General features: G+C 69.9%; 58 protein-coding genes (1 of these 58 cut by a window edge). 38 read left to right on the plus strand and 20 right to left on the minus strand.

Annotation, left to right across the window (positions count from 1 at the left end; all coding sequences use genetic code 11):
* Nucleotides 1-82: 82 nt before the first annotated feature.
* The 10 genes from ACWDUM_RS14905 (at nt 83) to ACWDUM_RS14950 (ending at nt 14199) form a co-directional block, all read left to right on the plus strand.
* Nucleotides 83-1057 (plus strand): bifunctional riboflavin kinase/FAD synthetase, encoded by a 975-nt coding sequence (locus ACWDUM_RS14905; protein ID WP_450134556.1) that lies wholly within the window; start codon nt 83-85, stop codon nt 1055-1057.
* A gap of 143 nt (nt 1058-1200) precedes the next feature.
* Nucleotides 1201-1470 carry a 30S ribosomal protein S15 gene (rpsO, locus tag ACWDUM_RS14910; protein ID WP_450117182.1) on the plus strand — a complete coding sequence of 90 codons (270 nt, stop codon included), beginning with the start codon at nt 1201-1203 and terminating at the stop codon, nt 1468-1470.
* Between the two features lie 421 nt (nt 1471-1891).
* Nucleotides 1892-4141 (plus strand): polyribonucleotide nucleotidyltransferase, encoded by a 2250-nt coding sequence (locus ACWDUM_RS14915; RefSeq protein ID WP_450134557.1) that lies wholly within the window; start codon nt 1892-1894, stop codon nt 4139-4141.
* Between the two features lie 143 nt (nt 4142-4284).
* A complete protein-coding gene (locus tag ACWDUM_RS14920) occupies nt 4285-5508 on the plus strand; it encodes a nitrate/nitrite transporter (protein WP_450134558.1) in 1224 nt (407 codons plus the stop codon).
* Nucleotides 5509-5574: 66 nt separating this feature from the next.
* Complete coding sequence (locus ACWDUM_RS14925) at nt 5575-9264, plus strand: nitrate reductase subunit alpha (RefSeq protein WP_450134559.1); 3690 nt, start codon at nt 5575-5577, stop codon at nt 9262-9264.
* 1 nt (nt 9265) lies between these two features.
* Nucleotides 9266-10930, plus strand: a complete 1665-nt coding sequence (gene narH / locus ACWDUM_RS14930; protein ID WP_450134560.1) for a nitrate reductase subunit beta — start codon at nt 9266-9268, stop codon at nt 10928-10930.
* 13 nt (nt 10931-10943) lie between these two features.
* The gene (narJ, locus tag ACWDUM_RS14935) at nt 10944-11636 is read left to right on the plus strand and encodes a nitrate reductase molybdenum cofactor assembly chaperone (RefSeq protein WP_450134561.1); all 693 of its coding nucleotides are present in this window, start codon (nt 10944-10946) and stop codon (nt 11634-11636) included.
* Between the two features lies 1 nt (nt 11637).
* Complete coding sequence (gene narI / locus ACWDUM_RS14940) at nt 11638-12369, plus strand: respiratory nitrate reductase subunit gamma (RefSeq protein ID WP_450134562.1); 732 nt, start codon at nt 11638-11640, stop codon at nt 12367-12369.
* An 88-nt stretch (nt 12370-12457) separates the two neighbouring features.
* A complete protein-coding gene (locus tag ACWDUM_RS14945) occupies nt 12458-13798 on the plus strand; it encodes a M16 family metallopeptidase (RefSeq protein WP_450114279.1) in 1341 nt (446 codons plus the stop codon).
* On the plus strand, nt 13798-14199 hold the full coding sequence (locus ACWDUM_RS14950) for a VanZ family protein (RefSeq protein ID WP_450134563.1): 402 nt from the start codon (nt 13798-13800) through the stop codon (nt 14197-14199). Before ACWDUM_RS14945 ends, ACWDUM_RS14950 begins: the two co-directional genes overlap by 1 nt.
* Here ACWDUM_RS14950 and ACWDUM_RS14955 read toward each other — a convergent pair.
* Both ACWDUM_RS14955 and ACWDUM_RS14960 read right to left on the minus strand, forming a co-directional pair.
* Complete coding sequence (locus tag ACWDUM_RS14955; protein WP_450134564.1) at nt 14158-14808, minus strand: hypothetical protein; 651 nt, start codon at nt 14806-14808, stop codon at nt 14158-14160. The genes ACWDUM_RS14950 and ACWDUM_RS14955 overlap by 42 nt on opposite strands.
* Before the next feature lie 123 nt (nt 14809-14931).
* Entirely contained in the window at nt 14932-15534 is a 603-nt protein-coding gene (locus tag ACWDUM_RS14960; RefSeq protein WP_450134565.1) for a flavin reductase family protein, read from the minus strand.
* Nucleotides 15535-15836: 302 nt separating this feature from the next.
* On the opposite strand from ACWDUM_RS14960, the gene dapB reads away from it, so the two are divergent.
* From dapB to ACWDUM_RS14985, 5 genes are all read left to right on the plus strand, one after another.
* A complete protein-coding gene (gene dapB, locus ACWDUM_RS14965) occupies nt 15837-16580 on the plus strand; it encodes a 4-hydroxy-tetrahydrodipicolinate reductase (protein WP_450134745.1) in 744 nt (247 codons plus the stop codon).
* A complete protein-coding gene (locus ACWDUM_RS14970; RefSeq protein ID WP_450134566.1) occupies nt 16577-17047 on the plus strand; it encodes a hypothetical protein in 471 nt (156 codons plus the stop codon). The genes dapB and ACWDUM_RS14970 overlap by 4 nt, the downstream gene beginning before the upstream one ends.
* A 75-nt stretch (nt 17048-17122) precedes the next feature.
* Nucleotides 17123-17578 (plus strand): flavodoxin family protein, encoded by a 456-nt coding sequence (locus ACWDUM_RS14975; RefSeq protein WP_450134567.1) that lies wholly within the window; start codon nt 17123-17125, stop codon nt 17576-17578.
* Nucleotides 17579-17809: 231 nt separating this feature from the next.
* Entirely contained in the window at nt 17810-18901 is a 1092-nt protein-coding gene (locus tag ACWDUM_RS14980; protein WP_450134568.1) for a phosphotransferase family protein, read from the plus strand.
* Nucleotides 18898-19932 (plus strand): TIGR03857 family LLM class F420-dependent oxidoreductase, encoded by a 1035-nt coding sequence (locus ACWDUM_RS14985; protein WP_450134569.1) that lies wholly within the window; start codon nt 18898-18900, stop codon nt 19930-19932. The genes ACWDUM_RS14980 and ACWDUM_RS14985 overlap by 4 nt, the downstream gene beginning before the upstream one ends.
* Before the next feature lie 37 nt (nt 19933-19969).
* Here ACWDUM_RS14985 and ACWDUM_RS14990 read toward each other — a convergent pair whose 3' ends face one another.
* Nucleotides 19970-20623, minus strand: coding sequence for a DUF3105 domain-containing protein (locus tag ACWDUM_RS14990; protein ID WP_450134570.1), 654 nt, complete (start codon nt 20621-20623; stop codon nt 19970-19972).
* 54 nt (nt 20624-20677) lie between these two features.
* Here ACWDUM_RS14990 and ACWDUM_RS14995 point away from each other — a divergent pair, with 54 nt between their 5' ends.
* Nucleotides 20678-21892, plus strand: a complete 1215-nt coding sequence (locus tag ACWDUM_RS14995; protein ID WP_450134571.1) for a winged helix-turn-helix domain-containing protein — start codon at nt 20678-20680, stop codon at nt 21890-21892.
* Between the two features lie 30 nt (nt 21893-21922).
* On the opposite strand, the gene ACWDUM_RS15000 is transcribed toward ACWDUM_RS14995, so the two are convergent.
* The 5 genes from ACWDUM_RS15000 to ACWDUM_RS15020 form a co-directional block, all read right to left on the minus strand.
* Nucleotides 21923-22327 (minus strand): carboxymuconolactone decarboxylase family protein, encoded by a 405-nt coding sequence (locus tag ACWDUM_RS15000; protein ID WP_450114289.1) that lies wholly within the window; start codon nt 22325-22327, stop codon nt 21923-21925.
* 67 nt (nt 22328-22394) lie between these two features.
* Nucleotides 22395-23657, minus strand: coding sequence for a hypothetical protein (locus tag ACWDUM_RS15005; RefSeq protein WP_450134572.1), 1263 nt, complete (start codon nt 23655-23657; stop codon nt 22395-22397).
* A 27-nt stretch (nt 23658-23684) separates the two neighbouring features.
* Entirely contained in the window at nt 23685-24119 is a 435-nt protein-coding gene (locus tag ACWDUM_RS15010) for an SRPBCC family protein (RefSeq protein ID WP_450114291.1), read from the minus strand.
* A 98-nt stretch (nt 24120-24217) separates the two neighbouring features.
* Nucleotides 24218-24745, minus strand: a complete 528-nt coding sequence (locus ACWDUM_RS15015) for a toxin-antitoxin system HicB family antitoxin (protein ID WP_450134573.1) — start codon at nt 24743-24745, stop codon at nt 24218-24220.
* A gap of 70 nt (nt 24746-24815) precedes the next feature.
* Nucleotides 24816-25610, minus strand: coding sequence for a tyrosine-protein phosphatase (locus ACWDUM_RS15020; protein WP_450134574.1), 795 nt, complete (start codon nt 25608-25610; stop codon nt 24816-24818).
* Between the two features lie 487 nt (nt 25611-26097).
* On the opposite strand from ACWDUM_RS15020, the gene thyX reads away from it, so the two are divergent.
* The 3 genes from thyX to ACWDUM_RS15035 all read left to right on the plus strand — a co-directional run bounded on the left by thyX (nt 26098) and on the right by ACWDUM_RS15035 (nt 29821).
* A complete protein-coding gene (thyX, locus tag ACWDUM_RS15025) occupies nt 26098-26850 on the plus strand; it encodes an FAD-dependent thymidylate synthase (RefSeq protein ID WP_450134575.1) in 753 nt (250 codons plus the stop codon).
* A 68-nt stretch (nt 26851-26918) separates the two neighbouring features.
* Nucleotides 26919-27824, plus strand: coding sequence for a 4-hydroxy-tetrahydrodipicolinate synthase (gene dapA / locus ACWDUM_RS15030; protein ID WP_450114295.1), 906 nt, complete (start codon nt 26919-26921; stop codon nt 27822-27824).
* A gap of 302 nt (nt 27825-28126) precedes the next feature.
* Nucleotides 28127-29821, plus strand: coding sequence for a ribonuclease J (locus ACWDUM_RS15035; RefSeq protein ID WP_450134746.1), 1695 nt, complete (start codon nt 28127-28129; stop codon nt 29819-29821).
* A 66-nt stretch (nt 29822-29887) separates the two neighbouring features.
* Here the strand turns inward: ACWDUM_RS15035 and ACWDUM_RS15040 are convergent, their stop codons facing one another.
* Nucleotides 29888-30667 carry a sulfite exporter TauE/SafE family protein gene (locus tag ACWDUM_RS15040; RefSeq protein WP_450114297.1) on the minus strand — a complete coding sequence of 260 codons (780 nt, stop codon included), beginning with the start codon at nt 30665-30667 and terminating at the stop codon, nt 29888-29890.
* A 62-nt stretch (nt 30668-30729) separates the two neighbouring features.
* On the opposite strand from ACWDUM_RS15040, the gene ACWDUM_RS15045 reads away from it, so the two are divergent.
* The 3 genes from ACWDUM_RS15045 (at nt 30730) to ACWDUM_RS15055 (ending at nt 35420) form a co-directional block, all read left to right on the plus strand.
* Complete coding sequence (locus ACWDUM_RS15045) at nt 30730-31356, plus strand: TIGR03085 family metal-binding protein (RefSeq protein WP_450134576.1); 627 nt, start codon at nt 30730-30732, stop codon at nt 31354-31356.
* A 61-nt stretch (nt 31357-31417) separates the two neighbouring features.
* The gene (locus ACWDUM_RS15050; protein WP_450134577.1) at nt 31418-34210 is read left to right on the plus strand and encodes a DNA translocase FtsK; all 2793 of its coding nucleotides are present in this window, start codon (nt 31418-31420) and stop codon (nt 34208-34210) included.
* A 217-nt stretch (nt 34211-34427) separates the two neighbouring features.
* A complete protein-coding gene (locus tag ACWDUM_RS15055; protein WP_450134578.1) occupies nt 34428-35420 on the plus strand; it encodes a TerC family protein in 993 nt (330 codons plus the stop codon).
* Between the two features lie 25 nt (nt 35421-35445).
* Here the strand turns inward: ACWDUM_RS15055 and ACWDUM_RS15060 are convergent, their stop codons facing one another.
* From ACWDUM_RS15060 to ACWDUM_RS15070, 3 genes are all read right to left on the minus strand, one after another.
* Nucleotides 35446-35736, minus strand: a complete 291-nt coding sequence (locus ACWDUM_RS15060; protein ID WP_450134579.1) for a YciI family protein — start codon at nt 35734-35736, stop codon at nt 35446-35448.
* A 200-nt stretch (nt 35737-35936) separates the two neighbouring features.
* Nucleotides 35937-36224: a YciI family protein gene (locus ACWDUM_RS15065; RefSeq protein WP_450134580.1), complete on the minus strand. Its 288-nt coding sequence runs from the start codon at nt 36222-36224 to the stop codon at nt 35937-35939.
* A 49-nt stretch (nt 36225-36273) separates the two neighbouring features.
* Nucleotides 36274-36798, minus strand: coding sequence for an amino-acid N-acetyltransferase (locus tag ACWDUM_RS15070; protein ID WP_450134581.1), 525 nt, complete (start codon nt 36796-36798; stop codon nt 36274-36276).
* 159 nt (nt 36799-36957) lie between these two features.
* On the opposite strand from ACWDUM_RS15070, the gene pgsA reads away from it, so the two are divergent.
* The 4 genes from pgsA to ACWDUM_RS15090 all read left to right on the plus strand — a co-directional run bounded on the left by pgsA (nt 36958) and on the right by ACWDUM_RS15090 (nt 39631).
* Nucleotides 36958-37566 (plus strand): CDP-diacylglycerol--glycerol-3-phosphate 3-phosphatidyltransferase, encoded by a 609-nt coding sequence (gene pgsA / locus ACWDUM_RS15075; protein WP_450114379.1) that lies wholly within the window; start codon nt 36958-36960, stop codon nt 37564-37566.
* Nucleotides 37563-38063, plus strand: a complete 501-nt coding sequence (locus ACWDUM_RS15080) for a CinA family protein (protein WP_450134582.1) — start codon at nt 37563-37565, stop codon at nt 38061-38063. The genes pgsA and ACWDUM_RS15080 overlap by 4 nt, the downstream gene beginning before the upstream one ends.
* Before the next feature lie 86 nt (nt 38064-38149).
* Nucleotides 38150-38530, plus strand: a complete 381-nt coding sequence (locus ACWDUM_RS15085) for a helix-turn-helix domain-containing protein (protein WP_450134583.1) — start codon at nt 38150-38152, stop codon at nt 38528-38530.
* Between the two features lie 264 nt (nt 38531-38794).
* Nucleotides 38795-39631, plus strand: coding sequence for a PspA/IM30 family protein (locus ACWDUM_RS15090; RefSeq protein ID WP_450114306.1), 837 nt, complete (start codon nt 38795-38797; stop codon nt 39629-39631).
* Between the two features lie 145 nt (nt 39632-39776).
* Here the strand turns inward: ACWDUM_RS15090 and ACWDUM_RS15095 are convergent, their stop codons facing one another.
* The 3 genes from ACWDUM_RS15095 to ACWDUM_RS15105 are packed head-to-tail and all read right to left on the minus strand — an operon-like array spanning nt 39777 to nt 41675.
* Nucleotides 39777-40382 carry an energy-coupling factor transporter transmembrane component T family protein gene (locus ACWDUM_RS15095; RefSeq protein WP_450134584.1) on the minus strand — a complete coding sequence of 202 codons (606 nt, stop codon included), beginning with the start codon at nt 40380-40382 and terminating at the stop codon, nt 39777-39779.
* Nucleotides 40379-41059, minus strand: a complete 681-nt coding sequence (locus ACWDUM_RS15100) for an energy-coupling factor ABC transporter ATP-binding protein (RefSeq protein WP_450134585.1) — start codon at nt 41057-41059, stop codon at nt 40379-40381. The genes ACWDUM_RS15095 and ACWDUM_RS15100 overlap by 4 nt, the downstream gene beginning before the upstream one ends.
* Before the next feature lie 19 nt (nt 41060-41078).
* Nucleotides 41079-41675 carry a biotin transporter BioY gene (locus tag ACWDUM_RS15105; RefSeq protein ID WP_450134747.1) on the minus strand — a complete coding sequence of 199 codons (597 nt, stop codon included), beginning with the start codon at nt 41673-41675 and terminating at the stop codon, nt 41079-41081.
* Nucleotides 41676-41914: 239 nt separating this feature from the next.
* Here ACWDUM_RS15105 and ACWDUM_RS15110 point away from each other — a divergent pair, with 239 nt between their 5' ends.
* Nucleotides 41915-42088 (plus strand): hypothetical protein, encoded by a 174-nt coding sequence (locus tag ACWDUM_RS15110; RefSeq protein ID WP_450114309.1) that lies wholly within the window; start codon nt 41915-41917, stop codon nt 42086-42088.
* Between the two features lie 19 nt (nt 42089-42107).
* On the opposite strand, the gene ACWDUM_RS15115 is transcribed toward ACWDUM_RS15110, so the two are convergent.
* Entirely contained in the window at nt 42108-42995 is an 888-nt protein-coding gene (locus ACWDUM_RS15115) for a LysR family transcriptional regulator (RefSeq protein ID WP_450134586.1), read from the minus strand.
* Nucleotides 42996-43139: 144 nt separating this feature from the next.
* Between ACWDUM_RS15115 and ACWDUM_RS15120 the strand changes: the two genes are divergently transcribed.
* Together ACWDUM_RS15120 and ACWDUM_RS15125 are read left to right on the plus strand one after the other, a co-directional pair.
* Nucleotides 43140-44297 (plus strand): MFS transporter, encoded by a 1158-nt coding sequence (locus ACWDUM_RS15120; protein WP_450134748.1) that lies wholly within the window; start codon nt 43140-43142, stop codon nt 44295-44297.
* A gap of 5 nt (nt 44298-44302) precedes the next feature.
* On the plus strand, nt 44303-45025 hold the full coding sequence (locus ACWDUM_RS15125) for a PIG-L deacetylase family protein (protein WP_450134587.1): 723 nt from the start codon (nt 44303-44305) through the stop codon (nt 45023-45025).
* Nucleotides 45026-45044: 19 nt separating this feature from the next.
* On the opposite strand, the gene ACWDUM_RS15130 is transcribed toward ACWDUM_RS15125, so the two are convergent.
* Together ACWDUM_RS15130 and ACWDUM_RS15135 are read right to left on the minus strand one after the other, a co-directional pair.
* Nucleotides 45045-45977, minus strand: a complete 933-nt coding sequence (locus ACWDUM_RS15130; RefSeq protein WP_450134588.1) for a diacylglycerol kinase — start codon at nt 45975-45977, stop codon at nt 45045-45047.
* On the minus strand, nt 45974-47554 hold the full coding sequence (locus tag ACWDUM_RS15135; protein WP_450134749.1) for an FAD-binding oxidoreductase: 1581 nt from the start codon (nt 47552-47554) through the stop codon (nt 45974-45976). The genes ACWDUM_RS15130 and ACWDUM_RS15135 overlap by 4 nt, the downstream gene beginning before the upstream one ends.
* Nucleotides 47555-47631: 77 nt before the next feature.
* On the opposite strand from ACWDUM_RS15135, the gene ACWDUM_RS15140 reads away from it, so the two are divergent.
* The 3 genes from ACWDUM_RS15140 (at nt 47632) to ACWDUM_RS15150 (ending at nt 50464) form a co-directional block, all read left to right on the plus strand.
* Nucleotides 47632-48261: a TetR/AcrR family transcriptional regulator gene (locus ACWDUM_RS15140; RefSeq protein ID WP_450134589.1), complete on the plus strand. Its 630-nt coding sequence runs from the start codon at nt 47632-47634 to the stop codon at nt 48259-48261.
* A 37-nt stretch (nt 48262-48298) separates the two neighbouring features.
* Nucleotides 48299-49801, plus strand: a complete 1503-nt coding sequence (locus tag ACWDUM_RS15145; protein ID WP_450134590.1) for a glycerol-3-phosphate dehydrogenase/oxidase — start codon at nt 48299-48301, stop codon at nt 49799-49801.
* 132 nt (nt 49802-49933) lie between these two features.
* Nucleotides 49934-50464 (plus strand): DinB family protein, encoded by a 531-nt coding sequence (locus ACWDUM_RS15150; protein WP_450134591.1) that lies wholly within the window; start codon nt 49934-49936, stop codon nt 50462-50464.
* A 4-nt stretch (nt 50465-50468) separates the two neighbouring features.
* Here ACWDUM_RS15150 and ACWDUM_RS15155 read toward each other — a convergent pair whose 3' ends face one another.
* Nucleotides 50469-51116: a pyridoxamine 5'-phosphate oxidase family protein gene (locus tag ACWDUM_RS15155; protein WP_450134592.1), complete on the minus strand. Its 648-nt coding sequence runs from the start codon at nt 51114-51116 to the stop codon at nt 50469-50471.
* Between the two features lie 197 nt (nt 51117-51313).
* On the opposite strand from ACWDUM_RS15155, the gene ACWDUM_RS15160 reads away from it, so the two are divergent.
* The 6 genes from ACWDUM_RS15160 to recX all read left to right on the plus strand — a co-directional run bounded on the left by ACWDUM_RS15160 (nt 51314) and on the right by recX (nt 55934).
* Entirely contained in the window at nt 51314-52297 is a 984-nt protein-coding gene (locus tag ACWDUM_RS15160) for an LLM class F420-dependent oxidoreductase (protein WP_450134593.1), read from the plus strand.
* Nucleotides 52294-52734 (plus strand): low affinity iron permease family protein, encoded by a 441-nt coding sequence (locus ACWDUM_RS15165; protein WP_450134750.1) that lies wholly within the window; start codon nt 52294-52296, stop codon nt 52732-52734. Before ACWDUM_RS15160 ends, ACWDUM_RS15165 begins: the two co-directional genes overlap by 4 nt.
* A complete protein-coding gene (locus ACWDUM_RS15170; protein WP_450134594.1) occupies nt 52668-53834 on the plus strand; it encodes a glycosyltransferase in 1167 nt (388 codons plus the stop codon). Before ACWDUM_RS15165 ends, ACWDUM_RS15170 begins: the two co-directional genes overlap by 67 nt.
* Nucleotides 53835-53879: 45 nt before the next feature.
* Entirely contained in the window at nt 53880-54074 is a 195-nt protein-coding gene (locus ACWDUM_RS15175) for a DUF3046 domain-containing protein (protein WP_450114321.1), read from the plus strand.
* Between the two features lie 188 nt (nt 54075-54262).
* On the plus strand, nt 54263-55306 hold the full coding sequence (gene recA, locus ACWDUM_RS15180) for a recombinase RecA (protein ID WP_450114322.1): 1044 nt from the start codon (nt 54263-54265) through the stop codon (nt 55304-55306).
* Between the two features lie 10 nt (nt 55307-55316).
* A complete protein-coding gene (gene recX / locus ACWDUM_RS15185) occupies nt 55317-55934 on the plus strand; it encodes a recombination regulator RecX (RefSeq protein ID WP_450134595.1) in 618 nt (205 codons plus the stop codon).
* Between the two features lie 31 nt (nt 55935-55965).
* Here recX and ACWDUM_RS15190 read toward each other — a convergent pair whose 3' ends face one another.
* Nucleotides 55966-56351, minus strand: the 3' portion of a protein-coding gene (locus ACWDUM_RS15190) for an amino acid ABC transporter permease (protein ID WP_450134596.1). It continues 508 nt past the right edge of the window; the window shows 386 of its 894 coding nt (coding positions 509-894); the start codon falls outside the window, past its right edge — the gene reads right to left on this strand; the stop codon is at nt 55966-55968.

A 56351-nucleotide genomic window follows, 5' to 3' on the forward strand; every position in this document is an offset into this window, starting at 1 on the left:
TGCGCACCTGGTGCGGCACCTCGACACTCGTGGGGTGGTGCCGAACGTGACGGTGGTCGCGACGGGTCGTAGGCTTCCAGGCGTGCAGAGATGGCGAGGGCTCGACGACGTTCCAGCCGACTGGGGCCGCTGCGTACTCACGATCGGTGTGTTCGACGGTGTGCATCGTGGGCACGCGCAGCTGATCAGTCGGGCGGTCAAAGCGGCCAGCGAACGCGGAATCCCCAGTGTGCTCATGACTTTCGATCCGCATCCGATGGAGGTGGTACGGCCCGGCAGTCACCCGGGACAGCTGACCACCCTGCGACGCCGGGCGGAACTGGCCGAGTCGCTCGGGATCGACGTGTTCTGCGTCATCCCGTTCACCACGGAGTTCATGAAGCTCAGCCCCGAGCAATACGCCCACGAGATTCTCGTCGAGCGGTTGCACGTGGCCGAGGTCGTGGTCGGGGAGAACTTCACCTTCGGTCGCAAGGCGGCAGGAACGGTGCCGATGCTGCGCGACATCGGTACCCGCTTCGGCTTCGCCGTCGACGGGGTGAACCTGCTCGCCGAGCACACCGTCACCTTCTCGTCCACATACATCCGCTCCTGCGTCGACGCGGGCGACGTGGCGGCCGCCGCGGAGGCGCTGGGTCGGCCGCACCGCGTCGAGGGCGTCGTCGTGCACGGCGAGCGCCGCGGCCGTGATCTCGGCTTCCCGACGGCGAACATCGCGCCGCCGGAGCACGCGGCCATCCCCGCCGACGGCGTCTACGCCGCGTGGTTCACGGTGCTCGCCCAGGATCCCGTCGAGGGTTCGCTGCCGCCGGGCGTCGCCTACAAGGCCGCGGTCTCGGTCGGCACCAACCCGACGTTCTCCGGCCGTGCCCGCACGGTCGAGGCGTTCGTGCTGGACGCGGCCCCGGACCTGTACGGACAGCACGTCGCCGTCGACTTCGTCCGGCGCCTGCGCGGCATGGAGAAGTTCGACTCGATCGAGGCGCTGATCGCGCAGATGGGCCGGGACGTGGACGAAACCCGCGACCTGCTCGCTCGCGTCGACGTGCACGGGTGAGGCCGGTCGGGCGCGCCCGAACCGGCTGGTAGGATCTTCTCTCGGTGTGTGCTGCGGTTTGCGGCGGCCACGCCACCCTGGCTCCGGGCAGCTACGCCGTTGCCCGGGTTTTCGTCGCGCAGACATCAGTAACAGGAGTGACAGTGGCGCTGACCACCGAACAGAAGAAGGCCGTCCTCTCCGAGTACGGACTGCACGAGACCGACACCGGTTCGCCGGAGGCGCAGGTTGCGCTGCTGACCAAGCGGATCGTCGATCTCACCGAGCACCTCAAGACGCACAAGCACGATCACCACTCCCGCCGCGGCCTGCTGCTGCTGGTCGGACGCCGTCGTCGTCTGCTCAAGTACGTCCAGAAGGTCGACATCGCGCGTTACCGTTCGCTCATCGAGCGTCTGGGTCTGCGTCGATAAGAGATTTCGACGCATCGCGCGGTCCCGAGACACGACGGACCGCGCGGACGCGAACATCCCGGTAGCCAACGAGGCGAGTGCATAGACTGACCTCGTTGGCTACCGGTGTTTGTCGGGTGGCGAAAGAACAATCGGGCCGCCCGACGGACACGGTTCCATCGACGAACCACCGGATCCACGAGGGATCCCGCCGTACGTACCTGCAGACGTGGCAGTCGGTCTTCGGTAGTGGCCACTCGGACGATCGTCCCAAGGCGGACGATCTGCGATTGGCTTCGATCGACGGCCGCCTCCGCGCGAAGGGTTCGGCTCGCCCCCGAACGGGGGACGCGAACGCACCCGGCAGGTGCGTCGTCGCCGCCAGGAGGGTGGCGACGACCATGCGGACACGGCGAAGACGAGAGGGAAGAGAAGAGAAAAGATGACCACCAACACCGCAGTCGAGGTCGACGAGGGCGTGTTCGAATCCACCGCCGTCATCGACAACGGGAGCTTCGGCACCCGCACCATTCGTTTCGAGACCGGTCGCCTCGCGCAGCAGGCCGCCGGCGCCGTCGTCGCGTACCTGGACGACGAGACCATGCTGCTGTCGGCCACCACGGCCAGCAAGCAGCCCAAGGAGCACTTCGACTTCTTCCCGCTGACGGTGGACGTCGAGGAGCGCATGTACGCCGCGGGCCGCATCCCGGGCTCGTTCTTCCGTCGTGAGGGCCGCCCCTCCACCGACGCGATCCTGACCTGCCGCCTGATCGACCGGCCGCTGCGCCCGTCGTTCGTCGACGGCCTGCGCAACGAGATCCAGGTCGTCGTGACGGTCCTGAGCCTCGACCCGAAGGATCTCTACGACGTCGTGGCGATCAACGCCGCGTCCGCGTCCACGCAGATCGCAGGCCTGCCGTTCTCCGGCCCGGTCGGTGGCGTGCGCGTCGCGCTGATCACCTCGGACGAGAACAAGGCCGGCCAGTGGGTCGCGTTCCCGACCGTCCAGCAGCTCGAGAACGCCGTCTTCGACATGGTTGTCGCGGGCCGCGTCGTCGAGTCCGGTGACGTCGCCATCATGATGGTCGAGGCCGAGGCCACCGACAACGTCATCGCGCTGATCGACGGCGGTGCGCAGGCACCGACCGAGGCGATCGTCGCCCAGGGCCTCGAGGCCGCCAAGCCGTTCATCGCCCGCCTGTGCGAGGCGCAGCAGGCCCTCGCCACCGTGTCCTCGAAGCCGACCGGTGACTACCCGGTGTTCCCGGCCTACCAGGACGACGTCTACGCCGCCGTCGAGGCCGCCGCCACCGAGAAGCTCTCGGCCGCGCTGACCATCGCAGGCAAGCAGGAGCGCGACGACAAGACCGACGAGGTCAAGCTCGAGGTGCTCGAGCAGGTCGCCCCGAAGTTCGAGGGTCGCGAGAAGGAGATCGGCGCGGCGTTCCGCTCGCTGACCAAGAAGCTGGTCCGGCAGCGGATCCTCAAGGACCACTTCCGGATCGACGGCCGCGGCATCACCGACATCCGGTCGCTCTCGGCCGAGGTCGCGGTCATCCCGCGGGCGCACGGCTCCGCACTGTTCGAGCGTGGCGAGACCCAGATCATGGGCGTGACCACCCTCGACATGGTCAAGATGGCGCAGCAGGTCGACTCGCTCGGCCCGGAGACCAGCAAGCGCTACATGCATCACTACAACTTCCCGCCGTACTCGACCGGTGAGACGGGCCGCGTGGGTTCGCCGAAGCGTCGCGAGATCGGCCACGGCGCCCTCGCCGAGCGCGCCCTGGTGCCGGTGCTGCCGAGCCAGGAAGAGTTCCCGTACGCGATCCGTCAGGTCTCGGAGGCGTTGGGCTCCAACGGTTCCACCTCGATGGGTTCGGTGTGCGCCTCGACCCTGTCGCTGCTCAACGCCGGTGTGCCGCTGAAGGCTCCGGTGGCAGGCATCGCGATGGGCCTGGTCTCCGACGAGGTCGACGGCGAGACCCGCTACGTGGCGCTGACCGACATCCTCGGTGCCGAGGATGCCTTCGGCGACATGGACTTCAAGGTCGCGGGCACCAAGGAGTTCGTGACGGCGCTTCAGCTCGACACCAAGCTGGACGGCATCCCGTCGCAGGTCCTCGCCGGCGCGCTGTCGCAGGCGCACGACGCCCGGACCACGATCCTCGAGGTCATGGCCGAGGCCATCGACACCCCGGACGAGATGAGCCCGTTCGCGCCGCGGATCACCACCATCAAGGTGCCCGTGGACAAGATCGGCGAGGTCATCGGCCCCAAGGGCAAGATGATCAACTCGATCACCGAGGAGACCGGCGCCAACATCTCCATCGAGGATGACGGCACGGTGTACGTCGGTGCCGCGGACGGCCCGTCCGCGCAGGCCGCGATCGACAAGATCAACGCCATCGCCAACCCGCAGCTGCCCAAGGTGGGCGAGCGCTTCCTCGGCACGGTCGTCAAGACCACCGCCTTCGGCGCGTTCGTCTCGCTGCTCCCGGGCCGCGACGGACTGGTGCACATCTCGAAGCTGGGCAACGGCAAGCGCATCAGCAAGGTCGAGGACGTCGTGAACGTCGGAAGCAAGATCCGGGTCGAGATCGCGGACATCGACAACCGCGGCAAGATCTCGCTGGTTCCCGTCGAGGACGACGCCGCCGAGGCGCCGGCCGAGAAGGACGCCGACGCGTAGCAGTCGCCTTCGCAGTACCCTCGGGTGCCCCCGACCGCGTGCGGTCGGGGGCACCCGGCGTTTCCGGCGCCGTGACCGGAAAGTTGCCTTCGAGGTGACTGTTTCGCGCTGCGAACCGCTGAGAGCGGTGGTTTGCTGAACGCGTGAACACAGGTGCTCCTGTTTTCGACAAGTCCGCCCAGGCCCGGAACTTGGTTCTCGCGACCTGGACGTCGACCATCTGTTTCTGGGCCTGGAACATGATCGGCCCGATGTCCACCACCTACGCCGACCGGCTGGAACTGAGCAGCTCGCAGGCGTCGATGCTGGTCGCGACGCCCATCCTGGTCGGATCACTCGGCCGGATCGTCACCGGACCGCTCACGGATCGCTTCGGCGGTCGGGCGCTGTTCATCTTCGTCGCGCTCGCCTCCATCGTTCCCGTGCTCGCCGTCGGGTTCTCCGCCGAGGCCGACTCGTACGTGATGCTGCTGGTGTCCGGGTTCCTCCTCGGCGTGGCGGGCACGGTGTTCGCGATCGGCATCCCGTTCGCGAAGTCCTGGTACGAGGCGAGCAGGCACGGCTTCGCCACCGGCGTGTTCGGGGCCGGGATGGTGGGCACGGCCCTGTCGGCGTTCTTCACCCCTCGATTCGTGCGCTGGTTCGGGCTGGTTCCGACCCACGTCATCGTCGCCGTCGCGCTCGCGGCCACCGCGTGCCTCTGCGTGGTGCTGATGAAGGACTCGCCGGCGTTCACGCCGAACGAGGAACCGGTGGTCCCCAAGCTCACCGCCGCCGCGAAACTCGGTGTGACATGGGAGATGTCGTTCCTCTACGCGATCGTGTTCGGCGGCTTCGTGGCGTTCAGCAACTACCTTCCGACGTACATCAAGACGATCTACGACTTCTCGGCGGTCGACGCGGGCACGCGTACCGCCGCGTTCGCGCTGGCCGCGGTGATCGCCCGTCCGATCGGCGGATCGCTGTCGGACCGGATCGCACCGAAGTGGGTCGTGCTGGTGTCCCTCGCGGGCACCGCGGCCCTGGCGGTGGTGGCGACGTTCCAGCCCCCGCCGGACTTCTGGGCGGCGGTCACCTTCATCTCCCTGGCGATCTTCCTCGGCATCGGGACCGGCGGCGTGTTCGCGTGGGTGGCACGGCGGTCACCGGCGAAGAGCGTCGGCAGTGTCACCGGAATCGTCGCCGCGGCGGGCGGCCTCGGCGGCTACTTCCCGCCGCTCGTGATGGGCGCGACCTACAACGAAGAGGACAACAACTACACCGTGGGACTGCTGCTGCTGGCGGTGACCGCCGGAGCCGCCTTCCTGTACACCGCGCTCAAGCTGCACGCCCGGGAACCCGAGAAGGCAAGCACGACAGCGGGATAGACGCACGATTCGAGAATCAGCGGCGGTGCCGGAGGCAGTGGGCGCCGACGGCACAGAGGAGGCGACGTGACGTCCAGCGGGTCGAGCACCGGAGGTGCGGTGGAGGACGTGCTGCTGCGCAGCGGCCGATTCTTCACTCCCGGCACGTTCTCGGCGGACCGCCGGACCGTCAGCCGCGAGGGCGGCCGGGAAGGCGACATCTTCTACCGCGACCGGTGGAGCCACGACAAGGTCGTTCGTTCCACCCATGGCGTGAACTGCACCGGATCGTGCTCGTGGAAGATCTACGTCAAGGACGGAATCATCACCTGGGAGACCCAGGAAACCGACTACCCGTCCGTCGGTCCCGACCGGCCGGAGTACGAGCCGCGGGGCTGCCCGCGTGGTGCGGCCTTCTCCTGGTACACCTATTCGCCGACCCGCGTGCGGTACCCGTACGCGCGCGGCGTCCTCGTCGAGATGTACCGGGAGGCGAAGGCCCGCCTGAAGGACCCGGTGCTGGCGTGGGCGGAGATCCAGAACGATCCGGAACGGCGCAGGCGGTACCAGCGGGCCCGCGGCAAGGGCGGCCTGGTCCGGGTGAACTGGGACGAGGCGACGGAGATGATCGCGGCCGCGCACGTGCACACCGTCAAGGAGTACGGCCCGGACCGGATCGCCGGGTTCTCGCCCATCCCGGCGATGTCGATGATCTCGTTCGCGGCCGGTTCCCGGTTCGTCGAACTGCTCGGAGGGGTCATGACCTCGTTCTACGACTGGTACGCCGACCTGCCCGTTGCGTCGCCGCAGGTGTTCGGGGACCAGACCGACGTCCCGGAGTCGGGGGACTGGTGGGACGCGAGCTACCTGCTGATGTGGGGCTCGAACGTCCCCGTCACCCGGACACCGGATGCGCACTGGATGGCGGAGGTCCGCTACCGCGGCACCAAGGTGGTCGCCGTCAGCCCGGACTACGCCGACAACACCAAGTTCGCCGACGAGTGGATGCCGTGTGCGGCGGGCACCGACGGCGCGATGGCGATGGCGATGGGGCACGTGATCCTGTCCGAGTTCTTCGTCAAGGCGCGGGAGCCGTTCTTCGTCGACTACGTGCGCCGCTACACGGACCTGCCGTTCCTGATCAAGCTCGAGGAACGCGACGGGCGGCTCGTCCCCGGAAAGACGGTCACCGCAGCGGATCTGGGGGAGAGCGTCGAGAACGCCGCCTTCAAGCCGGTGATCGTCGACGGGGCCACCGACGCGCCCGCCGTGCCGCACGGATCGCTCGGGTTCCGGTTCGGGGACGAGGGTGTCGGCAAGTGGAACCTCGACCTCGGCGACCTGGTCCCGTCCCTGACCGTCGCCCACGCGCAGCAGAGCGAGGTCGCGACGGTGACGTTCCCGCGCTTCGACACCGTCGACGGCCGCGGCGAGACCGTCGAACGCGGCGTACCGGTCCGCACCGTGGCGGGGCACCGCGTGTGCACGGTGTTCGACCTGATGCTCGCCCAGTACGGGGTGGCGCGACCGGGCCTGCCCGGACAGTGGCCGACCGGCTACGACGACCACACGTCGCCGTACACGCCGGCGTGGCAGGAACCGATCACGGGAGTGTCCGCGGCACAGGTGATCCGGATCGCGCGCGAGTTCGCGACCAACGCGGTCGAGTCCGGGGGCCGGTCGATGATCATCATGGGCGCCGGCATCTGCCAGTGGTTCCACGGCGACGCCACCTACCGGGCCATCCTGAGCCTGCTGCTGCTGACGGGGTCGATGGGCCGCAACGGCGGTGGCTGGGCGCACTACGTGGGCCAGGAGAAGTGCCGGCCGGTCACCGGGTGGGCGACCGTCGCGATGGGCACCGACTGGAGCAGGCCCCCGCGTCAGATGGCGGGCACCTCCTACTGGTACGCGCACACCGACCAGTGGCGCTACGACGGCTACCGCGCCGACGCCCTGGCCAGCCCCACCGGCCGCGGCCGATTCGCCGGGCGGCACACGATGGACGTGATGGCTTCCGCGGTCGCGATGGGCTGGACGCCCTTCTACCCGCAGTTCGACCGCTCCAGCCTCGACCTGGCCGACGAGGCGGCGGCCGTCGGCAAGGACGTCGCCGCGCACGTCACCGAGCAACTGGCGTCCGGCGAGCTGAACCTGGCCGTCACCGACCCCGACAACCCGCGCAACTGGCCGCGGGTGCTGAGCATCTGGCGCGCGAACCTGCTCGGCTCGTCGAGCAAGGGAAACGAGTACTTCCTCAAACACCTGCTCGGCACCACGTCGAACCTGCAGGCGACTCCGACCCGGGAGGAGTTGCGGCCAACCGGCGTCGAATGGGTGGACGAGACACCCGAAGGCAAGCTGGACCTGGTGATGTCGATCGACTTCCGGATGACGTCCACGACCCTGCTGTCCGACGTGGTGCTGCCGGCGGCCACCTGGTACGAGAAGCCGGACCTGTCCAGCACCGACATGCACCCCTACCTCCACGCGTTCACCGCGGCCATCGACCCGCCGTGGGAGACGAAGTCGGACTTCGAGGCGTTCGCGGCGATCGCTCGGGCGTTCTCCGCGCAGGCCCGGACGCATCTGGGCACCCGCACGGACGTCGTCCTGGGCACCCTGCAGCACGACACCCCCGGCGCGATGGCGTATCCCGGTGGCACCGAATCGGATTGGCGCACCACCGGGGAGGTGCCCGTGCCCGGCCGGACGATGGGACCGCTGGTGGTGGTGGAACGGGACTACACCGCCATCGCCGAGAAGTGGTCCGCCCTCGGCCCGCTGGTCGAGAAGGTCGGCCTGGTGACCAAGGGGGTGACGTTCCATCCCGACCGGGAGGTCGCCGAACTGGCCGCGCAGCACGGCGTGATGAGTTCCGGTGCGGCGGCGGGACGTCCGGCACTCGACACCGCGGAGAAGATGTGCGAAGCGGTGCTGCGGTTGTCCGGCACCTCCAACGGGCGGCTCGCGGTGGAGGGGTTCCGACAGCTCGAACAGCGCACCGGCCGCCAACTGGTGCACCTGGCCGAGGGCAGCGAGGAACGCCGGATCACGTTCGCCGACACCCAGGCCCGGCCGGTGCCGGTGATCACCAGCCCGGAGTGGTCGGGCAGCGAGACCGGCGGTCGCCGGTACGCGCCGTTCACGGTGAACATCGAGGAACTCAAGCCGTTCCACACCCTGACCGGACGGATGCACTTCTTCCTCGACCACGACTGGATGGAGGAACTCGGCGAACAGTTGCCGATCTACCGGCCGCCACTGGACATGGCGCGCCTGTTCGACGAGCCGCACATCGGTGAGGTGCGGGAGGGGATCGGCCTGACGGTGCGCTATCTGACCCCGCACAGCAAGTGGTCCATCCACTCCGAGTACCAGGACAACCTGTTCATGTTGTCGCTGTCCCGGGGCGGACCGACCATGTGGATGAGCCCGACGGACGCGGCGAAGATCTCGGTCCATGACAACGACTGGGTCGAGGCCGTGAATCGCAACGGCGTGGTGGTGTGCCGGGCCGTCGTCTCACACCGCATGCCCGAGGGAGTGGTGTACGTGCACCACGCCCAGGAACGCACGATCGACGTGCCCCGAACCGAGACCACCGGCAACCGGGGCGGCATCCACAACTCACTGACCCGGCTGCTGATCAAGCCGACGCACCTGGCCGGCGGCTACGCCCAGACGTCGTGGGCGTTCAACTATCTCGGCCCGACCGGCAACCAGCGCGACGAGGTGACGGTGGTCCGCCGCCGCAGCCAGGAGGTGACGTACTGACATGAAGGTCATGGCACAGCTCGCGATGGTGATGAACCTCGACAAGTGCATCGGCTGCCACACCTGCTCGGTGACGTGCAAGCAGGCATGGACGAACCGATCCGGCACCGAGTACGTGTGGTTCAACAATGTCGAAACCCGGCCGGGGCAGGGCTATCCGCGCACCTACGAGGACCAGGATCGGTGGCGCGGTGGCTGGGTGCGGGACTCGAGGGGGCGGCTGCGTCTGCGCGACGGCGGCCGGCTCAAGAAGCTGTCGCGGATCTTCTCGAACCCGAAGCTCCCGGAGATCTCGGACTACTACGAGCCGTGGACCTACGACTACGAGAATCTCACCAACGCGCCGCTCGGTGATCAGATGCCGGTGGCTCCGCCCCGCAGCCTGATCACCGGCAAGCCGATGAAGGTGGAGTGGTCGGCGAACTGGGACGACAACCTCGGCGGGTCACCGGAGATCCTCGCCGACGACCCGGTCCTGAAGAAGGTCTCCGATCAGGTCACACTCGAACTCGAGCAGACCTTCATGTTCTACCTGCCCCGGATCTGCGAGCACTGCCTGAACCCGGCCTGCGTCGCGTCCTGCCCGTCCGGGGCGATGTACAAGCGGTCCGAGGACGGCATCGTGCTCGTCGACCAGGACAAGTGCCGCGGCTGGCGGATGTGCGTGTCCGGATGTCCGTACAAGAAGGTGTATTTCAACCACAAGACCGGCAAGGCCGAGAAGTGCACGTTCTGCTATCCGCGCGTCGAGGTGGGCCTGCCGACGGTGTGCGCGGAGACCTGCGTCGGGCGGCTGCGCTACATCGGGCTGATCCTCTACGACGTCGACCGGGTGCTCGAGGCGGCATCGGTGACGGACGACAAGGATCTGTACGAGGCGCAGCTGGACACCCTGCTCGATCCGAACGATCCGCACGTGGTCGCCGCCGCGCACGCCGCAGGCATCCCGGACACCTGGATCGAGGCGGCACAGCGGTCGCCGATCCACGCGCTGATCAAGGAGTTCCGGGTCGCGCTGCCGCTGCATCCGGAGTTCCGGACCATGCCGATGGTCTGGTACGTGCCCCCGCTGTCACCGGTCGTCGACGCCGTCAGCCGCGACGGTCACGACGGCGAGGACCTGGGCAACCTCTTCGGCGCATTGGAATCGCTGCGGATTCCGATCGAGTACCTGGCCGAACTGCTCGCTGCCGGGGACACCGAGGTGGTCGCCGGGGTGCTGCGCAGGCTCGCGGCGATGCGCTCGTACATGCGTGACATCAACCTCGGACGGCTCCCGCAGGAACACATCCCGGCAGCGGTCGGAATGACCGAGGAACAGATGTACGCGATGTACCGGCTGCTCGCACTCGCGAAATACGAAGAGCGGTATGTGATTCCGTCCGCCTATGCCGAGGAGGCACACGGGCTGGAAGAGACCGTCACGGAATGCGCGCTCGACTTCGAGGGCGGTCCCGGCCTGTACGACCAGGGATCGGGGCCGTTCGGGGAGGCGAGTGGCGGTCCGGTCCCGGTGGCGGTGGAGACGTTCCACGCGCTGCGGCAACGGCAGACCAGCGAGGCGATGGGCGCGAACGCGAGCAACCCGTCGCGGGTGAACCTGCTGAACTGGGACGGCAAGGGTGTGCCGGACGGCATGTTCCCGGGCGAGGGGACCCGGCGGTGAAGGGAACCGTGCGATGAAACTGCTACGCCGCCCGACCTCCTCGGGGAACGCTCGGCTGGTGCAGCGGCACCGGTTGGTGTGGCAGGCGTCGTCGTTGCTGCTGGCCTACCCGGACGACGGCCAGGACGACCGGCTCGCCGCCGTCGACGCGCTGCTCGCCCACCTGCCCGGTGAGCTCGCGGACCCGCTCGCCGCGCTCGCCCGGCACCTGCGGGAGCGGCCCCCGCTCGAGGCGGCCACCGCGTACGTCGACACCTTCGACCTGCGCCGCCGGACCACGCTGTTGCTGACCTACTGGACCGACGGGGACACCCGCAACCGCGGGTCGGCGATCCTGAACTTCGCCCGCGCCTACCGGGAGGCGGGCGCGGAGCCGCCGACCGGGGAGTCCGCCGACCACCTCGCCGTGGTGCTCGAGTTCGCCGCCACCGTCGACCCCGACATCGGGGGCCGGTTGCTGGCGGCGAACCGGGCCGCGATCGACATGCTGCACCTCGCGCTTCGCGAGTCGGGGTCGCCGTACGCGGACGTGCTCGGCGCGGTCGCCGCGACGCTGCCCCCGGCGACCGAACCGGACCGGAGACGGGCCCGGGACCTGGCGCTGGCCGGTCCGCCCGCCGAGGCGGTCGGCCTGCAGCCGTTCACGCTGACCGTGCCGCCGAGGCGACAACCGGGTGATTCGCCGCGACCGGAAGGAGCGCACTGACATGTCCGCCGGGGAGATCTACTGGGACGTCGTCCCGTACGTGACGCTCGCGATCCTGGTCGTCGGCACCTGGTGGCGATACCGGTACGACAAGTTCGGCTGGACCACCCGCTCCTCCCAGCTCTACGAGAACCGGCTGCTGCGGATCGCGAGTCCGCTGTTCCACTTCGGCATCCTGGTGGTGATCCTCGGCCACGTCATCGGCCTCGTCATCCCCGAGTCCTGGACCGAGGCGATCGGCATCGGTGAGCACATGTACCACTGGGGTGCGGCGATACCCGGCGTCATCGCCGGCCTCGCCACCCTGGTCGGCGTGGCACTGCTGATCTACCGGCGTCGGACGACCGGCCCGGTGTTCACCGCCACCACCCTCAACGACAAGGTCATGTACGCCCTGCTCGTCGCCGCGATCGTCGCCGGGCTCGCGACCACGATGATCGGCGCCTTCGAAGGAAACGAGGCCCACAACTACCGCGAGACCGTCTCGCCGTGGTTCCGGTCGATCTGGATCCTGCAGCCGCGGGGCGACCTGATGGCGGAGGCGCCGCTGTCGTTCCACATCCACGTCACGATCGCGCTGGTCCTGTTCGCGCTGTGGCCGTTCACCCGGCTCGTGCACGCCTTCAGTGCGCCGTTCGCGTACCTGTTCCGGCCGTACATCGTGTATCGCAGCCGCGAGGGCGCACGCCCGGGGGAACTCGTCGGCTCGGAGCCGCACCGGCGCGGCTGGTGACGGCGCCGCCTTCGGACGGAGGTGGACGCGGCTGTACTGTTTGGACTTCTACGTCCGGACTTTCTCCCGAGGACCGCTGAACCACTACATGGCCACCACAGCTCGCAGTCGCACCACCACGATCCCGAGGAAACGAACCCGCACGCCGCGGTCCACCGTGCGTCGCACGGTGCTGCCCGGGGGGCTGCGGGTGGTGACCGAACACATGCCCGGCGTGCGCTCGGCGTCCGTCGGCGTCTGGGTGGGGGTGGGTTCGCGCGACGAGCAGGCGTCCGTCGCCGGCGCGGCGCACTTCCTCGAGCACCTGCTGTTCAAGGCAACCCCCACCCGCAGCGCGCTCGACATCGCGCAGGTGGTCGACGGGATCGGTGGGGAGCTGAACGCGTTCACCTCCCGCGAGCACACCTGCTTCTACGCGCACGTCCTCGACGAGGACCTGCCGTTGGCGATCGACATCGTCAGCGACGTGGTGCTGCGCGGGAAGTGCCGGTCCGCGGACGTCGACATCGAGCGCCAGGTGGTGCTCGAGGAGATCGCGATGCGCGACGACGACCCCGAGGACCTGCTCGGCGACGAGTTCCTCACCGCCCTGTTCGGCGATCATCCCGTCGGCCGGCCGGTGATCGGGTCCACCGAGTCGATCGAGGCGATGACGCGCACCCAGCTGCACTCGTTCCATGTCCGCCGGTACACGCCGGAGCGGATGGTGGTGGCCGTCGCGGGCAACGTCGATCACGACGAGACCGTCGAGCTGGTGCGCCGGGCGTTCGGCGGCCACCTGACCGACGGCGCCGTTCCCGCCCCACGGCGGGAGGGCAGGCTGCGGCCGCGTTCGGCGCCTGCGCTCAGCGTGCTGCGGCGGGACAGCGAGCAGGCCCACCTCTGCGTCGGCGTGCGTGGCCTGGGCCGGCACGAGGGCCACCGGTGGGCGCTGTCGGTGCTCAACACCGCGGTCGGCGGCGGGCTGTCCTCGCGGCTGTTCCAGGAGATCCGGGAGGAACGCGGCCTGGCGTACTCGGTCTACTCGAGCGTCGACACGTTCGCCGACACGGGGGCGTTCTCGGTGTACGCGGGCTGCCAGCCGGAGAACCTCGCGGATGTCACCACCCTGATCCGGGAGGTGCTCGCGCAGGTCGCCTCGAACGGCATCACCGATGCCGAGTGCGCCCGCGCGAAGGGCTCGATCCGCGGGGGAATGGTGCTCGGGCTGGAGGATTCGGGTTCGCGGATGCACCGGATCGGCCGCCAGGAACTGAACTACGGCAGCCACCGCACCATCACCGAGACGTTGCGGCGGATCGACGCCGTCACCACCGAGGAGGTGCGGGAGGTCGCGGCGATGCTGCTGACCCGGCCGTTCGCGGCGTCCGTGGTCGGACCCTACAAGCGGGCGCGGGACCTGCCCGCCGTGGTGCGCGGGATCGTCTGATGCTCGCGAAACTGGGGTCACGCCGGGCGATTCCGTTCTTCGTCGTCCTGGTGATCACCCTGGTCATGTTGTTCTCGCCGGGGTCGACGGTGCCGAGTGGGCCGCCGAACAGCGACAAGGTCACGCACCTGCTGATGTTCCTGGCCCTCGCGGTCGCCGCGCGGTACGCCGGGTTCCGGGCCGGGTGGGTGCTGCTCGGCGGCGCGCTGTACGCCGCGGTGTCGGAGGCGCTGCAGGCGCTGCTGCCGATCCATCGCAGCGGATCGATCTGGGACTGGCTCGCCGATGTCGTCGGCGTCGCGGTGGGCCTGGCCCTGGTGTGGTGGGTGGCCCACCGCCGACGGTCCGGGGGTGCCCGATCAGGACGCGAAGAGTCCCAGCAGGCCACCGAGATCGAGTGACCCGAAGTCGGCCGAACCGCCACCGCCGGTGGAGGGATTGCAGCCGGTGACGGTGATCGAGTGCCACTGCCGGTCGCCGATCCACTCGGGGGTCTCGGTCGGGGTCTGCCCGTTGTTCCCGGGCGGCCCGAGCACCATCCGGTAGTCGATCTTGTGCGTGTCGGCGTCCGGGTTCGGCAGCGCCGGGTTCCAGGCGCCGTTGAGGTTCTTCAGGTCCTGGACGTAGGTGGCAAGCACCGGCGCCCGGTCGGAGACCATGGTGCGGTTCTCGACGGTGTTCTCCGGAACCTCGTCGGGCCACGTCGGCGACTCCGCCTTCGAGGCCATGTTCGGCGTGCCGGTCCGCCAGACCGGGAATCCGACGCCGATGTCGCGTCCCTCGGGAACCTCGTCGTCGATGCGCCAGTCGATCGTGTAGGTGGTCACGTTCGTCTGGTTCTCGATGTTGAACTCGGCCTTACAGTTGCCCAGGTCCTTCGCCCAGAACTGCACCGGGCCGGTGCGCTGCCCCTCGTCGGCGGTTTCGGCGACGGCGGGTGCGCTGGACAACGCGAAGATCGATCCCGCTGCCACGGCCAGGGCCGCGGTCACTCTCACGGATGCATTCATGTGGCGGTTCCTTTCGTCTCGTGGCCGGGCAGCCTAACCACGGGTGGTCGTCGGGAACGCCGGAATGACCGAAGTCGAGTAGCCAGCGAGTAGCGTGCCTCCTCTCGCCCGGGGACGGCGGAGTCAGCGGGCCGCCGGGCGCCCGGGCCGCGGGATCTCCCTGACCTGCGGCGGCAGTCCCCACTGGATCCGGCCGAGACGGCTGACCGGCGCGATCGCCGCGAAGTCGGGCAAGCCGTCCCCGGCGAGCGTCTCGGTGCGCACGGAGATTGCGCGCACCGATCCCATCACCACGAAACTGTCGCCGACCTCGATCACCCGGAAGAGTTCGCATTCGATCGCGATGGGGGACTCCGCCACCCGCGGCGCCGCCACCCGCTCGCTCGGCTCGGCGGTGACGCCGACCGTGTCGAATTCGTCGACCGCGGCGTCGAACATCGCCGAGCTCGCGTTGACCTGCTCGATCAGGTGCGCCGGCGCCAGGTTCACCACGAACTCGCCCGTCGCCTCGATGTTGCGGAGGCTGTCCTTGCGGGTCACCGAGGTGAACTGCACGACAGGAGGATTCGCGCTGGCGACGGTGAAGAAGCTGTAGGGCGCCAGGTTCGGGGTGCCGTCGGCCGCGCGTGTGGAGACCCACGCGACGGGCCGCGGCACCACCGACGCGGTGAGTAGCTGGTACATCCGGTGCGGGGCGGTGCCGGCGGGGTCGAAGAGCGTTCGCACCCCGACATCGTGCCACCGTGCGCGGCCCGTGGGCGGGTCGACGATTCAGCCCCCGCCCGATGTCACATCCCGGGCATCATCGGCATCCCGGGCATCATCGGCATGCCGGGCATCATGGGCATGCCCATGTGATGCATCCACATCATGAACTGATGCCACCAGGACATCATGTCGGAAGGCATTGCGATCACTTCCTCACCTAGGTTCCGCCCGTCCATTGTCCGCCCGCCGGGGGCCGGAGTCGATTGCGTAGGCTTGCCTGGACGTGCAAGACGATCGGATGGAGTGAGGGTCAAGTGACGGTGATTCGGGTCGGTGTCCTGGGTGCCAGGGGCAAGGTCGGCCGTACCATCTGCGAGGCCGTCGAGGCGGCTCCCGACCTGGAACTGGTGGCGCAGGTCGACGCGGGCGATCCGATCGAGACGTTCGTCGACACCCGCACCCAGGTGGTCGTCGACTTCACCAACCCCGACGTGGTGATGGGCAACCTGGAGTTCCTCGTCGCGAACCGGATCCACGCCGTCGTCGGCACCACCGGCTTCGACGAGGACCGCCTCGCGCAGGTGCAGCGCTGGCTGACCGAGCAGCCCGAGGTCGGCGTGCTGATCGCTCCGAACTTCGCGATCGGCGCGGTGCTGTCGATGCGGTTCGCGCAGCAGGCCGCGCGGTTCTTCGACTCCGTCGAGGTCATCGAACTGCACCATCCGAACAAGCTGGACGCGCCGTCCGGCACCGCCTACCGCACCGCGGCGCTGATCGCCGCAGCCCGCGCCGAGGCCGGGCGGGGACCGAGCCCCGACGCGACCACCACCGAACTCGACGGCGCCCGAGGCGCGGATGTCGACGGGGTCCGGGTGCACTCGGTGCGCCTGGCCGGACTGGTCGCGCACCAGGAGGTGCTGCTCGGCACCCAGGGCGAGACCCTGACGATCCGGCACGACTCCATCGACCGCAACTCGTTCGTGCCGGGCGTGCTGCTCGGTGTCCGCGAGATCGCGGGCCGTCCCGGCCTCACCGTCGGCATCGACCCCCTGCTGGACCTGTGAAGGGCACCTCGACCAAGGTCCTCGTGGCGATCGCGGCGATCGTCGTCGCGCTGGCCTTCTACTTCGTGCTGCTCGGTCAGCGTGGCATCGCCCTGATCCAGGACGGTGGCGCCGTCCCCGTCGTACTCGGCATTGCGGTACTGGTCCTCCCGTTCATCGGCGTCTGGATGGTCTACTCGACGGTGCGTTCCGGCTTCCAGCACCAGCATCTGGTGGCCCGGGCCCGCGACGAGGGCCGCGACCTCGACGTCTCCGATCTGCCGAGGATGCCCTCCGGGCGGATCCAGCGGGACGCCGCGGACGCGCTGTTCGCGCAGGTGCAGACGGAGTGGGAGGCCGACCCCGACAGCTGGCTCACCACCTACCGGCTGGCCCGCGCCTACGACTTCGCCGGCGACCGCTCGCGGGCGCGCGAGACGATGCGTCGCGCGGTGGCGCTCGAAGCGGCCGAGCGCGGAGCGAACTAGCGGCGCACCGGGATGGTCCGGGCGGCTGTCCGGGAGTTCGAGCACCAATTCAAGAGATTACGGGGTACCGGAGAAATGCCGCGTCTGCTGATCGTCCACCACACGCCGTCGCCGTTCATGCAGGCGATGTTCGAGGCGGTCGTCTCCGGCGCGACCGCGCCGGAGATCGAGGGCGTGGAGGTCGTCCGGCGGGCAGCGCTCGCGGTGACACCGTCGGACATGCTGGAAGCGGACGGCTACCTCCTCGGATCACCAGCCAACCTCGGCTACATCAGCGGTGCCCTCAAGCACGCGTTCGACGTGTGTTACTACCCGATCCTCGATTCCACGCGCGGACGGCCCTTCGGGCTGTACCTCCACGGGAACGAGGGAACGGAGGGCGCCGAACGCGCGGTGGACTCGATCACCACCGGCCTCGGATGGGTGAGGGCGGCTGCGGACGTCGTGGTGTCCGGGAAGCCGAGCAAGGCCGACATCGAGGCGTGCTGGGAGCTGGGGGCGACCGTGGCTGCGGGTCTGATGGGGGAATGAGCGGCGCTACGAGCTCGGTGTCGCCGTCGCGGTCACGCTCGCGGGCTGAATCGGGGGCCTGGCGCGGGCGCTGACCGCCGGACCGGTCCGGGCCCGAGGACGCCCTTTCGGGGCGGCCGGAGGCCGGGTCGAAGTCCGCGAATCCGGCCATACAGGGCGTGCATGGATGTATGGTCGTGCCCTGGATGTGCCGAGTTCTGGTCTGTACCGCGCGGCGGATGGAGGGGCCCGATGTGCGGAGGCTTCGGTGCGGCCGCACTGCCCGGATCGCCTGCGGACGTGACCACGGACTGGCTTCAGCGCGTACTTTCCGACACCGACGCGCGGGTGGCGGTCGAGGGATTCGACCTCGAACCGGTCGGAACCGGACAGACGGCGGCCACGTACCGACTGACCGTGCGGTACCGACGCGCGTCGGACCTCCCGGACACGTTCGTTCTGAAGCTTCCGTCCCAGGACGACTCGGTGCGTGACCGAGTGGCACTCGGCTACCGGTCGGAGCACGCCTTCTACACCCAGGTCGCGGCGTCGGTCCGGATGCCGGTCCCGCGGTGCTTCTACTGCGAAACAGACGACGGTGGAAGAGATTTCGTACTCCTTCTGGAGGACCTCTCGCCTGCCGTCCAGGGGGACCAACTACGCGGCTGCGGCATGACCGAGGCCCGGCTGGCGGTGACGGCACTGGCCGGCCTGCACGGCCCGGGGTGGTGCGACCCGCGCTGGACGGACTTCACCGGCACCGTGATGCCGAGGCCGGGTGAGGACACCGCCGCCGGCCTCGGCGAGGTCTGCCGGGTGGCGGCCGACACCACGATCGAGCGCCTCGGTGGACGCCTCGGTGAGGCGGACGTTCGCACCTTGCGTGAATCGGCGGACCTGATCGGCGCCTGGCTGCTGCGCGACGTGGAGCGGTTCGCGATCCTCCACGGCGACTTCAGGCTCGACAACCTGCTCTTCCATCCGGACGGCGAACGGATCGGCGTCGTGGACTGGCAGACCCTCGCCGTCGGCCTGCCTGCGCGCGACCTCGCATACTTCGTGGGGACCAGCTTCGCGCCCAGCACGCGAGCCGACTGCGAGCGCGAGCTCGTGGAGGTGTACCACCGCGCACTCCTCGAACACGGTGTCGAGGGATACGGCCTCGACGAGTGTTGGCGCGATTACCGCGTCGCCGTGCTGCAGATACCGATGATCACCACGCTCGGCTTCGCGTTCTCCGCGGCCACCGACCGTGGTGACGACATGATCGTGACGATGCTGGAGCGGGGCTGCGCGGCGATCCGCGACCTCGGCTCCCTCGACCTGATCCGGGAGCAGGCGTGACGCGGACACTGGACGAACTCGGCTGTTACCTGCTCGGCGGCCAGCCCCGTTCGGCGCGAGACGTTCTCGACGAGGTGGCGGACGCCGAACGTCTCGGGCTCGGCACGGCCTTCCTTTCTGAGAGGTACAACAAGAAGGAGATCGGTGCCTTCGCCGGGGCCGCGGCCGCGGCCAGCACCAGCGTCCGCCTGTGCACCGCCGCCACCAACCACAACACCCGGCACCCGATGGTGACCGCGGGCATGACGCGGACACTGCGTGACCTCACCGACGGACGTTTCACCCTCGGCATCGGTCGCGGTGTCGCGGTGCTGCAGGGCGCGTACGGAATCCCGCCGATCACCACCGCCCAGATGGCCGACTTCGCGCTCCTGATGCGCAGGCTCTTCCGCGGCGAGACGATCGTCGGTCACGACGGACCGTCCGGCCGCTACCCGGTGCTGTACCTCGACTCAGAACTCGACGAGTACCTCCCACTGGGGATCGTGGCCTTCGGACCCGAGACCCTCAAGCTCGGCGGCAGGCTCTTCGACGACGTGGTCCTGCACACCTACTTCACCGACGAGACCACCAGCCGCTGCGTCGACCTCGTCAAGTCCGCTGCCGAGGAGGCGGGGCGGGACCCCGACAACGTGAAGGTCTGGGCCTGCCTCGCCACCGTCGGTGATCACATCGCTCCCGTGGACGTACTGCGCAAGACCGTCGGACGGCTGGGCACCTACCTGCAGGGATACGGCCAATTGCTCGTCGACACCAACGGCTGGGATCCGGTCGCGCTGCAAAGGTTCCTGTCCGACCCGGTGATCAGCAGCGTCGGGGGCCTCGACATCGTCGGCACCACCGACCAGCTGGAGCACGCGGCCGGCCTGCTGCCCGACGAGTGGCTGGCCCCCGCGGCCACCGGCACACCCGCGCAGTGCGTCGACGCGATCCGCCATCAGTTCGACCTCGGCTGCGACGGCGTCATCCTGCACGGCTCGACCCCGGCCGAACTGGCCCCGATCGTCGCCGCCTACCGCGGCGCGTGCTGACCCGCGCGGGCCGAGGTGCCCCTGCCCCGGGTGCGGGTCACCGCACCGGGACGGTGTTCGGGTCCGCGGGATCGACCGGGGACGGATCGAACGGCGGCGGGTTGTCGGGGTCGAATCGTCCCGGCAGCGTGGAGCAGGTCGCCCCGGGTTCGGGAAAGGTGTTCGGGTTCAGCCGGAGGGCCGAGACGAACAGGTCGATGCGGCGGTCGTCGGCGTCGCCCAACGCGAGCTGGTGGCCCCACGACTGCAACGAAATCGGTTCCGGCAGTCCGGGATACGGGGACATCAGTAGGTAGCTGTTCCCGTCCACCCGCGCCGCGAGGCGGCTGCGGTCGTCGCCGCGGATCCGGTCCGGGTCGTACGCGATCCACACGGCGCCGTGCTCGAGCGAGTGCACGATGTTCTCGGTCCGCACCGGGGTGTCGTACACGACGCCGTTGCAGGCCGCCCACGTCGCGTCGTGCGGTCCGCCGACCGGCGGCACCATGTCGTAGGCCACGCGCTGTGTCGGGAGCACGTGCAGCCCGACCGGCGGCTCCACGACGACGATCCCGTCGATGCCGGTCGACGGATCCGGGTTGCGGAGGGTCGGGATGAACGGGTCCGCGGTGGCGGTGCCCTCCACCGACGCCGAGCACCCCAGGGCGGTCAGGGCCAGGACGGCTGCGGTGATCGAAATCGCGATGCGCACCCGCGGGATGGTAGCGGCAGGGCGGTGTCGGTGGTCGGTGGCAGGGTGGACGGCATGCTGACGATGACTGCGGCCGCGGCGCGCCGGACCGCGCTGGCCGCGCAGGGCTTCGCCGACCGCAGGCCGGCGGGGACGGCGACGCGTCGGCAGGTGCTGAAGGTCGTCGGGCGGACCGGGCTGCTGCAGCTGGATTCCGTCTCGGTCGCGGTCCGCGCGCACTACATGCCGGTGTTCAGTCGCGTCGGCAGGTACGACCGCGACCTGCTCGACTCGGCGGCCTGGCGGCACACCGTCGCCAAACCCCGTGCGCTCGTCGAGTACTGGGCGCACGAGGCGGCGCTGATCCCGATCGAGGACTGGCCGCTGCTGCGCTGGCGCATGCGGGACTACGCCGCCGGTCGGTGGGCGGGGGAGCGCCGTGTCCTCGAGCGGAATCCCACGCTCGCCAGGGACGTGCTCGACGCGATCGCCGAGGTCGGTGCGGCGACGGCCGGGGACGTCGAAGGGCACCTGCGGATCACGCCGCCCGGGGGCGGCCGGACGTGGTGGGGTCGCAGCGACACCAAGGTCGTCTGCGAACAACTCTTCGCCGCCGGCGCCCTGTCGGTCGACCGCCGGGTCGCGTTCGCCCGGCACTACGACCTCGCCGATCGGGTGCTGCCCGCCGCGGTCCTCGCCGTCCGCGTCGAGGAATCCGACGCCGTCCGCGAGCTGGTCCGGCGCTCGGCGGCGGCGCTCGGGGTCGGCACCGAGGCCGATCTGCGGGACTACTACCGGCTTTCGGCGGCACAGTGCCGCACCGCGGTCGCCGACCTGGTCGACGAGGGCACGCTGATCCCGGTCTCCGTGCGTGGCTGGGACGCGCCCGGCTACCGGCACGCCGACGCCCACACGCCGCGACGCGCGACCGGCACCGCGCTGCTGAGCCCGTTCGATCCGCTGGTGTTCTGCCGCCCACGCACCGAACGGATCTTCGGGTTCCGCTACCGGATCGAGATCTACACGCCCGCCCACAAACGGGTCCACGGGTACTACGTGTTCCCGTTCCTGTACGGCGGCGAGCTGGTCGCGCGCGTGGACCTCAAGGCCGACCGGGCCGCCGACGCGCTGCGGGTGCCCGGAGCATTCGTCGAGCCCGGGCAGCCCCCGGGCGAGGTCGCGGACGCGCTCGCGGCCGAACTGCGCGCGATGGCGGACTGGCTCGGCCTGTCCGACGTCGTCGTGGGGGAGCGGGGCGACCTCGCCGCCGCGCTCGCGGCCCGGGTGTGAGCGGGGTCCGGGTGTGAGCGCGGCCCGGCGTCAGCCCTGGTCGGAGAGCGGTCCGAGCTCGGCGTCGAGCACCCGCTGCACCACCTTCATCGCCGACAGTGCCGCCGGGGCGCCGCAGTAGCCGGACGAATGGATCACGGCCTCGGTGATCTCGGTGCGGGTCAGGCCGTTCGCCAGCGCGCCCCGCACGTGCCCCTCGAGCTCCTCGTGCGCCCGCAGCGCGATCAGCATCCCGATGTTCAGCAGGCTGCGATCCCGCCGCTCCAGACCGGGGCGGGTCCACACCCCGCCCCACACCGTGGCGGTGACGTGATGCTGGAGGGCCTCCGAGTCGGTGCCCCGGCTGCGGTCGAGGGCACGGTCGACGAACTCGTCGCTCATCACCGCACGCCGCACTTCCAGTCCCGCGTCGTAGCCGGTGTCGTGCTCGCTCATTTCGGATACCTCCGGGGTCGATCGGATCGTGAGTGCCCCGAGGGGCACATCCGATTCTGCCCGGCGGCTAGAGGTCCAGGCCCAGCGAGGTCGCCAGGGCGATCAGCTGGTCGACCGTCGGGGCGGCGCCGAGGAGGTCGACGCTGAAGATGACCGTGGTGCCCGACGGGCGGGCCACGGTCACGTAGGTCGTGCCGTACTCGTCGGTGACGTGCACCCGGGTGCCGTCCGGGCGGAGGTCGCCCGCCGGGGGTGTGTCGGGTGACAGTGCCGGTGCGATGGTGACCCGGAGACGCGAGTCGCCGGTGGCGCCAGGCAGCGTCACCTCCGTGCACACCGACGTGCGGGTGGAGTCGGTGAGCTCGACCGATCCGAGGGGACGGTCCGGGGGCGAGGGCATCGGGCCGAGGGCGGCCCAGGCGGTGTCGAGCGCGACGCCGAGCCGGTCCACGTCGGCGCGGGTCAGCGGACGGCCCTGCCGATTCTGTCCCGCGCCGCAGCCCATCCGCGCCGCGGCGGTGCCGGCGGGAACCGGTGTGGTGGTGCGCAATCCGGGGTCGGCGGCGATCGAGGCCAGCTCGTCGACGGTCAGGGGCAGGGCGCCGCTGTGCGCGTCGCCGTCCTCGTCGTCGACCGTGACGATGACGCGTGAGCCGTCCGGCGGGTAGGCCGTCGCGACGGCGGCCAGGGTGCGCACACCGCGGAGCTCGGACCAGGTGTCCCGGACATCGACGACGGTGCCGTCGGGGAGGAGACGCCGCTCGTCCAGCTCACCCGCCACGCACGGCGGTGGCGGACGGTCCCAGGTCCGGACCGCGGCGTACAGGGTCCCGGTGTGGCCGCCCCGGACCACGATTCCCCTGGCGTCGCTCTTGCCGGTCACGTCGTCGGGGTCGACGTGGTCGGGGAGGGTGTCGGTGTTGATCCGAAAGATCGGCTGGAACAGCAACATTCGAGATGGTGCGTCGAACCGGACCTCGACGTCCGTCGGGAGGGTGCCGAGGAGTGCCTCGGTCATCGCCGTCGCCTTGGCCGCGGTGAGCCAGGTGAAGTCCGGGTCGTCGTAGCCGTACGACGCGCCGTACATGCGCCAGCTCGCCGCGGTCACGGGTGGCGGCGGGGGTAGCACCTCGTCGCAGCCCGGGATGTCGACCGGATACGCGACAGGTTCGGTGACGTACTCCGGTGCCGTCGAGTCGGTGCTGTCGTGGGGCAGTGCCCATGCGGCGCCGATCCCCAGCGCGACGATCGCACCGACGACGGCGGTGTCGCGCCACGACCACCGGGCCCGACGTGTGTCAGGCCCGGTGGTCTGCTTCGGTGCGCTCACCGCCGCGGCGTCGGTCCCCGGCCCGGGTCAGCCCTCGAGGAACTTGGTCAGGCCCTTGGAGGCGGTGTCCAGCGCCATCTTCTGGGCCTTCTTCACCAGGAAGCCGGGCACCGGAATCCTCGGATCGACGGTCAGAGAGAACTGAACGTGGGTGCCGCCGTTGCCGTTCGAGGTCAGGACGTAGCTGCCGTCCTGCTGCTTCTGCTGGGTGCCCGACACCAGTGTCCACGCCAACTTCTCGTCGCCCTCGAAGGTGTAGTCGACGACCTGCTCGTCGGTGATGCCGACCACCGAAACGGTCATCCGCACCCGGTTCGGCCGACCGTCGGGGTGGGTGCTCTCGACGGTCACCGACTTGTGCGCCGACGACCACTCGGGCAGCCGCTCGACTGCTACGAGCGCCGCCATCACCGTCGACGGATCGGCATCGACTTCGAACTCCTTGGACCCGGACACTGCCATGACCCACCCCTTCGCGCTTGCTGTGACAACCTGAGTCGTCAGTAGATCACTACCGGAGAAGATCGCCACCGGGCGACACGACCTTACCGGTGGGTCAGTTACAGGCCGAACCTCGTGTTCTCCCGGCTGCGGCGCATCTGATCGCTCAGTGCCCCCTGCACGGCCTGCGCCACCCACGAGTTCAGTGACACCCCGTTCTGTGCGGCGGCCTCCTCGGCGCGCGCCTTCACCTGCTCGACCAGTCGCAGTGTCACCCGGGAGATGTCGCCGCCGAGGTCGTCGAAGTCCGACGACCGCGGCGGCGTCCCGGTCTCCGTCCGGGGCGCCTGCCCCGACTCCGTGGCCCGGTCGGTCTCGGTGGCCCGGTCGGTCTCCGTGGCCCGCTCGGCGCCGGTGACCTCGACGCTCGCCTCGGTGCCGGTCAGGCGCACGTGCACGGCACGGTCGCCGAGCGCGGTCGAGACCTCGGTGGCGAGGTCGGAAAGCGCGCTGATCAGCATGAGGCGGGCCGAGTTCTCCGCGGCGTCGGCGAGGGCCTCCGCGATGCGTCGGGTGTTCTCGTCGCCGAGGGCCGCGGCTGCGGTCAGATCGCGACGCAGGGTCTGGGTGTAGTTCGACAGCTCCATGACATCATCCTGACGTCATGACTGACGTCAGTCAAGGAAATTCGGCGGCAAATGTGGCGCCATGGTGACGTCAGGAGAGGAGTTTCGCCTTCAGCGCGGCGATATCGGCATCCGTCAGACCGAGTCCCTGGCGCACATAGGCGTCGAAGCTGCCGTAGCGCTCCTCCGCGATCGCGAACGAGGTGTCCAGCCAGCTCTGCTGCACGCCGTCGATCGACCCCGTGCTGCCGGTGCCGTCCGTGCCGCGGTAGACGTTCGACAGCATGAAGTCCTCGTTCACGGTCGCCCGGTCGACGCCGAGGATGGTCAGCAGCACCGCCGTGGTCCATCCGGTCCGGTCCTTGCCCGCACTGCAGTGGTAGAGCACCGCGCCGTCGGTGTCGCGGATGTCGCGCAGCACCGCACCGAACGCCTCGTTCGCGCCGGGTCCGTCGATGAACGCGACATACGCCGACTTCAGGTCCACCAGTGTGGTGATCGGCGAACCGCCGAGCACGTCGTACCAGTTCGCGGTCGCGCCGGCCGGGACCTTGTCCGGCTGGATGGTCCGCTCGTAGACCGTGCGCAGGTCGTCGACCACCTTCACGTTCAGGGACTGCAGCTTCGTCAGGTCCGCCACGCTCAGACTGCTCAGCGCATCCGTCCGGTACACCAGCCCGGTCTTCACCGTCTTGCCGTCCGCCGTCACATAGCCGCCGACGTCGCGGGCGTTCTTCGCCCCGTCCAGGTGCAGCGAGCGGTCGAAGTCGACCTGGTCGGCGATGGAAACCGGTGCGGCGATTGCCGCCGACGAGCCGCCGCCGACGAACAGGGCGGTGGCTGCGGCGAAGGTGGCGGTGACGCGAAGCAGACGACTGGTGGTCACGCGGGCTCCTCTGTGGCGAGATCGGTTGGACGCTCGTTCCGATGTCTACACCCGCCGTGCCACCAGAATGTGGGATTTTGCGCATTCATCGGGTGAGCGACTGCCCGGTCGTCCGGAGTGCCGCTCGGGCGAGCGTGCCGCCCGCGTTCCGGAAATTGTCATCGGAAGCCCGGTCGAGGCCCGGAGTGCATGTGCATACTTCGTCCGCCGCTCGATCAGGGCGGGACATGTCGATTCGAGGAGAGATATGCAGAACAGCGATATCAGCACGGTGGTCGACCAAATCTGGTGGATGCGGGCTCTCCTTCTGCTCGGGCCGTACGTCGGATCGGACGTATAGGCACGCCTACCGTTGTCGTTGGATCGCCCGATGGTCCCGCGCCCGCCGAAGGCGGCGCGGGACCGGGAGCCGGATCCGCGGCGAGGGGCGGGGCCGGGACCGCCTATCGTGCAGGTGGCAGACGGGTCTGCGGAAGGTGGGAGTGCGGTGCGGCAAGCGGTGTCCCTGAAGGTGCAGCTCATCGCGAAGACGGAGTTCTTCGCGCCCGACGACGTGCCGTGGGAGACGGACGCGGACGGCGGCGAGGCCCTCGTCGAGTTCGCCGGACGCGCCTGTTACCAGAGCTGGAACAAGCCCAACCCGCGGACCGCCACCAACGCCGGCTACCTGCGGCACCTGCTCGAGGTCGGGCACGAGTCGGTCCTCGAACACGGCAGCGTCAGCTTCTACATCACCGGCATCTCGCGGTCCTGCACCCACGAACTGATCCGGCACCGGCACCTGTCCTACTCCCAGCTGTCGCAGCGGTCGGTGTCCGAGCGGGACGCCAAGGTCGTCGTGCCGCCCGCCATCGCAGGCGATCCCGAACTCGAGGCCCTGTTCGAGGCCGCGACGGAGGCCAGTCGCGCCGCCTACGGTGAACTCCTCGAGGCGCTCGACGGCAAACTCGCGCACGTGCCCAACGGCTCACTGCGCGGACGGCAGGCCCGGCAGGCGGCCCGCTCGGTGCTGCCCAATGCCACCGAGACCCGGCTGGTCGTGACCGGCAACTACCGGGCGTGGCGGCACTTCATCGCGATGCGTGCCACCGAGCACGCGGACGTCGAGATCCGGAAAGTCGCGGTCGAGTGCCTGCGTCAGCTGTCTGCGGTAGCACCAAACGTGTTCGGCGACTTCGGTATTGCGGAACTTCCCGACGGCACCGAGGTGGCGGTCGGCGAGTTCGGCACCGGCGCCTGACGGGGTGCCGCGGGTCGGGTCCGCACGGTGTGCGGAGTGGGCGGCGTCACCGGGTAACCTTGACAACCATGACCCATGCTGAATCCGCACCAGTCGAGCGCCCGTTCGGCACCGTCCTGACCGCGATGGTGACCCCGTTCACAGCCGACGGGAAGCTGGACGTGGATGCGGGTGTGCGGCTGGCCACCCATCTCGTCGACGGCGGATGCGACGGTCTGGTTCTCGCGGGCACCACCGGCGAATCGCCGACCACCACCGAGTCCGAGAAGCTCGAACTGATGCGCGCGGTGATCGACGCCGTGGGCCACCGCGCGAAGATCGTCGCCGGCGCGGGCAGCAACGACACCGCGCACAGTGTCGAACTCGCCCGCGACGCCGCGAAGGCCGGCGCGCACGGCCTGCTCGTCGTCACCCCCTACTACTCGAAGCCGCCGCAGTCCGGGTTGCTCGCCCACTTCACCGCCGTCGCCGACGCCACCGATCTGCCGGTGATGCTCTACGACATTCCGCCGCGCTCGGTGGTGCCGATCGCCACCGAGACGATCTACCGGCTCGCCGAGCATCCCCGGATCAAGGCGGTCAAGGACGCCAAGGGTGATCTCGCCGCCGGGGCCGAACTGATCGCCAACACCGACCTCGAGTTCTACTCGGGCGACGACCCGCTCAACCTGCCGTGGTTGTCGGTCGGTGCCGTCGGATTCGTCAGCGTCATCGGGCATCTCGTGCCCGGACGGCTGCGCGAGCTGCTCGCCGCGTACCAGGCGGGTGACATCGTGCGAGCCCGTGAGATCAACGCCGGCCTGCTCCCCGTGATCCGGTCGGTCGGCCGACTCGGTGGCGTCAGCGCCTCGAAGGCGGGCCTGCGCCTGCAGGGCATCGAGGTCGGTGATCCGCGCCTGCCGCAGGTGCCGCCGACACCCGACCAGGTCGAGGTGCTGGCCGCCGACCTCCGTGCCGCTGGGGCGCTGTCGTGACCCGCCCGGTGCGCCGTCGCAGCGCACGTCGTCAGGCCGGTCCGCCGAGCACCCCGCCCGTCGCGCCCGAACAGCAGCCCGTGAGCGCCGCTCCGGAGACGGAAGCCCCCGCGGCGGCCGAGAAGGCCGCGCCCGCGAAGGCGAAGAAGGCCGCGGCGAAGAAGACCGCGCCGGCCAAGGCCGAGGCCGCGCCCCGGGAGAAGGCGGGCCAGGAGAAGGCGGGCCAGGAGAAGGCCCCGCGCCGGCGCCGGTCGCAGGGTGGCGGCAAGGCGCCGCGGCAGCCGAAGGGCCGCCCCGACGGCATCGTCGGTGTCGACCCGACCGAACGGCTCGGCCTGCCCCCCAAGGCGCCCCACAACGGGCTCCGGGTCGTCGCGCTCGGCGGTATCGGCGAGATCGGTCGCAACATGACCGTCTTCGAGCACCAGGGCAAGCTGCTCATCGTGGACTGCGGTGTGCTGTTCCCAGAGGACCAGCAGCCGGGCGTCGACCTGATCCTTCCGGACTTCGCGCACATCGAGGACCGGATGGACGACGTCGAGGCCGTCGTCCTCACCCACGGTCACGAGGACCACATCGGTGCGGTGCCGTTCCTGCTCCGCCTGCGGCCGGACGTGCCGGTGATCGGCTCCAAGTTCACCCTCGCCCTGGTCGCGGCGAAGTGCCGCGAACACCGCCAGCGGCCGAACCTCATCGAGGTCGTCGAGGGTCAGATGACCACGCACGGGCCGTTCGAGTGCGAGTACTTCGCCGTCAACCACTCGATCCCCGACGCGATCGCGGTCGCGATCAAGACCTCCGCCGGCGTCGCGCTGCACACCGGTGACATCAAGCTCGACCAGCTGCCGCTCGACGGCAGGCTCACCGACCTCGCCGGGTTCTCCCGGCTCGGGGACGAGGGCGTCGACCTGTTCCTGGTGGACTCGACCAACGCCGAGGTGCCCGGATTCGTCACCCCCGAACGTGAGATCGGTGGGGTCCTCGACGGAGTCATCGGGAAGGCCAAGCAGCGGGTCATCGTCGCCTCGTTCGCGAGCCACGTGCACCGGATCCAGCAGGTCGTCGACGTTGCGGTCCGCTACAACCGCCGGATCGCGTTCGTCGGACGCTCGATGGTCCGCAACATGCAGATCGCGCAGGATCTCGGCTACCTGTCGGTGCCGGACGGCGTGGTCGTCGACATCGACACCGCCGCCAACCTGCCCGACGACCGGCTCGTCCTGATCTCCACCGGCTCGCAGGGCGAACCGCTGTCCGCGCTGTCGCGGATGGCACGCGGCGAGCACCGGCAGATCAACATCCGCGCCAACGACCTCGTGGTGCTGGCGTCGTCGCTCATTCCCGGCAACGAGAACTCGGTGTTCGCGGTCGTCAACGGGCTCGCCAAGCGCGGCGCGACCGTCGTCACCCAGCAGAACGCCAAGGTCCACGTCTCCGGGCACGCGTCCGCAGGCGAGCTGCTGTACCTGTACAACGCGGTCCGGCCGACCAACGCCATGCCGGTGCACGGCGAGTGGCGGCACCTGCGCGCCAACGCCGCCCTGGCCGCCGCGACCGGCGTGCCGGAGGACCGGATCGTGCTCGCCGAGGACGGCGTCGTCGTCGACATGGTCGACGGGCTCGCCGAGATCGTCGGTCGCGTCCCGGTCGGGCACGTGTACGTCGACGGCAACTCGGTCGGCGATGTCGGCGACTCCACGCTGTCGGACCGGCTGATCCTCGGCGAGGGCGGCTTCATCTCGATCTCCCTCGCCGTCGACGAGCTCACCGGCAAGGCCGTGAGCACCCCGCAGGTGTCCGGTCGCGGATTCTCCGACGACCCGGCCGCACTCAAGGAGGCGGCGGTACTCGTCGAATCCGAACTGGCCCGCCTCGCGGGGGAGGGCATCACCGACACCCACCGGATCGCGCAGGCCGTGCGCCGGGTCGTCGGCCGCTGGGTCGCAGACAAGTACCGGCGTCGTCCGATGATCGTTCCGACCGTCATCGGCGTGTAGGAGCCTTCACCGCGTTCGGCCCCCGGTTTCGCCGGGGGCCGAACGTGTTTCGCGTGACCGGCGCCGTCAGGCGAGCAGCCGCCACAGTCCGATCAGGCCGAGCGTCACGATCGCGGCACGCAGTGCGTTGGGGGACAGTCGCCGGCCGTAGCGGGCGCCGACGGACCCGCCGACCAGCGATCCCGCCGCGATCAGGCCGGCCGCGGCCCAGTCGATCCGGTCGAACGCGACCAGCGTGTACGTCGTCGCCGCGACGACATTCACCAGCAGCGCCAGCAGGTTCTTCGCCGCGTTCATCCGCTGCATCGACTCGGGCAGCAGCGCACCCATCACCCCGATCAGCAGGATGCCCTGCGCCGCGGTGAAGTAGCCGCCGTACACGCCGACCGCGAACGTGCCCGCGGTGAGCGCGATCATGCGGCCGGTGCCCACGTGGTCGGCGGTGCGGCCCGCCGCCTCCGCCCGGGAACGCGCCCACGCCTGGATCCGCGGCCCCGTCACCACCAGGATCAGCGCCCCGATCAGCAGGATCGGCACGATCGTCACGAACGCCTCGTCCGGCAGTCGCAGCAGCAACCACGAACCGAGCAGTGCGCCGAGCAGCGAGGCCGGGATCTGCCAGCGCAGCCGATCCCACTGGCCGCCCAGTTCCCGCCGGTAGCCCCAGGTTCCGGAGACACCGCCCGCCACGAGTCCGACCGCGTTCGACATCGTTGCGACCACCGGGGGATAGCCGAACGCCACGAGCGTCGGGAATGTGACCAGCGTCCCGGATCCGACGATCGCATTGATGCCGCCGGCACAGAACCCGGCCAGCGCGATGACGATCATTTCGGCGGCGGACATTCTCGGCACGCTATCGGCGCCGACTTCCTCGCCGACGCGCGGGGAGCGGTAGCGTGCGCGGCATGAGCCTCGCCCGTGACGAACGCCACGCCCTGGTGGAGACGATGACCGCGGTCGGACCCGACGCCCCGACCCTGTGCGGGGACTGGACCACCCGCGACCTCGCCGCGCATCTGGTGCTCCGGGAACGGCGCCTCGACGCGTCCCCCGGGATCATGATCGCGCCCCTGGCCGGATACACCGCGAAGGTGCAGGCCGAACTCGCGCGGCGCCCGTACCCCGAGCTGCTCGAGCTGGTGCGCGCGGGTCCACCGGTCTGGTCGCCGTTGTGGCTCGTCGACGCCCAGGCGAACCTGGGGGAGATGTTCGTGCACCACGAGGACGTCCGGCGGGCCGGCGGCGACTGGGAGCCTCGTGACCTGGGGGCGGACTGGGACGCCGCACTGTGGGCGCTCGCGAGGCGGATGGGCAGGATGGCGTTCCGAAAGGCGCCCTGCACCGTCGTCATCGACGCCGGGCAGGGGCGCCGGGTGGTCCCGCGGAAGGCCGCCGGCGCGGACGAGGTGACCCTGACCGGCACCCCCGCCGAGCTGGCGCTGTACGCGTTCGGGCGGGACGCGGTCCGAGTCGCGTTCGACGGCCCGGACCAGGCGGTCGCTGCGGTCCGGGCGATGCCGCGGGGCGTCTGACACCCCTGTTGCGGGTGTTGCGGATGGTCCCGATGGGGCCGAAGCGACTAGCCTGACCATCATGGCTGGTAAGTCCGGAACCCGATCCACCACGAGCACCCCGCGGTCGACCGCGCGCGGTGGGTCGTCCGGTGGCTCGTCCTCCCCGGGCTCGAAGGGCGGGGCCGCGAAGGGTGGGGCGTCGAAGAGCGGGGGCGCCAAGCCGCGCAGTCGAACCACCAAGACCGTCAGCACCCCGCGCAAGGCCACCGCACCCCGGCCCGCGAACCGTCGTCCCGCCGCCCGCAAGTCCGGCGGCGCGTTGCAGACCGTCGGCGCCGGTCTCGGTCGCGGCTGGACGCTGATGGCCCGCGGAGTCGGGGCCACCACCCGAACTGTGGGCCGTGCCGCGGACATCGAGCACGGGCACCGCCGCGACGGGATCGCGCTCGGCCTGATCGCGGTCAGTGCCGTGATCGCCGCCGCGATGTGGTTCTCGGCCGGCGGACCCGTCGGCGGCTGGATCGAGACCGGGATCCGCGCGCTGTTCGGCGGCGGCGCCGCGATGCTGCCGGTGATCGGTGTCGTGGTCGCGGTGATCCTGATGCGGACCGAGCCGAATCCGGAAATCCGTCCACGCCTGGTGCTCGGCTCCCTGCTCATCGCGGTACCCGCGCTCGGCGTGTACCACGTGATCAGCGGCGAACCCCGCGACGCCGACGGTCGGGCAAACGGCGCCGGCATGATCGGTTACATCGCGGGCGGGCCGCTCACCGACGGAGTGACTTTCTGGCTGTCGGTGCCGTTGCTGCTGCTCGCGATGGGTTTCGGTGTGCTGCTGCTGACCGGGACCACCGTCCGCGAGGTGCCCGGTCGGCTGCGCTCACTGGTCGGCGCGTCACGGCACGACGACGATTACGAACCGTACGACGGCGAAGGGGACGCCTACGACGACGAGGCCGTCTCGGAGTACGGCGACCACGAACCCGACTACCTCAAGGGGCTGCGCAACCTGCGCCCCACGCGCCGCCGCAACGAGGCCGACTACGACCCGTCCCTGTTCGACGCGGACGGCTACCCGGTCGACGACGGCCGGCCCGCCGGCGGGGACAGCGGCCGGCCCGCCGGGGTCAACGCGTCCGGGTACGCCCGCTTCGACGACCATCCGGTCGCCACCGATCCGGCCACGAACTACCCGCTCGACGAGGGATACGCGCCGACGGAAGTGCTCGTCCGCGATCCGGACCTCGAGGCCGCCGCGACGGCGGCCCCGGCCCCGCCCAAACCCAAGCCGAAGGCGAAGCCGCAGGTCAAGCCCGCACCGCCGGCGCCGAAGCCCGACGACGAACCGGAGATGCTGATCCCGGAACGGGTGATCGAGGGCGACTACACCCTGCCTCCGGCGAACCTGCTGATCGAGGGCGATCCGCCGAAGACCGGCAGTTCCGCGAACCAGGCGATGATCGACGCCATCACCGAGGTGCTCGAGCAGTTCAAGATCGACGCCGCGGTCACCGGCTACACCAGAGGCCCGACCGTCACCCGCTACGAGGTCGAACTCGGCCCCGGCGTGAAGGTCGAGAAGATCACCGCGCTCGCCCGGAACATCGCGTACGCCGTCGCCACCGACAACGTGCGGCTGCTGGCACCGATCCCCGGCAAGTCCGCGGTCGGTATCGAGGTGCCCAACACCGATCGCGAGATGGTCCGACTCGCCGACGTGCTCGCCGCGCCGAGCACCCGCAAGGATCATCACCCGCTGGTCATCGGCCTCGGCAAGGACATCGAGGGCGACTTCGTCAGCGCAAACCTCGCGAAGATGCCGCACCTGCTGGTCGCCGGCTCCACCGGCTCCGGTAAGTCCAGCTTCGTCAACTCGATGCTGGTGTCGCTGCTGCAGCGCGCGACGCCGGACGAGGTCCGGATGATCCTGATCGACCCGAAGATGGTCGAGTTGACGCCCTACGAGGGCATCCCGCACCTGATCACGCCCATCATCACCCAGCCGAAGAAGGCGGCCGCCGCGCTCGCCTGGCTCGTCGAGGAGATGGAACAGCGGTACCAGGACATGCAGGCCAACAAGGTCCGGCACATCGACGACTTCAACAAGAAGGTCAGGTCCGGGGAGATCACCGCGCCGCTGGGCAGTGAGCGGGTGTACCGGCCGTACCCGTACATCCTCGCGATCGTCGACGAGCTCGCCGACCTGATGATGACCGCGCCGCGCGACGTCGAGGAGGCGATCGTCCGGATCACCCAGAAGGCCCGCGCCGCCGGCATCCACCTGGTGCTGGCCACCCAGCGCCCGTCGGTCGACGTCGTCACCGGTCTGATCAAGACGAACGTGCCGTCCCGGCTCGCGTTCGCGACCTCCTCGCTGACCGACTCGCGGGTCATCCTCGATCAGCCGGGCGCCGAGAAGCTGATCGGCATGGGTGACGGGCTGTTCCTGCCGATGGGTGCGGGCAAGCCGACCCGCATGCAGGGCGCGTTCATCACCGACGAGGAGATCGCGGCCGTCGTCGACTTCACCAAGAACCAGGCCGAACCCGAGTACACCGAGGGCGTCACCACGGCCAAGGCCGCGGAGAAGAAGGACGTCGACCCCGACATCGGCGACGACATGGACGTCCTGCTCCAGGCCGTCGAACTGGTGGTCACCAGTCAGTTCGGGTCCACCTCGATGCTGCAGCGAAAGCTGCGCGTCGGGTTCGCGAAGGCCGGACGACTGATGGACCTGATGGAGACCCGCGGCGTCGTCGGCCCCAGCGAGGGATCGAAGGCGCGCGAGGTGCTGATCAAGCCGGACGAGCTGGACGGGCTGCTGTGGTCGATCCGGGGTGGGGACCCGGACGAATCCGCATCCGACGACTGACCTGGTCGTTGGTGGTGAGGCGTGGTCGTTGTGATTGAATGGGGAGGCTTTGGAGGGGAGTATCCCCGTGATCCGTGGCAACCTCGTCAACACGAACGGCGCCGTCGCCGCTCCGGGGTTGTCGGTCGGACGTTCCGGCGGCGCGCGGCGCGTGTCCACCGGGTGACGGACGGCGGGAGAGACCTCCGGTGTCTTCACCGACCCCGGAGGTTTGCGCGTGCACATCACACCACTGGTCTGGATCATCACCTGCTTGGTGATCCTGGGCCTGTTCGTCTTCGACTTCTTCGCCCACGTGCGGACACCGCACGCACCCACCCTGCGTGAATCCGGCTTCTGGTCTGCCGTCTACATCGGCATCGCGATCCTGTTCGGGCTGTTCGTCATGTGGCAGTGGGGAACCGGGGCAGGCGGCGAGTACTTCGCCGGGTACATCACCGAGAAGGCGCTCTCGGTGGACAACCTGTTCGTCTTCGTGATCATCATGTCGAGCTTCGCGGTGCCCCGTGAGTACCAGCAGAAGGTGCTGTTGTGGGGCATCGTGATGGCCCTGGTCCTGCGCGGCGCCTTCATCGCGGTCGGCGCCGCGGCGATCAACGCCTACAGCTGGGTCTTCTACCTGTTCGGCTTCTTCCTCGTGTACACCGCGATCAAGCTGGTCAAGGACCACGGGAACGAGGCCGAGGCCGAGGAGGAGCGGGAGAATCGGATCGTCTCGCTGGTGCGGAAGGTCGTGCCGACCACCGAGGAGTACGACGGCGACAAGCTGGTCACCAAGATCGACGGCAGGCGATTCGTCACTCCGCTCCTGCTCGCCCTGGTCGCAATCGGCTTCACGGACATCCTGTTCGCGCTCGACTCGATCCCGGCCATCTACGGACTCACCAAGGAGCCGTACATCGTCTTCACCGCCAACGCGTTCGCGCTGATGGGCCTGCGGCAGCTGTTCTTCCTCATCGGCGGCCTGCTCGAACGGCTGGTGTACCTGTCCTACGGCCTGTCGATCATTCTCGCGTTCATCGGTGTGAAGCTTGTGCTGCACGCGCTGCACGAGAACACCTTGCCGTTCATCAACGGTGGCGAGCACGTCAGCGTGCCCGAGGTCAGCATCGCGTTCTCACTGATCTTCATCGTCGGTGTTCTGATCGTCACCACCGTGGCCAGCCTGCTCAAGACCCGTGGCGACCAGGCCGAGAAGGCCTCCGCCTGATCGCTCGACGCACTTCGGCGGCGCGCTACACCGGTGGGGTGAAGGTCCCCATGACGGGCTTCCACTCGGTGTAGCGCGCGTCGATGACGATGCCGGCGTGGGTGAACGGGTCGTCGGAGAGCAGTTTCTCGGCCGCCTTCACATCCGGGACCTCCAGCAGCAGCAGAGCGCCGCTGTCGTCCAGGTAGGGGCCGGCCGTGAGGACGTGACCCTGTTTGACCAGCTCGGCCAGCCATACGAGGTGGGCGGGGCGGTGTATGTCACGGTCGGGTACCGAGCCGTCGCGGTAGACGTACTCGACGGCGATGTATGGCATCGGGACTCGCTTCCTACTACGACCGACACGAGAACGCCCGGGACATCTCCACCCCGCCCGGCTCCGTCGGATACCGCGGTCTGCAAACACAGAACGATCGGTACGGAATTTCCGGCCGAACGCGGGTGTGCTGAGAGTATTCCGTCAGACGCTTCGGCGTCGAGAAATACGCGGACCGTTCCAACTTTGCTACCGAAGAGTCACCTGGCGGTGAATGCGCCCATCACGGGGGTCCACTCGGTGAACCGGGCGGCCTCGACGAGACCGGCCCGGCCGAACGGGTCGTTCTCGAACAGGGTGCGGGCGGCTTCCGCGTCGGCGGCGGACACGAGGATCAACGCGCCGCTACCGTCGGCGTAGGGCCCGGTGCTCAGGACCGTGCCCGACTCCACCAGACCGGCCAGCCAGCCCCGATGATCGGGACGGAGTGCGTCCCGCGCTGCGGCAGTGGAAGCACTGTAGGTGTATTCGACGGCGATGACGGGCACGAAGGGCTCGCTTTCTCTCGGGGCGGTGAACGGCGCGGTGGGAAGGAAATCAGAGGGTCAGCAACATGCGGGTGTTGCCGAGTGTGTTCGGTTTGACATAGCTCAGGTCGAGGAACTCGGCGACACCGGTGTCGTAGGACCGGCACATCTCGGCGTACACCTCGGCGGTGACGGGCGTGCCCTCGATCTCGACGAACCCGTGCCGGCCGAAGAAGGAGACCTCGAACGTGAGGACGAAGACCCGCTCGAGTTCCAGTTCGCGCGCCATCTCGACCAGACGGGCGACGACCAGGTGGCCGACACCGCGGCCCTTGACCTTCGGATCCACTGCCACCGTGCGGATCTCGCCCAGGTCAGCCCACAGCACGTGCAGCGCGCCGCAACCCACGATCTCACCGTCGAGCTCGGCGACCCAGAACTCCTGGACCGCCTCGTACAGCGTCACGAGGTTCTTCTCCAGCAGGATGCGGCCGGCGTAGACGTCGATCAGGCGCTTGATGTCCGGGATGTCGGAAGTGCGCGCGCGACGTACCGCCGGCGTGCCCAGTACGAATTTGCTGGGGCCTGAAGTCATGGGGTGCACAGTAGTCGGGGCATGAAACGATATTCTGAGCCATGTGCCGTCCCGCCTTGCCTCCGCCCGCCTCGATGACGCCTCGGGGATGCGCCTTCGACGCGACCCTCGGGGGGTGGGGAGATGACCGCGCAGCAATGGGAGTCGAACGGCGCTTCGATGCCGTCGACTGACCTCCCCGAGACCGTCGCCGGTCGCCCGGTGCCGCTGCTGAACATAGCGAATGTGCTGACGGTGCTGCGTATCGTGCTCGTTCCGGTGTTTCTGGTGGTGTTGTTCGTCGGCGACGGGCACGAGACCGCGTGGCGGATCGCGGCGACGGTCGTGTTCGCGGTCGCGGCGATCACCGACCGGATCGACGGTCAGCTGGCCCGCAAGTACGGCCTGGTGACCGATTTCGGCAAGCTCGCCGACCCGATCGCGGACAAGGCGCTGATCGGTGCGGCCCTCGTCGGCCTTTCGATACTCGGCGATCTGAGCTGGTGGGTAACTGGGATCATCGCCGCGAGAGAGATCGGCATCACCGTTCTCCGATTCGCGGTGCTGCGGCACGGTGTGATCCCCGCCAGCCGAGGCGGCAAGCTCAAGACTCTGGTACAGGCCCTGGCGATCGGGATGTACCTGCTCCCGCTGTCCGGTGCCTGGGCGAGCGCCGCGGCCGTCGTGATGGGATTGGCGGTGGCCCTGACCGTCGTCACCGGACTCGACTACGTCGTGCAGTCGATTCGGTTGCGCGCAGGGGTGCACTCGCACCATCCCGCGCAGTGACCGATCCGCTGACCACGGGCACCGACGCCCCGGCACTGGTGGCGGAGCTGACCGGTCGACGGCAGACGGTCGCCACCGCCGAATCGCTCACCGCCGGACTGCTCGCCGCGACCATCGCCGGGGTACCCGGTGCCAGCGTCGTGCTGCGTGGGGGCTTGATCGTGTATGCCACCGAACTCAAGGCGGACCTGGCCGGCGTGTCCCCGGCGACGCTCGCGTCGGACGGCCCCGTCGCCGCGAGCACGGCCGCCGAACTGGCCACGGGTGCCGCGGCCCGGTGCGGCGCCGACTGGGGTGTGGGGCTGACCGGGGTGGCGGGACCGGATCCGCAGGACGGCAAGCAGGTCGGGACGGTGTTCGTCGGCGTCGCAGGCCGGGACGGGGTCCGGGTTCGGCAACTGACGTTGCCGGGAAATCGCTGGGATATCCGGCGCGGGGCGGTGATCGAGGCCCTGTCCGACGTCCTCGGTCGCGTGCGCTCGGGGTCGGCGGGATAGGGTCGGGAACCAACTCGACACGACGACACGTTGAATCAACAGGACTCGTCGTATCAACCGTCGGGTGCAGACGAAGGAGGTGCCAGATGACCGTGTTGTTGCGAGAAGCGCTCGGGGACAGTCTTCGGCGCACGAGGGTGGCCCAGAGCCGCACCCTGCGCGAGGTGTCAAGCTCGGCGCGGGTCAGCCTGGGTTACCTCTCCGAGGTGGAACGGGGCCGCAAGGAGGCATCGAGCGAGCTGCTCGCGGCCATCTGTGACGCGCTCGACGTTCCGCTGGCAGAGGTGCTCCACGAAGTGAGCGAGACACTGTCGGACGCCGTGATGGATCGCACACGGACCGCCTCGCCCGAGGCGGAGCAGTCCCCGGCGGTTCGAGAGGCGGTGCCGTCTGCAGCCCCGCGCATCGACGAGGACACCCGAATGGTGATTCCGGCGCCGTCGGCCACGGCCTTGGCCGCGGCCTGAGCGAGGAAACGGCGTCGGCCGTGGGCTGACCGCGGAGGGCGTGCACGTCGTCCGATCCGTCCGGTTTCGGTCTGTCGGTTCCGGTACGGCGCGGATGGCGTGCGATGGCCGCGGATCGCTGTAGATTCGACATCGAGCCACCGGATTCACGCGCGTGGTGGCTCGCTCGAGCACCAGGTGAGGGCAGTGGCGCTAGTCCGGTGGGCGACGGTCGCGCACCGGGTCGCGGATGACGCGGCATCAGATGGAGGCAGGATCAAACCAATGGCAAACCCGTTCGTCAAGGCCTGGAAGTACCTGATGGCGCTCTTCAACTCGAAGATCGACGAGAAGGCGGACCCGAAGGTTCAGATTCAGCAGGCAATCGAGGACGCGCAGCGTCAGCACCAGGCGCTCTCGCAGCAGGCCGCGTCCGTCATCGGCAACCAGCGTCAGCTGGAGATGAAGCTCAGCCGCCAGCTCGACGAGGTCGAGAAGCTCAACGCCAACGCTCGCCAGGCCGTGACCCTCGCCGACCAGGCTCAGACCGCGGGCGACACGGAGAAGGCCATCCAGTACACCAACGCGGCCGAAGCGTTCGCCGCGCAGCTGGTCACCGCCGAGCAGTCCGTCGAGGACCTCAAGGCGCTGCACGACCAGTCGCTGCAGGCGGCTGCGCAGGCCAAGAAGGCCGTCGAGCAGAACGCGATGGCGCTGCAGGCCAAGGTCGCCGAGCGCACCAAGCTGCTCAGCCAGCTCGAGCAGGCGAAGATGCAGGAGAAGGTCAGCGATTCGCTGCGGTCCATGGACGCCACGCTGTCCGCGCCCGGCAACACGCCGAGCCTGGACGCCGTGCGCGACAAGATCGAACGTCGCTACGCGGATGCCCTCGGCTCGGCCGAGCTGGCCCAGAACTCCGTCCAGGGCCGGATGATGGAGGTTCAGCAGGCCAGCGTCCAGATGGCCGGCCACAGCCGCCTCGAGCAGATCCGTGCCTCGATGAAGGGCGACGCGCTGCCCGCCGGCGGTGCCGCCACCCCCGCTGCAGGCACCGCGACCCCTGCCGTCGCGCCGAAGACGCCTGCCGCCAAGCCGGATGCCGCAGGCCCGGCCGCGCAGTAGCCACTCACCGTAGCCGCGAGAGCCCGCCCCGGAACCTTCCGGGGCGGGCTCTCGCGTGTCGTGGACCTGGTGACGGCACGGGACGCTCTCCGGCTCCGTCCCTGCCCGCGCCGCCGGTACTCGCGGGGTCAGGGGCAGGGTCGCGTCAGTCGTCGACGCCGCGGGCGGCGAGGGCTTCGCCCATCGCGTCCGCGGTCCGCAACGCACCGATCACGACGGGCACCGCGAGCGCGCGCAGCGAGAAGCCGAGCCCGCGGGCCCGGCGTGCCTCGGTCACCTCGGCCACCAGGCCGGCGAGCAGGGGGATGCAGCGGATCGTCATCGCCAGCACGAGACCGACCCGATCGGGATTGACGCCGAATCGGCGCAGCGGGCCCAGGACCCGGTGCAGGGCGTCGAGCATGTCCAGGACTCGCGTGGTCAGCGACACGAGCGCGGCGACCGCGACCGACAGCAGCAGTACCCCGCACACCACGAGCGCCCGGCGCCACCCGGTGAACACCACCTGGAAGGCCGCGATGAACGCGAGCATCCAGAGCACCGGACGCAGCTGGGCGAGCGCGACGCGCGGCGGGATCCGGGCGATGGCGTACCCCGAGACGACGACGGCCGCGGCCGGGACGAGATGCCACGGCGCCCGGACCGTCACCGCGAGCGCGATGAGGACCAGCATCAGCCCGGCCAGTTTCGCCCCGGCCGGCAGCCGGTACAGAACCGAGTGGCCGGGCCGGTACAGGCCGAGCGTCGTCATCCGACGAGCCGCCGGTAGAAGCCGATCGCCTCGGCGGGGGAGCCGTCGGCGGCGACACCACCCGAGTCGACGACGATCACCCGGTCGAAGTCGTGGAGCAGGTCGAGGTGATGGGTCACCGCGATCAGCTGCTGCGGCAGTGCCGCGAAAGTCTCGGCGACCAGCCGGGTGTTGCGCAGGTCCAGCAGGGTCGTCGGTTCGTCCGCGACGATCACCTCGGGGTCGGTGACCATGATCGCCGCGAGCGCAAGGAGCTGCTTCTGACCGCCGGACAGCAGGTGGGTGGGGTGGTCGGCGTGACCGGCCAGGCCGAACCGGTCCAGCACCTCGGTGACACGGGAATCGCGCTCGGCGGCCGACAGTCCCGACTTCTTGAGGGAGAACGCGATGTCCTCGGCCACGGTCGGCATGATGATCTGGTGGTCCGGGTCGGTGAACACGAACCCGACCTTGCGGCGCACCTTGCGCCCGTCCCTGGCGGTGTCCAGGCCGTCGACGGTGACCTTCCCGACGCTGGGCACGACCAGCCCGTTGACCATCCGGGCGAGCGTCGACTTGCCGCTGCCGTTGGCGCCGACGACCCCGATCCGGGATTCCGTCAGGGTCAGGTCGACGCCCGCGAGCACCGCGCGCTCCCCGTAGTGGTGCGCGACTGACTGGAAACGGATCTCGCTCATCGGGTGCGTGGGAGCGAGGTCAGGCCGGGTCGACCGCGGGTGCCGTGGACACTCGCCGATCGGTGAGCAGCGCGGGATACGCGCGGTGCACCTGGGCCGCGACCACAGCCGCAACAACGGCCTTGACCGCGTCGCCCGGAAGGAAGGTGGCGTTCGCGGACAGTGCCGCCCAGAAGGTGAGATCGGTGCGTAGCAGCATTCCGGCAATGCCGAACGCGTACAGCACAACGATGCCACCGAGCAGGTTGATCAGCGTCCCGAGAATCACGTTGTAGCGCGGCAGCGCCTTGACCGTCAGCCAGCCGATGACCGCCGCGGTCGGGATCCAGCCGATCAGGAAGCCCGCGGTCGGGCTGGCCACCGCGGTCAGTGAGGTCCGGCCGCCGGCGAGGACCGGCAGGGCCAGGCCGACCGCGATGACCGTGAGCACGGCGAGCGTGCCCTTGCGCGCCCCGAGCAGTGCGCCGGCGGCCATCACGCCGAGGCTCTGCAGGGTGATCGGAACCCCCGAGGTGCCGATGGTGATGGTGCCGGGCAGGCCGAGCGCGATGATCAGCGCCGCGAAGACGGCGACCTGGGCGAGGTCGCGCGCGGTCAGCGGGGAGGCGCCGGAGATTCGGGAGGACACGACGGTGCAGAGCTCCTTGCAGGACGGGGACCGGTCGAGCTTATGTCAGGCCGCTCACACGGTGGTCGCCCTCCACCCCGCCGGGAGGTGGGCAGGGCATGGGGGATCACCCTGATCTTTCCCTGATCTTGCCGTTGAGCTGGTGATATGTAGCTCGCGACGTGTCAGGCTGGATGGCAACGGACCACCAAGTCGTGGTGTTCCGCCGGATGGAACGGAGGACCGACGTGTTCTGGAAGATTGTCGGCGTGGTGGCGCTGGTGTGGGTTGCCCTGGCGCTGGTCGGGGTGCTCGTGAAGGGACTGTTCTGGATCCTCGCGGTCAGCGCGGTCGTGTTCGGTGTCTACCTGTTGGTCAAGGCGTTCTCGGACAAGGACTCGAGCGACGTCACGAGGATCTGACGTCGCGAGGACCGGGCCGTCACGAGGATTCGGGGTCGGTCAGATGCAGGCAGGCGAGATCGACGAACGCTCGTGCAATCGGTGTCAGCAGGCGCGGGTTGGTGACCAGGTGGACCGTGCGGATCGGGGCATCGGCGATGGGGAGCAGTCGCAGCCCGGAACCGCGGGCATAGGACTCGGGCAGTATCCCGATCCCGACGCCGGCGCGGGTCAGCTCTGCGACGAGGTCCGCAGAGCCGGCCTCGGCGACCACTCGGCGTGGCAGTCCCGCTGCGGTGAACGCGTCGTCGCTCTGCCTGCGGGCACCGGTCCCGGCGGGGAAGTCGATGCTCGGTTCGGTGGCGAGGTCGAGCAGGGTGATCCGGGCTCGTCCGGACCACGGGTGCTCGTCCGAGACGACGGCGGTCAGTCGCTCGGTGCCGAGTGCGACCGCGTCGAGTCCCGCCTGCGGGCGGGTGTGCCAGAGGCCGATGAAGCCGAGGTCGAGGTCGCCCGAATCGACCTGGGCGGCGATGGCTTCGCTCATCGCGGGGACGAGTTGGACGGACACGCCCGGATGGCGGTCGCGGTACTCGCGGACCAGCGCGGGCAGGTCCAGTTGGGTCAGTGTGGAGATCGTGCCGATCCGGAGTACGCCCGCGACGGTGTCGGTGGTGCTCGCCACTCCGGCCCGCAATCGTTCGGTCGCGGCGAGAACCTCGCGGGCGTGCAGCACGAAGTCCTCGCCGGCGGGCGTGAGCGTCACCCGGCGGCTGGTGCGGTCGAACAGGCGGGCGCCGAGTTCGGATTCGAGGGCAGCGACCTGGTGACTGAGTGCGGACTGGGCCACATGAAGGCGTTGCGCGGCGCGGGTGAAGTGTCGTTCCTCGGCCACGGCGAGCGCGTATCTGAGCTGGCGGAACTCCACCGAATCACTCTCTCATCACTTTTAACGATCAACAGCATCTGATTCAGATGTTAGACAGATGCTTCGTGCGGGCCAAGAATCGAGCGAGTGACCACGACCTCCACCTCTGTCTCGACCGGACTGTCCCGGCCGCTGTTGCTCCTCATGGCGGTCGCGACCGGCCTGTGTGCGGGCGGCAACTACTTCAACCAGCCACTGCTGGACTCGATCGCGGATGCGCTGGGCGTCAGTCAGTCGACGGCGGCGGTCACCGTCACCGTCGCGCAGGTGTCCTACGGAATCGGCCTGCTGTTCCTGGTCCCGCTCGGCGACCTGCTGGACCGGCGCGCACTCAGCGTCGGCCTGATGCTGCTCGCGGCCGCCGGGCAGGCGGTCAGCGGGTTCGCGCCGTCGATCGGCTGGCTGATGGTCGGGACCGCGGCCGCCGGGCTCTTCTCGGTGGCCGCGCAGGTGCTGGTGCCGTTCGCCGCCACCCTCGCCGCGCCGGAGCGCCGCGCCACCGCGGTCGGCACGGTGATGAGCGGTCTGCTCGTCGGCATCCTCCTCGCCCGCAGCGTCGCGGGGCTGCTGTCCGGGCTCGGCGGCTGGCAGACGGTGTACCGGGTGTCGGCGGTGCTGATGGTGGTAATCGCGCTCGCGTTGTGGCGTGCGCTGCCGCCCTCCAGGGAGGATCTCGGCCTCGGTTACCGCGGGATTCTGGTCTCGATGGGGCGACTGATCCGGGACGAGCCGCGCCTGCGGATCCGCAGCGTGCTCGGCGGGGTCGCGTTCGCGTCCGTCGGTGTCGTGTTCGCGACGATGGCGTTCCTGCTCTCGGGTGACAGCTTCGGTTTCGACGATGCCGCGATCGGACTGGTCGGCCTGGCCGGCGTCGCCGGCGCTCTGATGGCGAATGCGGCCGGACGCCTCGCCGACCGCGGATTCGTGCAGGCCACCACGGGGACCGGAGCGGTGCTGCTGTGTGCGTCTTGGGGGCTGTTCGCGCTCGGCGGCCACAGCCTGCCGGCATTTCTGGCCGCCATGCTCGTCGCGGACATGGCGTTGCAGAGCGTGCACGTGAGCAATCAGAGCGTGATCTACACCCTCGCGCCGCACGCCCGCGCCCGCGTGACCTCCGTCTACATGACGGCGTACTTCATCGGCGCGGCCACCGGCTCCGCGCTCGGATCGCTCGCGTGGGCGTCGGCAGGCTGGCCCGGGGTGTGCCTGCTCGGCCTGGTCCTCGCGATCGTCGGCCTGCTGGTGTGGGTGGCGGACCTGCGCGCCGTGGCACGCGAGTCGGCGGCGGAACAGGCATCCTGAAGGACATGGAATCGGCCGGCACAGAAGCGATCCCCGAGGACTGGCAGCGCGGTGTGGTCATCGTCGCGCACCCCGACGACATCGAGTACGGCTGCGCGGCCGCCGTCGCGCGGTGGACGAAGCAGGGCAAGGACATTCGCTATGTTCTCGCCACCAGCGGCGAGGCGGGAATCGAGGGACTCGCGCCGGCCGAGTGCGCACCGCTGCGCGAGGCGGAGGAACGCCGATCGGCCGCCGTGGTCGGCGTGAGCGAGGTCGAGTTCCTCGGGCATCCGGACGGCCGCCTCGAGTACGGTCTCGCGCTGCGCAGGTCGCTGGCCGCGGCGATCCGGCGCTACCGCCCCGAGTTCGTGGTGACGCTGAACCACCACGAGACGTGGGCGCCGGGGATGCGAAACAGCGCCGACCACCGGGCGGTCGGGCAGGCCGCCCTCGACGCGGTGTCCGATGCCGCCAACGAGTGGATCTTCCCCGACCTGACCGAGCCCCGCTGGACGGGCGTGCGCTGGGTCGCGGTCAACGTGATGGTCGGCGTCACCCATGCCGTCGACGTGACGGACACGGTCGACCGGGCCGTGGCCTCGCTGTCCGAGCACGCCCGCTACCTCGCTGCACTGAGCGACACCCCGGTCGCCGAGCAGGCCGCGGCGCAGATCGAGATGGCGACCGGCCCGAAGGTCGGGTTCCCCGCGGAGCGGGCGGTCGGGTTCGAGCTGTACTCGTTCTGACCGCCGGCCCCGCAGGATGTCAGCCGATCGGCGCGCCCACGATGGCTCGACCGGCCCGCGGCACCGTCTCGATGTCGAGGGGCAGTGGCGCGATCCGTTCCCCGTCGGCGTACGCGACGATCCCGGTGGGAGCGGAGCCCGCGGAGCGACCCGGGATGTGAGCCTCCAGCCGGACGCGCCGGGAGCGGTACACCTGCACCTCGTCGAGGTTCACGTGGGTGCCCTTGTAGACGGTGGGGAACAGGCGCACCAGCTTGAGCCGGCTGCCCGGTGACACCACGACCACGTCGAACAGCCCGTCGGTGACGCTGGCGCCGGGCGCGATCAGCATGCCGCCGCCGTACGAGGTGCCGTTGCCGACCGACACCATCGCCGCGTCCACTTCGAGGGTGCGGTCGTCGAGGACGATCCGGTACCCGATCGCCCGGAGGCTCGCCAACTCGGCGAGCATCGCCAGGTTGTAGCGCATCGGGCCGCGCGGCCACGTCATCCGGTTCGCCCGCTCGGTCACCAGCGAGTCGAAGCCGCTGCACAGCACCGTGCCGAACCAGTGCACGCCAGAGTCACCGAGGAGGGCCCGACCCAGGTCGACCTCGGCGACCTCGCCGTCCACCACGACGTCCGCCGCCGCAGCCGGGTCGTCCATCGGCACGCGGAACAGCCGGGCGTGGTCGTTGCCGGTGCCGCCCGGCACGATGCCAAGCGGGACCTCGGTGCCTGCCAGCGCCTGCCAGGCGATGTTCACCAGCCCGTCCCCACCCACCGCGACGAGGGCGTCGGTGCCGGAGGCGACGGCGGCGCGCGTCAACGCCAGCGCCTCCTCAGGCGTGCGACCCTCGATCGTGGTGACGTCGAGTCCGCGCTCGCGCAGGCGCGCCGTCGCGGCAGCGGTCACCTCGTGCGGGTGCCCGCCGCCGGCGTGCGGATTGGTGAGCACCGTCACCGAATTCATGGGATCAGCTTTCCAGGGTTGAGGATCCCGGCGGGGTCGATTGCGTCCTTGACTGCTCGCAGCACGCTCGCGCCGAGTTCGCCGATCTCGTCGGTCATCCACGGCCGGTGGTCGCGCCCGACGGCGTGGTGGTGGGTGATGGTGCCGCCCGCGGACACGATCGCATCCCCGGCCGCCCGCTTCGCCGCCTCCCACTGGGGCAGCGGATCGCTTGTCTGCGCGCACACGATCGTGAAGTACAGCGAGGCGCCGGTGGCGTAGGTGTGCGAGATGTGGCACATCACCAGCGGTGGGGTGCCCTGCGCGGCAAGGGATTCGGTGAGCGCGGCAGTGACCGCCGTCCGCAGGTTCGTCAGGTTGGACCAGTGGGTCGCGGTCTCGAGGGTCTCGACGATCGCGCCGGCGTTCAGCAGGGCGTCGCGCTGGTACGGCGCGTCGAAGCGGCCGTGCTCCCACGCGCGGGCCGGGCCGTCGCCGAGGTCGGTGCCGCCGGCCGCGGCCAGCAGTGCGCCAGCCTCCTCGGAGCGGGCCCGCACGTGCGCCTCTGTGCCCTCGAACGTGGTGATCGCCAGGCAGCCCGAGGTGGGGCTGTCGCCGCCGATGTCCCCGGCGAGGGCCAGGTTGATGCCGGTCTCGGCCTCGTCGGACAGACGCATCACGGTGGGGGCGGCGCCGGTCTGGATGACGGTGCGCAGCGCGTTCGCCCCGGTCTCGAAATCGGGGAACGACCAGGCCCGGTACGAGGTGGTCGCGGGCGTGGGATGAACCCGGACCGTGACGTCGGTGATGACGCCGAAGGTGCCCTCCGAGCCGACGAACAGTTCGCGCAGGTCGGGTCCGGCGGCGGAGGCGGGACCGCGGCCGAGGTCGAGCGTGCCGGTCGGGGTGGCGACGCGCAGGCGCTGGACCATGTCGTCGAAGCGGCCGTATCCGGCGGACGCCTGCCCCGACGATCGGGTGGCCGCGAAGCCGCCGATGGTGGCGAACTGGTAGCTCTGCGGGAAGTGGCCGAGCGAGAATCCGTGCGCGCCGAGCAGTTCCTCGGCCTGCGGTCCGGTCAGTCCGGCCTGCAGGACCGCGATCCCGGACACCGGGTCGAGGTCGACGAGGGCGTTCATGCGGCGTAGGTCGAGGGCGAGGACCGTGCCGAATCGTCCTCGTACCGGATCGACGCCGCCGACGACGCTCGTGCCGCCGCCGAACGGGACCACCGCGACCGCGTTCTCCGTGCACCACCGCAGCAGCGTGAGGACCTGCTCGTGGGACCCGGGGAGCACCACCGCGTCGGGGGCATCCTGTGCGTGGGTGTCCTTGCGGCGCAGCAGGTCCGGGGTGGACTTGCCGCCGGCGTGCCGGAGGCGGGCGCCCTCGTCGGTGCGGACGTGATCCGCGCCCACGAGTTCGTCGAGCGCGGCCCGGTGCGTGTCGGTCAGCGTGCTCGGACGCAGGGTGACCTCGGATTCGACGGGGGGAGCAGCCTGCTGCGCACCGACCCCTAGTGCGGTGCCGAGCAGGGACAGGACCTGAGGGGAGAGCTGTTTGCGGAACGCGTCGAGTCCCCAGGCGTCCCACTCCATCGTCGGTGCCTCGGTCGCCGGACGCTCGAACGATCCGGGCGCTGTGAAGTCGGTCATGCGTTACAGTGTTACACACGATGTCTATCCGTAACGATGAAACCGTGAGCGGTGAACTGGACCGTCCGCGCGGTCTCGAACCCCAGCGCAGCGTCGACGACCAGATCCTCGACGCGGCGCGAACCTGTGTGCTCGAGTTCGGCGTGCGCCGCACCACGCTCGCGGAGATTGCCCGGCGGGCCGGCGTCAGCCGGCCGACCGTCTACCGGCGTTGGCCGGACACCCGCGCGGTGGTCGGGGACCTGCTGACGCGCGAGATCGGGTCGGCGATCCCGCTGATCCCGCAGGACGGACCGGTACGCGAGCAGTTGGTGCGCGCAGTGGCGGTGGCGGCCGAGACCGTGCGCACCCACCCGCTGTTCGTGAAGATCCTGCGGTCCGACCCCGAACTGCTGATTCCCTACATCGTCGACCGGCTCGGCGCCAGCCAGCGCGCCATCATCGACCACCTCGTCCCGGTCGTCGCGGCCGGTCAGGTGGACGGTTCGATCCGCGCGGGCGATCCGTCCGTCATCGCCACCATGGTGCTGCTGATGACGCAGTCCGCCGTTCAGTCCGCAGGCATGGTCGCCGAACTGCTGGCGCCCGAGATGCTGATCGCGGAGCTTTCCACCGCCGTCGATTCCTATCTGACCCCACCGCCCGTCTGAGTCCCGGAACTCCGGGACCCGGAACAAGGAGCCCAACTTGCACGCTCATGCGCCGACCGCACTCAATGCCACCCGCCGCACCCGGGAGCTCGTCGGACTCGGGGACGGCGACCCGATCGACGTCCTGGTGATCGGTGGCGGCATCACCGGGGTCGGGGTCGCGCTCGACGCCGCGTCCCGAGGGTTGCGGACCGTCCTCGTCGAACGCCGCGACCTCGCCTTCGGCACCAGCCGGTGGAGTTCGAAGCTCGCGCACGGCGGGCTGCGCTACCTGGCGACCGGCAATGTCGGTATCGCGCGGGAGAGTGCCGTCGAACGCGGCATCCTGATGACCCGCACGGCGCCACACCTGATCCGGGCGTTGCCGCAGCTGGTGCCGCTGCTGCCGTCCGTCGGCCGGTTCGAGAAGGCGTTGGTGCGTACCGGTTTCCTCGCCGGTGACGCATTGCGCGCGACGGCGCGCACCCCGGCCTCGGTGCTGCCGCGGTCGCGTCGCATCGGGGCCGCCGCCGCGATCGCGCTGGCGCCTGCGGTGCGCCGCGAGGGGTTGCGCGGGGGACTGCTCGCCTACGACGGCCAGTTGGTCGACGATGCCCGTCTGGTCGTCGCGATCGCCCGTACCGCCGCCGGTCACGGCGCGAAGATCCTGACCCGGGTCGCCGCGCATGACGTCACCGGCGATTCCGCGCGCCTGCGCGACGAACTGACCGGGGAGGAACTCACCGTCCGGGCACGGGCCGTGGTCAACGCCGCCGGGGTGTGGGCCGGGCAGGTCGACCCCGACATCACGCTCAAGCCCAGCCGCGGCACCCACCTGGTGCTGGCGGCCGAGCGGCTCGGCAACCCGACGGCGGCGCTGACCGTGCCGATCCCGGGCGAGACGAACCGCTTCGTGTTCGCCCTGCCCGCGCAGCTCGGGCGGGTGTACCTCGGCTTGACCGACGAGGCGGCGCCGGGGGAGATTCCCGACGTGCCGGTCGCCACCGACGCCGAGATCGACTTCCTGTTGACAACCGTCAACACCGCGCTCGGTGGCGACCTGACCCGCGCCGACGTGCTCGCGAGCTACGCGGGCCTGCGTCCGCTGCTCGACACCGGCGACGGCGCCACCGCCGACCTGTCCCGCAATCACGCCGTCCTGACGTCGGGCAACGGCGTCGTGAGCGTCGTGGGCGGCAAGCTGACCACCTACCGGAAGATGGCGCAGGATGCCGTCGACGCCGCGATCCGGGCGGGTGGCCTCGCGGCCGGGTCCTGTGTGACGACGAACCTTCCGGTCGTCGGGGCCGGACCTGCCCCGACGGGACTGCCGGCCTCGCTGGTCGCCCGGTACGGCGCCGAGTCGGCGGCCGTCGCAGAGGCCGGTGACCTCACACCGGTCGCGGACGGCCTCGACGTCACCCGCGCGGAACTCGCCTTCGCCGTCGGGCACGAGGGCGCCCTCGACGTCGGCGACCTGCTGGACCGCCGTACCCGCATCGGTCTCGTTCCCGCCGACCGGGCACGCGCCCTCGACGCGGCGAGCGAAGCGCTCGGCTGACCCGGCGTCCGGCAGGCTCGGAGTCCTGCGAACTCGGAGTCCTGCCGACCCGGTATCTGTCGGAGGCCCGACGTAGCGTGGGGCGGGTCCGGTTCGACAAGGCTGCACCGACCTCCCGGGAGAGCGACCGCCATGACCACCGATTCCCAGAACGCCGCGAAGTCCGACATCCTCGACCTGCTCACCGAGCAGCGCCGCACGTTCCTGATCACCTTTCGTGGCCTCGACGACGCCGGTGCGCGTACCCGGTCGACGGCAAGTGAACTGACGCTCATTGCGCTTCTCAAGCACGTCACCGGAACCGAGCGGGGCTGGGTCCACACGATGACCTCGCGGGACGAGACCGCCGAGTTCGACATGGCGGCCGGGATGCAGTCGTGGACCGTCGGCCCCGACGAGACGCTCGAAACCCTGCTCGCCGACTACGCGGTCGCCGCCCGGGAGACCGAGGCCGCCATCCGGGACGTCGACCTGGACCTGCCGGTGCCCCTGCCGACCGCGCCGTGGTCACCCGAACGGGAGTGGTGGAGCGGGCGGAAGATCCTGATGCACATCCTGCGGGAGACCGCGCAGCACGCCGGGCATGCCGACATCATCCGCGAGAGCCTCGACGGCGCGAACACCACGATGCAGATGGGTGCCGACGCCGGGATGGAGTTCTAGCGGGTCATCGAGGCCGCCCGCGGGCGGCGGCGACACCGAAGTAGTCGCCGCCGCTGCGCTCGGGGTTGTGGGTGCCCCGATCGCGGGCGCGGTCGGCCGGGATCATCTTCGGTATGTGCTTGCGGCAGTGGATGTACGCCTCCTCGACGTGAACGAGGACCCAGCGCTCGGCGCGACGCCCGCGCACCTGTTCCGGCGGGAGGTCCGGATGCGTGAGGCGCACCTGGTCGTCGGGGACGACGAGTGCGGCGCCGTTGACGTGCAGGCCGATCAGGTCGGTGACGAAGTCCGCCATGAACAGGCCGATGTGCGGGTTCTCGACGATGTTGCCCAGGCTCGCCATCACCCCGTTGCCCTGGTACTCGGGATAGCCGATCAGGTCGGGGGAGAAGACCCGGACGAATCCCGGCGGTCCGGCCCGCATCGACACGTCACACGACCCGTCGGCCGCCGCGGTCCCGATGAACAGCAGATCCATCCGCCCGACGAACTCGATCATCGCGGGGTTCAGGCGGCTGCACATCTGGCGCGAATAGAAGCGTTCGGCGCGGAAGGAGGTCCCCAGCTCGTCCTGCATTGCCGTCTCGCCGCGGGTGCCACACGCGGCGTCGAGGCCGACCTCTCCGTTCGAGCCTCGATCGGTACCGGTCATCGTTGTCCACCTCGGGTCCCCCAGAAGTTCGTGCTGCAAAATTCGTGCTGCGACATTCGTGCCGGGAAGTCGTCGACCCCAGGATCGGTCCCGCCCGGGTCGGCCGCCAGTGACCCTGGGGTGAAGGTTGTTGCCACTTTCGGCCGCTCGCCCGATCGGTGCCCGCGAGGCGGCTGCGCGGCGTAGCGTTGGGCGCCATGAGCATTCGGCTCGGATACCAGATGCCCAACTTCAGCTACGGAACCCCGGTCCGGGAACTGTTCCCGACCGTCGTCGCACAGGCCCGCGAGGCCGAGGCGGCGGGCTTCGACACCGCGTTCGTGATGGACCACTTCTACCAACTGCCGGGGATCGGCGAGCCCGACGAGCCGATGCTCGAGGCGTACACGGCGCTGTCGGGGCTGGCGATGGCCACCACCGACATCAAGCTGTCGGCGCTGGTCACCGGCAACACCTACCGGAACCCGCCGATGCTCGCCAAGACCGTCACCACCTTGGACGTGGTGAGCGGGGGTCGCGCGGTGCTCGGGATCGGTGCCGGGTGGTTCGAGCTGGAGCACCGCCAGTTCGGCTACGAGTTCGGCACCGTCGCCGAGCGCATGGACCGGCTCGGTGAAGCGCTCGAGATCATCGTGCCGATGCTGCGCGGGCAGCGTCCCACCGTCGAGGGCGCCTGGTACCGCACCGAGAGCGCGATCAACGAGCCCCGGATCCGCAACGACCTGCCGGTACTCCTCGGTGGTGGCGGCGAACGCAGGACGTTCGGATACGCGGCCCGGTACGCCGATCACCTGAACATCATCTGCAACACCACGGAACTGCCACGCAAGCTCGACGCCCTCGCGCAGCGGTGCGAGGAGGCCGGCCGGGACCGCTCCACCCTCGAGACCAGCTACCTCGCGTCCGTCATCGTCGACGAGAGCGGCGACCGCGCCCGGCAGCTGCAGCGCGAGTTCCTGCTCTCCCGCGGAGTCGACCTCGACACCCTGGACGACGCGGCGCGCGCCGCCGCCACCGACCGGCAGTTCGTCGGCGACCCGGACGAGGTGGCCGAGCAGATCCAGACCCGGGTCCTGGACCGCGGCGTCGACGGGATCGTGATCAATCTCGTCCTCAACGGGGCCGAACCGGGGATCGTGGAATTGGCCGGCCGTACCCTCGGCCCGCTGGTGGCCGGCTGAGTGATCTCCCGACCACACGGTGGGCGGAAGGTGGTCTCGGGGTCGTCCTTCTCTGGCTGGTCAGCCTGCCGTGGTGGACTGACCTGAAGGCCTGGCAGAGAGTGATCCACACGGTTACGAGCATGTTCACGTTGTTGCTGGTGGTGCTGTTGGCGAATGCGAGTCGGCGGGCGAACGAGACGTCGCAGGAGCAGCTCGACGTGGTCGCGGAGGCGCTGGCCGCGTTGATGGACTCCGCCGGAGCGAGCGATCCGGAGTTGCGGGACGCGGCGACGCGGCTCCGGGACGCCGTCGGGCTCGAGGCGCGCCACCGAGCGACCGGTCACGCCGGATCGGCTCCGCCGGACCGGCACTGTGGCACCCTGGTCGGATGCGCGTCGCAGTCGTCGCCGGACCTGATCCCGGTCATGCCATTCCCGCCATCGCTCTGTGTCTGAAACTGATTGCCGCGGGGGATGATCCGGTGCTGTTCACCGGAGATCGATGGCTCGATGCGGCGCGGGGGGCCGGGATCTCGGTGCGCAAGCTCAAGGGGCTGGCGCCGCGGCCCGAGGACGACGACCTCGACGCAGGCGCGCGGATCCATTCCCGGGCGGCATACATCTCCACCGAGATCCTGCCGGACCTGAGCGCGATGCTGCCGGAACTGGTGGTCTCGGACATCCTCACCGCCGGTGGCGGCATGGCCGCCGAGCGACTCGACGTGCCCTGGGTGGAGTTGTCCCCGCATCCGCTGTACCTCCCGTCGAAGGGACTGCCGCCGATCGGCAGCGGCCTCGCGCCTGGGGAGGGCCTGCGCGGACGCGCACGCGACGCCTTGATGCGGGCGGCCACCGCCCGGTCCATCAAGCAGGGCCTGCGCCAGCGGTCCGAGGCGCGCGTCGGGGTCGGGTTGCCCGCGCAGGATCCGGGCCCGGTGGCCCGGCTGATCGCGACCGTGCCCGCGCTGGAGGTGCCGCGGCCGGACTGGCCCGAACATGCGCACGTCGTCGGCCCTCTGCTGTGGGAGCCGACGACTGATCTCCTCGGGCTGCCGCCCGGGGACGGTCCGCTGGTGACGATCGCGCCGTCGACCGCGCACACGGGTGCCGAGGGCATGCTCGAGACCGCGCTGACCGCGCTCGACGGCACCGGGGTGCGGGTGGTGGCGTCGATGCTCGACGCCCCACCTGCCGACCTGCCGTCCTGGGCGCGGGCGGGCCTCGGAAGGCAGGACGCGCTGCTGGCCGATTCGTCGGTGGTGGTGTGCGGCGGCGGCCACGGCATGCTGGCGAAGACGCTCCTGGCCGGGGTTCCCGCGGTGACCGTGCCGGGCGGCGGTGACCAGTGGGAGCTGGCGAACCGGGCGGCCCGGCAGGGCAGTGCCCTGGTGGTGCGCCCGCTGACCGCCGACGCGCTTCGGGAGGCGGTGCTGCGGATGCTCGACGAGCCGTCGTTCGGGGAGGCGGCGCGGGAGGCCGCGCGGACCGCCGGCGACGTCGAGGATCCGGTGGCGGTGTGCCGGGCGGCGGCCGGGGCGGGGCTGTCGCTGCCCTGACGGTCTCGGCCCCGAGGGTTCGCGGCCGTCGGCTACCGTGAAGTCGTGCGACTGACCGAGTTCAACGAACTGGTGCACGGCGAGTTCGGCCGTCTCTACGGCGAATCCCTGCTGGTGGATCACGTGCTGCTCAGCCTGGGCGGAAAGACCGCGGCCCAGGCGATCGAGGACGGTCGCGAGCCGCGGGAGGTGTGGCGCGCGCTGTGCGCCGAGTTCGACGTGCCCCGCAATCGCTGGTAGGTGCCCGGACGCGGCCGACACGCCGCCCGGCCCGTTGACTCGAACAGGTGTTCGCCTATGCTTGGGGGGTGCTCGTCAGGTCGCGTCGGCAAAGTTTGTCGGTGCCCCCGTCTACGGTGACGGCATCAAGAAGAACCGCTCGGATCACGAGTGCTGACCGAACACCAGTCGTTGACTAAGGAGAACCGATGGCACCGCAGGCACACGATCGCGACAAGGCGCTCGAGCTCGCACTGGCGCAGATCGACAAGAACTTCGGCAAGGGTTCGGTGATGCGTCTCGGCGAGGAGGCTCGCCAGCCCATCTCGGTGATCCCCACCGGTTCCATCGCCCTCGACGTCGCACTCGGCATCGGTGGTCTGCCCCGCGGTCGCGTCGTCGAGATCTACGGCCCGGAGTCCTCGGGTAAGACGACCGTCGCACTGCACGCGGTCGCCAACGCGCAGGCCGCCGGCGGCATCGCCGCGTTCATCGACGCCGAGCACGCACTCGATCCGGAGTACGCCCGCAAGCTCGGTGTCGACACCGACGCGCTCCTGGTCTCGCAGCCGGACACCGGTGAGCAGGCCCTCGAGATCGCGGACATGCTGATCCGCTCCGGCGCACTCGACATCATCGTCGTCGACTCGGTGGCCGCGCTGGTGCCGCGCGCCGAGATCGAGGGCGAGATGGGTGACAGCCACGTCGGTCTGCAGGCCCGCCTGATGAGCCAGGCGCTGCGCAAGATGACCGGTGCGCTGAACAACTCGGGCACCACCGCGATCTTCATCAACCAGCTGCGCGAGAAGATCGGCGTGATGTTCGGCTCCCCGGAGACCACCACCGGTGGTAAGGCGCTCAAGTTCTACTCCTCGGTGCGCCTGGACGTGCGCCGCATCGAGACCCTCAAGGACGGCGGCGACGCGGTCGGTAACCGCACCCGCGTCAAGGTCGTCAAGAACAAGGTGTCGCCGCCGTTCAAGCAGGCCGAGTTCGACATCCTCTACGGTCAGGGCATCTCCAAGGAGGGGTCGCTGATCGACATGGGCGTCGAGCACGGCTTCATTCGTAAGTCGGGCTCCTGGTTCACCTACGAGGGCGACCAGCTCGGGCAGGGCAAGGAGAATGCCCGGAAGTTCCTGCTGGAGAACACCGACATCCGTGACGAGATCGAGAAGAAGATCAAAGAGAAGCTGGGCATCGGTGCCGACGTGACCGCGGAGGGCGGCGACGACGCGCCCGTCGACTTCTAGGAGATCCACCGTGGAACCGGACGACCGCCCGCGGAGGTCCCGCAGGCGGACCGGTGACGGCGACTCACGGCGGGCCGGCGACGTCGCCTCCCGCTCACCGGCCGAGCAGGAGGCGCAGGCCAAGGATCTGTGCCTGCGCCTCCTGACGGACCGCGCGCGCAGTCGTGCGGAACTGTCGAAGAAGTTGACGGACAAGGGTTTCGACGCCGAGGTGATCGTGCGGGTCCTGGACCGGCTCACCGAGGTCGGGTTGGTTGACGACGCCGCGTTCGCCTCCCAGTGGGTGCACTCACGGCACACGTACTCCGGCAAGGGCAGGCGTGCGCTGGCGATGGAACTGCGCACCAAGGGCGTTGCCCCCGATGTCGCGGCGGTCGCTCTCGATCAGATCGACGGCGACGACGAACGCGAACGCGCCGCCGAACTGGTGCGCCGGAAGCTGCGGACCGCGTCCCTGGACTTCGAGGTGGACGGTCCGGGCGGACGCAGCAGCGAACGCGACCGTCTGGTGCGCCGGCTGGTGTCGATGCTGGCGCGGCGCGGCTACCCGCAAGGCATGTGCTTCGACGTGGTGAAGACCGAGCTCGCGCAGGCCGGCTCGGACACCGAGGGTTTGGACGACCGCTGAGGTTGGCGCGTCGCCCGGGTCGACGCGGCCGTCACACCATGTCCATGCCCGGTGCGGCGGGCGGTACCGGTGGCGCGACCGCCGGGCGGCCCTTCTTGCCGCCGCGCAGACGCTTCTCGACGTACGTCGCGAGCGCGGACAGGGCCGAGTTGAGCACGATCATGATCGCCGCGACCACCAGGAGCGACGGCAGGTAGTTGCCGTAGAACGCGCCCAGTTGCTGGCCGGATCGCACGACCTCGACGTAGCCGATCAGGTAGCCGAGCGCGGAGTCCTTCAGCGCCACCACCATCTGGGAGATGATCGCCGGCAGCATCGTCGTGATCGCCTGCGGCAGCAGAATCGTGCGTGTGATCAGGCCCTTGCGCATCCCGAGAGCCTTCGCGGCCTCGGTCTGCCCCCGCGGGAGGGAGGTGA

This window comes from Rhodococcus sp. NPDC003322 (assembly GCF_053589555.1).

Coding starts and splice junctions, on each gene's coding strand:
- ACWDUM_RS14915 (WP_450134557.1), top strand. CDS start 1,892: ATGACCACCAACACCGCAGTCGAGGTCGACGAGGGCGTGTTCGAATCC.
- narH (WP_450134560.1), top strand. CDS start 9,266: ATGAAGGTCATGGCACAGCTCGCGATGGTGATGAACCTCGACAAGTGC.
- narJ (WP_450134561.1), top strand. CDS start 10,944: ATGAAACTGCTACGCCGCCCGACCTCCTCGGGGAACGCTCGGCTGGTG.
- narI (WP_450134562.1), top strand. CDS start 11,638: ATGTCCGCCGGGGAGATCTACTGGGACGTCGTCCCGTACGTGACGCTC.
- ACWDUM_RS14945 (WP_450114279.1), top strand. CDS start 12,458: ATGGCCACCACAGCTCGCAGTCGCACCACCACGATCCCGAGGAAACGA.
- ACWDUM_RS14950 (WP_450134563.1), top strand. CDS start 13,798: ATGCTCGCGAAACTGGGGTCACGCCGGGCGATTCCGTTCTTCGTCGTC.
- ACWDUM_RS14955 (WP_450134564.1), bottom strand. CDS start 14,808: ATGAATGCATCCGTGAGAGTGACCGCGGCCCTGGCCGTGGCAGCGGGA.
- ACWDUM_RS14975 (WP_450134567.1), top strand. CDS start 17,123: ATGCCGCGTCTGCTGATCGTCCACCACACGCCGTCGCCGTTCATGCAG.
- ACWDUM_RS14980 (WP_450134568.1), top strand. CDS start 17,810: ATGTGCGGAGGCTTCGGTGCGGCCGCACTGCCCGGATCGCCTGCGGAC.
- ACWDUM_RS14995 (WP_450134571.1), top strand. CDS start 20,678: ATGCTGACGATGACTGCGGCCGCGGCGCGCCGGACCGCGCTGGCCGCG.
- ACWDUM_RS15000 (WP_450114289.1), bottom strand. CDS start 22,327: ATGAGCGAGCACGACACCGGCTACGACGCGGGACTGGAAGTGCGGCGT.
- ACWDUM_RS15010 (WP_450114291.1), bottom strand. CDS start 24,119: ATGGCAGTGTCCGGGTCCAAGGAGTTCGAAGTCGATGCCGATCCGTCG.
- ACWDUM_RS15015 (WP_450134573.1), bottom strand. CDS start 24,745: ATGGAGCTGTCGAACTACACCCAGACCCTGCGTCGCGATCTGACCGCA.
- dapA (WP_450114295.1), top strand. CDS start 26,919: ATGACCCATGCTGAATCCGCACCAGTCGAGCGCCCGTTCGGCACCGTC.
- ACWDUM_RS15040 (WP_450114297.1), bottom strand. CDS start 30,667: ATGTCCGCCGCCGAAATGATCGTCATCGCGCTGGCCGGGTTCTGTGCC.
- ACWDUM_RS15045 (WP_450134576.1), top strand. CDS start 30,730: ATGAGCCTCGCCCGTGACGAACGCCACGCCCTGGTGGAGACGATGACC.
- ACWDUM_RS15050 (WP_450134577.1), top strand. CDS start 31,418: ATGGCTGGTAAGTCCGGAACCCGATCCACCACGAGCACCCCGCGGTCG.
- ACWDUM_RS15060 (WP_450134579.1), bottom strand. CDS start 35,736: ATGCCATACATCGCCGTCGAGTACGTCTACCGCGACGGCTCGGTACCC.
- ACWDUM_RS15070 (WP_450134581.1), bottom strand. CDS start 36,798: ATGACTTCAGGCCCCAGCAAATTCGTACTGGGCACGCCGGCGGTACGT.
- pgsA (WP_450114379.1), top strand. CDS start 36,958: ATGCCGTCGACTGACCTCCCCGAGACCGTCGCCGGTCGCCCGGTGCCG.
- ACWDUM_RS15085 (WP_450134583.1), top strand. CDS start 38,150: ATGACCGTGTTGTTGCGAGAAGCGCTCGGGGACAGTCTTCGGCGCACG.
- ACWDUM_RS15090 (WP_450114306.1), top strand. CDS start 38,795: ATGGCAAACCCGTTCGTCAAGGCCTGGAAGTACCTGATGGCGCTCTTC.
- ACWDUM_RS15095 (WP_450134584.1), bottom strand. CDS start 40,382: ATGACGACGCTCGGCCTGTACCGGCCCGGCCACTCGGTTCTGTACCGG.
- ACWDUM_RS15100 (WP_450134585.1), bottom strand. CDS start 41,059: ATGAGCGAGATCCGTTTCCAGTCAGTCGCGCACCACTACGGGGAGCGC.
- ACWDUM_RS15120 (WP_450134748.1), top strand. CDS start 43,140: ATGGCGGTCGCGACCGGCCTGTGTGCGGGCGGCAACTACTTCAACCAG.
- ACWDUM_RS15125 (WP_450134587.1), top strand. CDS start 44,303: ATGGAATCGGCCGGCACAGAAGCGATCCCCGAGGACTGGCAGCGCGGT.
- ACWDUM_RS15130 (WP_450134588.1), bottom strand. CDS start 45,977: ATGAATTCGGTGACGGTGCTCACCAATCCGCACGCCGGCGGCGGGCAC.
- ACWDUM_RS15135 (WP_450134749.1), bottom strand. CDS start 47,554: ATGGAGTGGGACGCCTGGGGACTCGACGCGTTCCGCAAACAGCTCTCC.
- ACWDUM_RS15140 (WP_450134589.1), top strand. CDS start 47,632: ATGTCTATCCGTAACGATGAAACCGTGAGCGGTGAACTGGACCGTCCG.
- ACWDUM_RS15150 (WP_450134591.1), top strand. CDS start 49,934: ATGACCACCGATTCCCAGAACGCCGCGAAGTCCGACATCCTCGACCTG.
- ACWDUM_RS15155 (WP_450134592.1), bottom strand. CDS start 51,116: ATGACCGGTACCGATCGAGGCTCGAACGGAGAGGTCGGCCTCGACGCC.
- ACWDUM_RS15160 (WP_450134593.1), top strand. CDS start 51,314: ATGAGCATTCGGCTCGGATACCAGATGCCCAACTTCAGCTACGGAACC.
- ACWDUM_RS15170 (WP_450134594.1), top strand. CDS start 52,668: ATGCGCGTCGCAGTCGTCGCCGGACCTGATCCCGGTCATGCCATTCCC.
- recA (WP_450114322.1), top strand. CDS start 54,263: ATGGCACCGCAGGCACACGATCGCGACAAGGCGCTCGAGCTCGCACTG.